The following is a 57,671-nucleotide window of genomic DNA, read 5'->3' on the forward strand; positions in this document are numbered from 1 at the left end:
AGTAATGTCATAGCCGAGTAGTACTAATTACCCGTAGATTTATAGCCTGATAAGGCGCACAAGAAAGTGCAGCAAGGTTAGCTCTTTGTGAAAGTTTTTATCGCTTAAAACAGATATCAGAGATGATCTCTCGGATCTCAGGCATTAGTCTGACATCTGAAGTCTTACTTCTGACATCTTATATACAACCTTTAGGGTGGTTTTAGCGGTGGGGCTCACCTGTTCCCATTCCGAACACAGAAGTTAAGCCCACCAGCGCCGATGGTACTGCTAACGCGGGAGAGTAGGCCGCCGCCAGTTTTTATTTTATTTTTAAAAAGTCTCATACAGCAATGTGTGAGACTTTTTTTTGCTTTATACCTGAACAGGTTACAGATTATAGCTTACAGGTTACAGGCTATAGCCTATAGGCCCTAATCCACTAGATCATTCCTGATTGATCATTTTCAACTCTCAATTCTCAATTTTCAACTTATTTATAAATCGTATTCCTGATTATGTATTTACACTGTATTAACAGTAGAGAATAGATGATTTTGTTATATGATCTATTTATTTTTGCTTTTTATTTTGAAAATTATGTAACTTAGTGATATCCAAAATAATTACAAATCTAAATTATATATTATGAAAAAACTTTTATTCCCTCTCTTATTGTTGGCAGCTGGAACGAATGTCTACGCCCAGGATCTTTTTGCAATTACAGGAAAAAATACCCAGAGTATTAATTTCAATGATATTCGTACGTTGGATGTAACGAATGGTACCTCAGGAGAAAAGATTTTTATGGCAGATTCTCCTGTGCAGGTATTTTCTCAGGCCAGAAAAGGTATAATTACAGAAGATAAGAATTCTTACAACAATTCTCAGGCGGTTACAATGGCAGCCCTGGCATATGACCCTTCCAACAATAACCTTGTCTATATGCCGATGTTTTCTTCTAATATTTATGTTTTTAACCCCCAAACAAAGGAGATTACACTTATTGATAATAATATAGGAAAAGTATCGTCATGTGATATCAATTCCCATATAACCAGGATGACGACAGGATATGATGGAAATATTTACGCGCTTAATAATGCAGGGACTCAATTTTTACAGGTAAGTAAAAAAGGAGGACAATATGTAGTGAATGATTTGGGAATTGTAAAAGATGATGCTTCTAATGGCAGGAATTCTTTTACTGAAATGCAGACAGGCTTTGGAGGAGATATGATTGCTGACGCTGATCATAATTTCTACGTTTTTGCGGCTTCCGGAAACGTTTTTAAAGTCTCTGCTAAGGAGATGAAGGCTAAATTCATAGGTAAAATTGCAGGAGTGCCTGATAATTACTCTGTAAACGGTTCTGCAGTGAATGCACAGGGAAAAGTGGTTATCGCCAGTGCTAAGGGTGCGCCCATGTATGAAGTTGATCTGTCTACATTACAGGCAAAGCAGCTTCCGGGAGAAGATAATCTGCATATTTATGATTTGGCCAGTAAATATTTCGCTAATGATAAAAAGGCTTCAGCTGATGTATTAGCTAAAAATCTTGACATTTATCCAACAAGGGTTACCGAACATACTATCACTGTAGCTGGCGGTCAAAATGTAAGGGGAAATATGAAGCTGAATATTTTTGATATGTCGGGTAAAAATGTGATGTCACAGAATATTTCTGTAAAAGATAGTTCTACACACCGGAAGATAGATCTCAAAGGTCTTCTGACGGGTGCCTATATTGCAAGTATTAATGATGAGTCAGGAAAAGTTTTGCTTAATAAAAAGATTCTTGTCACAGAATAAATGATAGCTCCTAACTTGAAGTATATAAGACCTTTTCAAAATATTTGAGAAGGTTTTTTAATGATTATTTGATAGACAATAAGTTTTATTTTTCGATATTAAAATGTAATTTTAAAAAAAATTATAGATGAAGCTATATTTTAATGTAGGATATATTGTAAAAGCTGGAGAGAGTCTGGAGCTGATCATTGGTGATGAAGGATTTGCTGCTAAGGCCCATACGATGTTTTGTGCAGAAAATGATTTATGGAGATGTGAGGTTGATTATTTTTCAAAGGTGATTTCTTATCATTACAGGGTTGTAGATCATAAGGGAAATACTTTGCGAGACGAATTTGTTAAGCATCAGCTTTCTTTTCCGCACAATTATAAGGAGTTCATCATTTTTGATGAATGGAATAATAAAAACTTTCCTGAGAATTATTTAAACAATAAGATTCTTTACAATAAGCTTCATGATTTTATTCCTGAAAAAGCAGCAATTTTAAAGAAGCACACGCATCTATTCAGAATTGAAGCTCCCATTTATAATCCGGACTGGAAAATTGTTTTATTTGGAAACACACCGTCTTTGGGAGGCTGGGATTATGGAAAAGTTGTTCATCTGTCTCAGACAGATTTTGGGGTTTGGGAAGTTTCTGTTGATATTCCTGAAAATGAGCCGATAGAATTTAAATATTGTCTTTACAGTATCAGTGAAAATAGAGTTATTGATGTTGAAACAGGCGGAAACCGTTTAACGGTTGCGAATCTGTTGCCGGATGTGCTGCAGATTGTTTCTAATCATTACTTTAGATTTAAAGGGTATCAGATGTATCATGATGCAGGAGTTGCAGTTCCTGTATTTTCCCTGAGAAGCGAAGAAGGTTTTGGAGTCGGGGAATTTGCAGATATTAAAAAGCTGGCAGATTGGGCAAAAAATACCAATCTCGGTATTATTCAGATCTTGCCTATTAATGATACGACGGCCAATTATTCATGGACCGATTCTTACCCTTATGCCGCTGTATCTGTCTACGCCTTACATCCACAATATATTTCATTGGAGAAGCTTGAATTCCCATTACCGAAAGAGTTAGTTGAAGACTATGGTATTGAGAAACAACAATTAAATGCTCTTACTCTGATTGATTACGAAAAAATGATATCCGGTAAATGGAAATACCTTAAAGCTGTGTTCAATACCGAAAAAGATAAAATTTATAAAGATCGGAACTTTAAAAAGTTTATCAAAGATAACGAACATTGGCTGGTTCCATACGCAGCATTTTGTGTTTTAAGGGATAAATATAAAACCCCCAATTTCAACGAGTGGAAAACACATAAAAAATATATTGCAGGAAAGATCTCCCAGTTTTTTACCACAAAGTCTAAAGATTATGATGCCTCAATGCTTCATGCCTGGGTACAGTATGAGTTGCATTGTCAGCTAAAAGATGCTGTAGATTATGCTCATCAACTGGGGATTTCGTTAAAAGGAGATTTACCGATCGGTATTTACAGATATTCAGTAGAAGCCTGGACAGAACCTGAATTGTTCGGTATGGATTTTCAGGCGGGAGCTCCACCGGACCAGTTTACTGAACTGGGGCAAAATTGGGAATTTCCAACGTATAATTGGGAAGCTATGAAGGCCGACGATTACCGATGGTGGAAAAACAGGTTCAAAGCATTGGAGCAATATTTTGATGCCATGAGAATTGATCATATTCTTGGGTTTTTCAGGATCTGGAGAATGCCCATTTCTGCAGTTCAGGGAATATTAGGCTATTTTTACCCGGCAGTTCCTATTGTTCTGGAGGAATTTAAAGCGTGGCAGATTCCTTTTAATGTGGAGAGATATTGTCAACCATTTATCAACAATAAGATTTTATGGGATTATTTTGGCGAGAACAGTGAAAAAGCATTGGAGTTTATCAATGATAACGGTGATGGAACTTATTCCTTTAAAAAAGAATTTGGTACCCAAAGAAAACTTGCCGAGTTTTTCATAAAAAACCCACGAGGCTCACTTGAGGAACAGTTAATTTCGCTCTGTGCTAATGTTTTGTTCCTTGTAGAGCAAAGAAAAGGGGAGACGGTGTATCATCCGAGATTTAATGTATTTAATACAGAATCTTATCAATATTTGCCGGAACCGGAGCAGAAAAGTATTTATGATCTGTACCATGATTATTTCTTTAGAAGACAGGATCATCTGTGGTATGAGAAGGCTATGGAAAAGTTACCTGTCATCCTGAATGCTACGAAAATGCTCATCTGCGGTGAAGATTTGGGAATGGTACCTGCCTGCGTTCCTGTTGTAATGGATGAATTGGGAATCGTTGCCCTGAAAGTTCAACGTATGCCTTCGGAAAATATTCCGTTTTATAACCCCAAATATGCAAATTACATGAATGTGGTTACAGCCTCTTCCCACGACAGTTCCACATTGAGACAGTGGTGGAAAGAAGATCTTACCCTCACCCAAAGATATTTTAACCAACAGCTCATTCAGTATGGAAAAGCTCCCGCTGAATTGAGCCCGGAGCTCTCAGAAATCATTATGAAGCAACATCTCTATAATGAAGCGATGCTGGCTATTTTCCCGATTCAGGAATTCCTCGCCACAGACGTTACGCTTGCCAATAAAAATATTGATGATGAAAGAATTAATAATCCGGCAGTTTTTCCACATTATTGGCGATACAGAATGCATATAAAGCTGGAAGATCTAAAGCAAAAACAAGCTTTCAATGAAAAAATTGCTTTTTGGGTGAAAGATAGTGGAAGGTCATAATTTTTATTATTGATTATCAGTTGATTGTAAATAATTTAAAAGAAGTTTGATCTTTTGATTTAACTTCTTTTTTTTATTTTTATCAAAAAGATAGAATTGAGATATTCTGCTATATATTAACCAATTAACAACTATAGAGATGAAAAAAATATTTTTAGGATTAGCTTTCGGGTTAGGCGTCTTGACGTCCGCTCAGCAGTATCCTAACAATGGTTGGGGAGATGATGGTTATTATCAGAATGATGGAGGCTATTATAGCAATGAAGATGACAGAAGCTATTTTCCTGATGATTATTATTACAATTATCCTCAGGACTATTATCCAAGTGATTACTACCAGAATTACTATAACGATTACAGAAATAGTATTGTCAATATCAACTGGAATGGTTTCTTTGTACAGAACAGATTAAGCCGCTGGCAGATTGATCAGATTATCAGATTGAATAATCTATATGCGAGTTTCGCAGCGTGGGATAATTTTTACAGATATAATCCGGACAGATGGTATTATGATAGATTTTATGCACTGGAAAGGATTTTAGGACCAAGGGTTTTTGTAGTTTTCAGAAACGATTATTACAGAGGGATGAATCCTGTCGTTTATTTCCAGAATTACAGAAGGACCTATTATGTTCCGAGATATGCTGTAATGCCAAGATATCGAAATGTAAATATCAACATCTACAGGATGGACAGGTCAAGATTCCGCAGAATGGATAATCCTACGTTTGATATTATCAGAAGAGACAACGGATTCCGTGGGCCGGTAAGAGATGGAAGCAACAATTCAGGCGGTTTCAGGAATGATAATGTAGGAACAAGAAATAATAATACCGGTGGTTTCAGGGATAACTCTAATAATAATGGAGGGTTCAAAGGAAATTCAAACCATAGCGGAGGATTCAGAGACAACTCAGACAATAGAGGATTTAAAGGAAATGCTGGCAATAATGGAGGTTTTAGAAATGGTGGCGGTTTCAGAGAGAATAATGAAGTAAGAAGGGAAGCCCCCAAAAGACAGGATAACGGCGGATTCCGTGGAAATGAAGGAGGAGGATTCAGAGGAAGATCAGAACATTCAGCTCCAAGACAGGAAAACCGTGGTAATAACGGAGGATTTCGAGGGAGTTTAGTTAGGAATTAATTTTCATATATTATATTTAAGTGGTGTGAAGGACAGGTTTTTATAAATCTGTCCTTTTTTGTGTTTATTTTTAATTTATTTTAGTTAAAATTTAACATTATTTATGAATGCGTTAATTTAACTTAGATTTTAATTGTTAATCAAAAAGGTATATAACAATTAATTAAATTTTTAAAAATGAAAAAATTAGTTTTAGCAATAGCGTTTATAGGAATGGGAAGTTTTGCAATGGCACAACAAACTACTCCACAGGATAGGGAAGCAAGGAGAGCAGAGATGCAGCAGAAAATGCAGCAAAAAGAACAGGAACATTTAGCACAAATGCAAAAAGATCTTAACCTTAATCAGTCTCAGGTTGACCAGATAAAAGCCCTTAAGGACAAAAGAAAAGCTGAAATGAAAGCCGAGTTTGAAAAAACTAAGGCTGACAAACAGGCTAAGATGGAAGCAATGAAGGTGAAAAGAGCACAGATGGATGCTGATATGAAAAAAATTCTTACTCCTCAACAGTTTGATAAATGGCAGGCTGACAGAGATGCTAAAATGGAGAAAAGAAAGATGGCAATGAAAGAAAGGAGAATGATGAAAAAGCCAATGACTACCGGAGCTGTTGAACCAAAATAAGAGTTCATAATTTCAATTTTTGAATGTGGTAAGGATGGAAAATGTTCCATCCTTTTTGTATTAATTTTAAGTAAAACCTTTGATGTCGGGCATATATTCCCTATTTTTGACTATAAATTTAATACTTATGGTTAGCGAAAAAATTGCAAAATTAATTAATGAACAAATAGCTCACGAACAATATGCTGCTCAATATTATCTTTCAATGTCTGCCTGGTTTTCAGGGAAAGATCTTGACGGAATTGCCAACTACTTCAGAGTACAAAGCAAAGAAGAATTAATGCATGCAGATAAAATGTTCGATTATTTGAATGATGTAGGAGGAGAAATCATTATCGGGGAAATTGCAAAACCGCCACATGAGTTCGACAGCGCAACGGATATTTTCGAGAAAGCTCTGGCACACGAGAAAATTGTAACGAAAAGCATTTTCAACATTGTGAAGAATGCTAATGAGGAAGGCGATTTTGCGACAACATCTTTCCTGCAATGGTTTATCAACGAACAGGTAGAAGAGGAGGCAAGTGCTTCTCAGTATGTAACGAAGATTAAAATGGTATGCGATAATCCGTCGGCATTATATCTTTTTGATCAGGAATTATCACAAAGAGTATTTACTCCGAACACAACTGCTTAAGATTAAACAATCTTTCAGAAAATATAAAAGGCCGTTATCATTGAATAGCGGCTTTTTTATTGAGATTATTTTTTTTTCTTATTTTTTACGAGTGTACGCCAGCCCAAATAAATTCCCAGAACAGCAAGAAACAAAACATAAAACAATATTCCCTGAGGATAATCTTTTGCCATGAGAATGATGATCATCGGAGTAATACCTCCAAAAATGGCCTGCCCTAAATTGTAGGAAAACGAAATTCCGGAAATCCGCACCGACGCAGGAAATCTGTGAATCATAATGTATGGAATACATCCTAAAACTCCTCCGGCAAATAAACCTGTTGTGGCGTATAATATTGATAATCCTTCCGGTTTCACATGGATCAGTTTCTGGAGGAAGAACCAGCTGCAAATCCCGAAACAGGTACTCCAGAGCATCAACATTCTGCCTGCTCCTTTTCTGTCGCACATCATTCCTCCCAATACAGCTCCCAGGCTAATGCTGATCAATGTATAGCTTTGCATGGTGATGGCATCTTTCCTTGGAATACTAAAGAAATCACTCATCAAATTGGGGATCATCAGGGTGAGAAGGATAGAACAACCTGTAAAAATCCAGGTGAGCAGAAGGGAAAAACTGATATCCGGAAGATGAGACTGAAAGATCTTTTGCAATGGGATTTTCTCGCTTAACGTTTTCTTTTCCTTCATTTCAATAAAAACCGGGGTTTCCTTGAGATACCTGCGGAGGAAGATGGTAATGATACCAAATAAACCTCCCAGGATGAAAGGATACCTCCAGGCTCCGTTGAAAATTTCTTCTGCTGAAAAGGAGGTATTGATGTAAAGAGTAATGGCAGACCCCAGTAATACTCCCATCGAAAGGCTCGCCGTTATCATCGAATCTGCTAATCCGACCCGGTTCCCCGGTACATGTTCAGCGACAAATACCCAGGCTGCAGGAATTTCGCCTCCTATAGCAAAGCCTTGTAAAATCCGTACCACCAGAAGCAATATAGGCGCAAAATATCCGATTTGTTGATAGGTTGGTAAAAATCCTATGGCCAACGTTGGAAATACCATCAGTACAATGGATAGGAAAAACATTTTCTTTCTCCCGAAAAGATCACCAAAATGTGCCATGATCATTCCTCCGACAGGCCGTACAAAAAAACCTGCAGCAAATGTACCGTAAGTATTCATGGATGCCCAGAAAGAATCTAAGGTAGGCGGGAAGAAATGTTCTCCGATGATTTTTGCGAAAAAAATAAAGACTACAAAATCATAAAACTCCAACATTCCTCCAAAAGAAGACAGGATCAATGTTCTGATATCATGTTTGTTTAATTGCCTCGGCCGGGTAAAAGTGGGCATCTCCATATTACTTTGGTATCTGTATAATTTAATCTAAGATATACAAAATATGAAAATCATGAGTTTGTTTAGAAATGTTTGTTGAAATTAAATTTGATTCCTGATGCAATGCCGTATTTTTTGGTGTGAAATATTTTCAAAATACATTAATGTGTATCGTTACGTTTGGGAAAAATTGCATCATCAAATTTACTTAAACTCATTACTCCAAAGTCTTTTGACGTATAAATCTCATGCTGTTCATCTATTCCTTCTGATGTTTGTTTAGTTTTCAGAAGATCTATTTTTTCTAAAAAAACTTCATTGGATTTAAAGCTAAACGAATAGACTATGTTCTCCTGTATAAGATCAAATCCTGTATCGGTCGCTTTTAAACTCACATAAGGGTCACCTGACTGAACACCACATGTTGAACAGGCAATGATTTTATTATTTGAACTTATTGTTTTATATGTATTTTGGCTATTAAGCTGCACGGCAATTGTTCTGTTGGCCGTTGGTGTTTTTTCAGAAATGATAACCTTATCAGGCTGACCATCTTTATTGATATCAACAAGTAAGGAGTCTATAACTTTTTCTTGCTTATTTGGTTCATTGATAATGGTTGCTTGGCTTTGCAGATGTTTTTTACAAGCTAATAACGATACACTCAACACCATTAATATGAAAAGGGCTATATGTTTATGATAAAATTTTAATGGGAAACATTTTTTCTAGTTTTTTATTCTTGTCAGTTCAATCCATTCATTAAAAGTAGCTTCTCCACCAAGACCTTGTAGGTAATATTTTTTGTTTTCCAGCTTGATTTTGAATTTTTTGACTGACAGCTTTCTTCATCGCCTGCGTAAAACAATTCTAAAATACCATTATTTTCAACAACTTTATAATTTCCATTACATCTTATAGGTTCATGATAAGTCGTCGTTGTGAGTACTGCTATATCATTTTTTATGTTGAAGTGATAGGTAATGCTTGCTGTACCTGAAGTTGTTTCTTCAGTTTCTACTGTGGATGAAAATTCACCTTGAAATTTAGAATCAAGTGATTTAATATTCTCGGTAGCCGATTCTTTGGTAGTATACTTTTTATTTTCTTCGTGAGTTTTACAACTGATTAAAAATAAATAAGCTGAAGTGATTAAAATGTTCAATTTCATTATTTGTATTTGGTAAGTGGGTGTTTTGCTATTTTGAAAATGTATATACGGTTAGTTCTTTTTTATCATTAACAGTCATTATTATAATTCCATTTTTTAGAATAGTTTGTTAATTTCTTTTCACCTTTCGTTGTTCTGAAGATGTTTCCCAGGTGCCATTGGTATTGAGTTTATATTTATTCAGATTAATATGACAGCATCCCACGATACTTTGAGTTGTTATTGTTTTATTTGCTATATCAATATTTTCTGCCAACATTCCATGTTGTAAAGGAAAAGATTCTACAGGAGAGAAGTTACCTTTTTCATCCTGAAAATAATATTCATATAATTTTCCGGCTCCGCCTTCATCCCAAACAAATGCAAAATCTTCTAAACCATCAAAATTGAAATCTTTAACAAAAAAACGGTCACAAGGTAAGTTACTATAAGTTGCCCACGAATTTGGTTCAAAATGAATTTCCTGTGATTTTCCACTTTTTTTATTAATTACAATAACCCATGCTGAAATTGGATATGTTTGTTCTTTTTCATTTTTATATTCTCCGGCTTCTAAAACAAACTTATATTTATCCGAAAGTTTACCAAGCTCACATTTGTTATCTGGTTGGGTTGTTGTAACAGCTTGCTGTTCATCAGAGTCAGAATTGATTTCTTCATTCGTTTTTGTAAAAACAATAGGCTTGTATTTTTGATTACCCACTATAGTAATGGTTATAGATTCATAATCAATATACATTCCCAAATTTTTTTCTATATCTAGGGATGAGAGGTTCTTTATTTTTTTGACTTTATTGAAGTTATTGAAATCGTCAGGACAGCAGGTTTTAAGTTCCTCAGAAGGGATATTATTGTAATAGTTTACATAATACTGATAAGCTTTTTCTTTTATTTTTAAACTGTTTTTCAAAATAAAATCCTGTAGTTGTTTATTACTTTTTAATTTTGAAAAAGCAGGTATTGGGGATTCATTATTTATTGTTACAGGGATACTAAAATTTAAAGGAATAAATTTATTTTCTTTTTCTGTCCCGTTAAAGAAGAGAGCAATCTTATATTTTAAATCAATCTGCATTATAGGATTTTGTTTTTCAACAAGAATTTCTTTATCATCAAAATTATCAGATTCCAGAAAGTTTTGGAATACAAAAATAGAATCCTGAGTTTCTTTAATAGTAAAGTCTTCATGTAAGGAATCGTTTATTGTACTTAATTCTCCAATAAAAACATTTTCATTTTCTGATAATGGAATTTTTAGAAATTTTTTTAAATCCTTTTTAGCTTCAACCTTTGTTACATTATCCGTTTTTTTGCAGGAATTTAATACTGAAAATATTACAAGTACAATAAATATTATATTTCTCATTAGATCAATTTCTTTGTGTTTTTTAGATAAACCTTAGATTATTCCATAGCTTCATCTGTCGTGGAAATTATTTTCCAGTTATTTTTTTGTAATTGGAAAACTGTTGTATTGGTTTTACAACAGCCCTTTGGTCTTTTTATAACTAAGGTTTTATCAGCTTTATTGATAATTTTTGGAAATGGTCCCTCATTTAATGGAAACTCTTTATTTGATAGAAATTCGCCCTTCTCATTTTGGAAAAAATATGAATATGAAGGTCCTCCATTGCCTCCAAAATCATAAAGAATTGCAAAGTCCTCACGTCCGTCAAAATTGAAATCAGCAATAATAAAATCATGGAAATGTTCCACACCATCATTTATAACAGTATCATTCGCAAAATAATTTGCACGGGTTAAAGCTAGAGGATCTTTAATTACAGGCCAAGCGCTTGGATTATACGTTATGTTTTGGAAATTCTTAGAATTTTTGATAATCTCTATTTTTAAAGAAGAGGGTCTGTTATTTTGATCTTTTTCCAATACAGATATTAAAAAATTAAACTCATCACGGTTGTTCATGACTTTATAAGAAACAGATGAGGCATTTTTAAATTCTTGGAGATGAGTAGTATTCGACTTTATACAATACCCAAGAAATATAAGTATAAAAGAGGATATTAAAAATTTCATTATCAGCTTTCAGAGAGTCATGTTATTTTATTCTATTATAAACCCTTTGAGGAATTCTATTTAAGTCTTTTTTCTGGTTCTTCATAAGGGATAGGTAGAGCTTATAGTATTTTTCTGCCTCATTTTTATGATTCAATACCCATTCAATATCGGCTAAATTCAAATAGGCGACAACTCTGTCGGGATATTGAGAAATTATATTTTGTAATATGAACAGAGACTCATTATATCCTTCTTTTTGTTCCAATGCAAATGCCAGGTTATTGGCAGTTTCCACATCTGTAATAACCAATGCATTTTGGGAGGATTCAGGATAGTTGATAAAAGTATCCTCATTAGATGTATTGAAAGTTTGTTTAGCAAATTTTTTATTTTGAAAGTCAAAATAATTTACTGCAGCATTATTTTGAGTAAATGTTTCTTCTAATTGATCTCCCAGTGATTGCAGATTTTCATAATTTTTATCTTGCATGTTGAAAACATCAAAATAAATTCGGTTTCCCATAATACCGTTTTTCCCATATTTTATAACTTCTTTATATATCAGGAAAATTCCACGATCTGAATAAACAAAATTATACTTTTCCTTAACCTTAGTTACTGAAGCATCCAATTCATAAATCAAAGAAAATTCATTGTTTTTGCCTTGTACAAAGTCTGTGGAAACAGACATTTCATTGATGACCAAATTTTTATAAATAATCGTTTTGTCGTGGCAAAGTAAGATAATATCTTTTCCCTGTACTTGTACCTTGCAATCAGTTTTTTGTACTTTGTTCATTGCATGTAAATTATATGAAATGAATAAAGAAAGTAAGGCTAATATGATATTTATTTTCATGATTGATGTTTGCAAAAGATCAGCTGAATATAGTCATTTTTATTGTCATTTATCTTTGGCTATTTTAAACCCATTCTTTTCTGGTTTTGTAATGATATCAGAATCTATCCATTCAGACTGAACATAAAAATTTCCGTTGTCTTCTATTAAAATGAACTCTGGATCCATATTTTTTCCAAGAGTATAGCCATCAAGATTTTTTTTATGTTTTAATATCAATTTATTTCCTTCTTCTGTTGCCGTTAGCTCATCTTTAAATCCAATTTGATAACCATTGCCTGACGCTATACTATTTTCACCAGTTATATTGATCTCTAAATCCCACCCGGCATTCATTCCTCCAATTTTTCCATAATTAAATCGAACTTTATAAATACCGTACCATTTTTTATTAATTGCGATGGTGTGTAATGAAGACGGAGTTTTTTGTCTTGAAGTAACAGTATCAGCGTTGATAACTTGAGTAACAGATGTTTTGGCATCTTTACATGAGAAAGCCAGAAATAATAAAAGTGATATGTGGAGGTGTTTTGCTACCAAACTACGTACTTTATTAAATTAAGATAGAATCTATTATTTTATCTTTTGTAAAGGCATTTCATTATTTCCAGGATTGATAAAGTAAACAGGGTTTCCTGAAATATAATATTCATTGTCTGATTTTTCAATATAAATTGTGCCCATATCATGTTGAAATGAAGAATTATAGATGATTTTTATTTTGTCGTTATTAATAAGTTCAGCTTTGACATTAGAATAACTCTCTTTACTCCCATCATCATTTATATTGACTGAAATATTATCTAAGGACTTTATAACAATATTGAAACTTGTTTTTGCCTCATCTCTATTGGATGCTTCAAAATGATAGTTGCCCTGCCAAATAATGTCATTTGCCTTTTGAGATTTATCGATATGTGATCCAGGTGAAACCAATGAATCTTCTGATAATGTCTTACTGGAGCCAACTTTTTTTGAAATGGTTGTTTTGTGCTCTTGTGCTTTCTTACAAGAAAACAAGCTTAAAATGAATATGATAACTATTAGGTTTTTCATTTATTTTTTAGGGATAATGGCTCTATGTATTTTATTAAATCTTAGGTTGAAATTTTTATTCAGAGCATTTAATAAGACTTGCTATGTTACTATTTTCTTTACTAAATGGATTTTCTGTTTGTATATATATTTTTGTTTTTTTTAAATAAAATCCAAACCATGTCAAATTCATTTTAGAATTGTCAATCATTTCAAAATAAGCAACCGGTTTTTTGTTTTCTAAATTATCCCAAATTTGCATTTCATCAGGTAGTGGGATGAGTGGTGGGAAATCAGTAAAATATAGTTCATATTTATTAACTCCTACCTTTTTTAACTGAGAATTCATTGAGAACCGGTTGGGAATTGTAAATTGTACATTATTGATATTAGTTTTAATACTGATGTACTTTTCTGATTTACAATCAGACGACCAAACAGAGGTTTCAGGAATATTAATTATTTTAGGAACATTGCTGTTATTCGGCTGTTTTTCCTCTTTAAATTGACATGAACTTATTATAAAGAAGAAACTGATATATGATAATCTGCTTATTATATTTCTCATTCATTAAACCGCTTTGTATTTTACCTATTTAATCTTTTTTTGTCAACACTAGCTCACTGTTATAATTCCATTTTTTATCAGCTACAATAGGGCTTTTTAAATAGTATTTTCCCTCTTTATACAGGATAGTTCCCAGAGTGGTAAGATTAGAATGATCAGAAAAACCATCCCCATCAATTGCTTTTTCATATTTTAATATCAATTGCTTTCCATTTTCTTCTATTTTGCATAAATCGGTAAAGTAAGTTTTGTACCCCATCCCTGAAAAAGTACATTTGTCGCTACTAATTTCAATATCATAGTCAATAGACATTTCTGATACATTGTCTAATTTCCCGTAATCTATATTTAAGTTGTAATTGCCCAGCCAATGATTATCGATTGCCTTTGCAGATTCTGAAAGCAAAGAATCTCCGGGATATTTTTTATTCCGAACGGTTTCTTTTGAAATAGTAACTGTATTTTCCTTTGCTTTTTCACAAGAAAACAAGCTTAAAATGCAGATGATAATTAGGCTTTTCATTTCAAAAAATACTGTTGTTTATGTACGTTTATTTTATCAAATCAATGATTTTATTATTGATCATTTTATTATAATCACCTTCAAAAAGCCCATTTTTATACTTTTTGTAATATTCTATATTTGATGTGGAAAACTCGTAGTATAACTTGTCTCCTTTCTCATAATATTTTCCTTCAGAATAGTTTGGATAGTTTTTATAATCATTATCATTTTTGATAATATATTTATCTGGAATCTCTATTAAAATACTTTCTCCTGATTCATAAATTTTTAGTATATCCGAGTAATTAACAGTTGATTCTTCGTACTCAGGTTTCCAATACATAACTCTTTGTCCCAGGGGATATAAAACTTTATTTTTATATAGATATAATTTCCATCCAAAATGATTATCACCATTTATTGGAAAGAATATTACATAGTTTTTAGATGCATCTGAAAAGTAGACTGTAGGTACCGAGGTTTCTAAGTCTTCATTATTAATTTTCCTTATAATAGCTTTTTCTATATCATTAAAAACAAAAGTAATAAGTTCATATCTATTTTTGTCACTTCCTTCAATCGTTGTATTTGAAATATTAAAATTTTTACAATTTAAACTGTAATTAGAAGATTCAGAATTTTCTTGGCCACAATTAATTTTGGTTAATTGAGTGAGATTTTCTGTAGTAATTGCTTGACCTGAAGTCTCAGATTTTAATGCTTCTTTTTCTATTTTGATACTATTATCTTCCTCTTTTTTTTGCCCTTGACATGATAATAAAAAGAGTGTGATAAATATTGTTATTGTTTTTTTCATAACTATTAATTAATCCCAAAAATCTTCATACTAGTGATCTTTATAATTAGTAGTCTTAAGGTGGACCAAATTTATCAAACTCAGATGCATAAGAAATCATTTCTTTGATATGTGGTAGGTTATAGTAATTTTCTTTTTTAACTTGATTTTGAAAATTAATCCATAGAGTTTTAGGATATGTCAAACAACAGAAGCTTAAAATATTTCCCCACATTCCTTTGTGCCAATTGTCTGGTGATTCTTTCCAAAATTTTTGATGTAACGGATCAGTAGTATTAGCAGCAAAAGCTATTATTTTAATAAGTTCTTCTTCTTTCCAAGGACTATTTTTATCATCATAAAATTTAATAATTTCTTGAGTGACATATTTTTCCAACGCTAAAGTATATTGGTTTTGTTGAGCAGTTGTGTTTTTTTGTATATAGTTTAGGATTGCTGTATTAATTTGATGTGTATTGTTTCTATCTTTGGTGAAAATTAAATGATCAGTAACTTCTTGTGGATTATACTTGTTTTTCTCCATTATCTCATGTATAGAGATATCAGAGTTGCGACTTACATTTATATTCCTCTGTTCCTTCTTGCAAGAAAACAGGCTTAAAATACAAATAATAATTATCAGGCTTTTCATTTATTATCTACAGATAATGGTTCTCACTATTTTTTCTTTAAGAAAGTACCATTGGTAGAAATACTATATTCTTGTGTATTTTTTAATACATTTTTATAATCAACTCTATTAAATTTTTTCAAAACAATAGAGTAATTTTTACCAATTGAAAATGTTGTTAACTCTCTTTTATTGGATTCAGGGTAGCCGTCATCTGCATAACCTACCTTTAAAGAGTCAATTGTTTTCCCTTTATTATCCATTGTAAATAATGTATAAAATACGTCATCAGTATTATCATTTTTGGCTAGGGTTATATTAATATCTCCATATTTTTCCAAAGATAATTTGCTGTTATAATTACCCAGAGAATTATCTGCCTCCCATTCGAATTTGTCTAAATCTTCCTGTTGTATGGGTAGAGATACTTGTTTTGAATGGTTGTTAAGTTTGAGAATGATGTCATCATTAAAGTTACTTAAGGTAAGGGAACCAAAATCCTCAGGGGTATAAATCTCATGCTGTTCATCTATTCCTTCTGACGTTTGCTTAGTTTTCAGGAGATCTATTTTTTCTAAAAAAACTTCATTGGATTTGAAGCTAAATGAATAGACTATGTCCTCCTGTATAAGATCAAATCCTGTATCTGTCGCTTTTAAACTCACATAAGGGTCACCTGACTGAACACCACATGTTGAACAGGCAATGATTTTATTATTTGAACTTATTGTTTTATATGTATTTTGGCTATTAAGCTGCACGGCAATTGTTCTGTTGGCCGTTGGTGTTTTTTCAGAAATGATAACCTTATCAGGCTGACCATCTTTATTGATATCAACAAGTAAGGAGTCTATAACTTTTTCTTGCTTATTTGGTTCATTGATAATGGTTGCTTGGCTTTGCAGATGTTTTTTACAAGCTAATAACGATACACTCAATATCATTGAAATGAAAAAAAGTTTTATTTTCATTTTATTTATCTTTTTTATATTCATTATAGTAGGTTTCAATATTCGAAGCATAGTCAGGATTCTTTTTTTTCCATTTACTTCCGTTATATTTAGAAGCAATATCTTCCCAATTTTTATTTTTCATAGCGGTTATCATTCCAATAGTATTTTCAATATATCCAACAAAAAAGTAAAATTGCTGAATTTCACAAAGGTTTACAGCTTTTTCCATTTCTTCAGGTGTGCTAAAGGCTACTGAATAGTTGAAACCCATCACTTGGAATTTACCCCAACTACAAGCTTTTAAAGCGGTTGTATTATCAATTTTTTTAGCTTTATCTAGTTTGTCGTATTGCTCGGAATATTTACCATAACCTCCTGACAGCTCATTTACAAGCGAGGGATCATCTTTTTGTAATTTTTCAAGTTCAGATCTTGTCTTATTTAAATCTTTTTCTAGATATTCCCACATTTTGTGTCTTTCAAATAGGATAGTAGCTTGCCCTTCTTTCCAGAAACTCTCTCTCTTTGATTCCTGCTTTGCGATAGCCTGAATCATTGCTAACTCAATACCTAATCTATCTGCTTCTTTTTTATAAATATCATTAGTAATAGGGCTGCCTTTACCTATACATGCTGTTTTCACTTTACCTTGTTTAAAGCAAATACATTCTCCTACTTTTGAATTAGAATTGCTATTGGTGCTTAATCCTCCGCCCATACAACTACACATATCTTTTAGTCCCAATTCATTGGCAAGTTGGGTTAGGCTTTTTCCTGTAAGTGAATCTTGAGTTTTAGTAAAAAATTTATCATCTAGATAAACATTATCAAATTCACGTACATCCATGTGGATCCAGCTCCAAGTTTGCCCATTTCCTAATCCAAACGGCTCTAAAGAAAAATTATTATTTCCATTAAGCCAATTATATTTACTGTCTAAATATTTTGTATAAAATTTGTCACGAATATCTCTTAGAATAGGTAGGTTTTCTTCTTTTTTCCCTGCAACTAGTTTATTGTTTTTTAAGAACTGTATATCTACAGCTTTTCCCATATGGTTAGTAGTTGCTCTACCAGCATATTTATTGTGTTCCCAACATCTGTATCCTGCAGTAATACTAGAATATTTATATTCATTTTGTATACTTAAATAATATTTCAAGGCGCTCACTCCCCATAATAAACTTCTATGCATTCCAGGTCTTTCATATTTATGATATTTTTCAACGTGAGTTTTACTTGAATATTGATCTTTATATTGACCTTTTCCAAATCCTGAGCATTTGTTTGGAATACTTTTTATTCCATTACATAAACATGTATAATCTGATATTTTTTCAGCCCATTTCGAAGTAAAATCATCAATTGCTTTGAGTACATTTCCACAGACTTTTCCTGTTTCTGGAACTTTCATATAATCCCGTTGGAATTGTTTTACCATTTTTTCTGTTCTGTCCGTAAACTCATCTGTTGGAACATTTCCACCAAATCCAGCTAAGCGGATATTGATTTCTCTGATCAATTCGCTCTTAGGGCTTCCCTTTTTAATACAGAACTTGCCACCACAATTAGATCCACCAATTGGTTGATCCCCCACTTTCACCGCACCTTTATTCTCAACAATCTTAACCAGCGTACTCCCTTTCTTCAGCTTAGCGGTAGCCATTGAGAAATCACCATCTGCATCGTATAAAACTTTTCCGTCCTGGTTCTTTTCTTTCACGATGGCATAAACGGTCAATAAATTTACTTTATTTTTTATACCGTTCCATATAATTTTTTGTTTAATGATTCCATTCTGATCAGCTTTAACATTGACCTGCTGTAAGAGCAGGGGATCTCTCCCTAATACAGAATCCCTTATTTCCAGGAATAAGCTTTCATCAGGCTTTATTCCGCGGCTGTTGGCGTAGAAATAACTGATCTCATCATAATCTACTACCGTATGTTTTTCGCTGCCGTCTTCACTGCCTAACTTGGCATTGAAAATTTCTTTTTTATCCTGAACATCCAGTTTATAGGTTTTAGGGAAGGGCAATCCTTCTCCAATGGCTACAACATCGGGAGCGGTGATTTTAACGTAGATCAATCCCTGGTTTCCCGCCTTATTTTTCATATCAGCATCTAAGGTAACCGGAATTAATCCTCCATCATAAGCAGGAATGGTAATGGTCTTTACAGGATCATCCTGTACCGCGTCACTATCCCAGAGTACGATGGTTAATTTTTCGTTATCGAGACCTTTGTGATCGATGCGGATATTTACTTTTTGTCCCCAGCCGGCTTTGTCTATTTTACTTCCGTTGCTGTCTGTGAACTGAATATCGTTGATCACAGGCTGTACTACATTGATGGTTTGGGTGGAACCTTTCCCTTTTATTTTACTGGTAATCGTTAATGTACCGGGTTTCTTTGGAGTAAAATTGATGGATTTTCCGGTAACGGCATTAGAGAATCCCTGCCATTGTACTATTTCGCTGGGAAGAAGATCCGGAAATATCATTTTGTCAACAGTAGCGGTCATAGGTTTACCCACTTTGGGAGTACCGCTGACGGTAAAGCTTACCACATCGTTTTCCTTCACCTCAAAATGCCAGTCGTCATCTTCTTTTTTGGCGTTTTTTCCGGTAGCGTTGGCTACCATGCTGTATGCTTCTACAACATGCTTCCCGGGAGTGACGCGTACTCCGGGGATGGTAATACTTTTCCCGTTTCCGATGAGTACACCGTCCAGGTTCCATTTGATGTCTGCTGATTCTCCGGGAGTCAGCCCAAAAGGAGAGTTCTCATCACCCAATTTATATTTCATTTTAGAAACACTGAAAGACATCGAAGTTCCCGGTCTTACGACTTCGGCACCATGACTGATACCTAAAACCGCATTGCCTTCACTTTCTCCTGACATCTTTTTTTCTATGGCTTCCCCGTTTTCGCTGATATAACGGGCCAGAATACTGTATTTCGCTTTAGTGTTCTGAGGAATAAAGGTTAGGGTGTCACCATTGATGTGAACGCCTTCCGTAATAGCATTTCCCGCTCCATCGAATACGGCAAGTGTAAGCCTTGATTTTTCTTCTTCCGTAAGATCAGGAATGAAAAATTTTGCTCTGAACACAGAAGGAACGCCTTTCCTAAACTTTCTGTTTTTAGAGGGGTCGATACGGGTAGTAAAATCTGCGGATGTAGACTCAAGATCGAGAAGGGTGTTTTCTACTACTTCAACATCGATAGAACAGGTAGGATCACATTTATCAAATTTTCCTTTTTCAAATTCCGGGGTTTTAGGTTTGCCGTATCCTTCAATCCTGAATTTTCCCAATCCTTCGAAACTTTGGGAAAACTCGGTTCCGATTTGTTCTCTTAAAAATATTCTGTTCTCTTTCTTACCCTGATGGTCACTGTAAACCATCCACGAGGTGAGTTGTTTGTTTCCGCTTTTCAGATTGGCTTTAAAAGATGCTTCTTCGTCTTTACGCAGGTAAACGATACCACTTTTATTTTTGGAATCTATTTCTTTAAAACTAAGTCTGTTTTCTATGGCAGTTAAGACAATAGAAGTCACGGAAGGATATTCTTCCTTTTTTTTAGGCTGATCCACTGCCGGATTTACCATAGCCAGTTCTGCCGGGTTGGTATTGTCGGCATGGGCGTTGCTCACAGAATCAGTCTGCCCGTGTTTAGCTATGGTGATTATTCCGCCTGCAGTACACGTTAATTGAGAGATTTCTGTCAGTGTATTTTTTCCCATGACCTGAGTACTGTCATAGGTTTTGTCCCATTTGGGTGCAGGCGCTACAGCACACGGAAGATAACCACCTGCCGTTGGTTTCATTTTACATTTTCCGAAAGTTTCAGCGGGAGGCATAAATGTTTTATCTTCTTCTGTGGCGGCCAATTTACCCTGTTGATCGTTCAGGACGATAATTGCATGGGAAGTAACTTGTAAATCTGCTGTTTTTTTAGGGGGAATGGATTGATCACAGATGCATTTGGCACCATGTACCACAAAGTATTTTCCGTCGTGGTCACTTTTGGAAGCCTGTTCGTTTTTCTTTTTCTCTTCTTCCTTCTTTTTTTCCTCTTCCTGTTTCTGTTCTGCCGTTTTTTGTTCCTGGGCAGGATCGGGTGGAGGAGTCTCACCATTGAGTCCATACACCTCATCAGGAGGCGGAGTCATAAGGGAAAAGCCTGTATAAGGAGTATTACCAACCTTCGTTTCGGAATTGGCATTATGATAGTCTTTCAGTTTTGTCCAGTCTTTGATCCCCAATTTTTTGGCGATATCCTGCAGCGTTTCTCCGCTCTGAACTGTATATGGGATAGGTGCTGACATATTATTATTTTGTTTCGATGGTGATAATCTGTTGGTAGTAAAATTTATCTTCCGCTTCTATGCACACAATGTTTTCTGCTTTTTCAATTCTACCGGTTTTCCCGGTGTAGCTGATGGTATTTTGAAGATCTGCATAGAGTGGGAGTGTTTCTTCATCAAAATTGACGTCGTAGTCATACTTATGAATGTATCTGATAATATCATTCATGATATCCTGGGCATTATTGATTTTAGGTTCGAATGATAATGTGTTTTCATCTTTCTGATAGCGGGTTTCGCCTTTCCATTCAGAATTTCCTATCGGGAGAATTTTCCAGGAAGTTTCATAGTGTTTTTTAGGATTGAATTTTTGTAAGCTATACTCAAGCATTTTCATAAAATGCAGCTGTCTGATAAACTGACTTAACTTTTCATCCGTTTGTATCGCCTCAAAAAACCGGGTCCTTATATGCTCGGTCCCATCACCACTGTAGATATTGTGAACGTCTATATCTGCTTTTTGGATCCGTTTTCTGATTTCATCTATATTTTGAATAACCAGGCTATACTTCTGTACCACACAGACCAGCGGAAAAAGTGCTTCCATATAGGTGTTGGATACCTCGAGAAATTTAGTGTCTATTTCCTGGTTATTAATCTTAAGGTTGGTCCTGTTGATCAATATTTCATTACCCTCTTTTTTCCATGGCTCTATATACAAAGTGTATGAGAGCTGCCCGTCATGCTGCTCGCGACCTATTTTTACCGTGCATTTATCCTGTACGAAGTAGGTAGAAGTGGGGAATATGTCCGAAATTGGGGAAGTCATGATTAATTGTGTTTTCAGGTGTTTTTATTAGTATATGTTTAATATATCATAATAAGGGACGTCTATTTTCTTATCCTTTATCATATATTGGCCAAGGCAACAGCCCAGCATTTGCTTGCCTCCGTAATAGGGCATGTTTTTAAAATTGTATAATTTGAAATTCAGGTTTTCTGCTACCTTCACTTCCAAAGTGTCTGTAGTTTGTAACCCGGTTATATTTTTAATTTTTAATTGTGAATCCTGTTGTTTTAAAGTATGGGGCAATAAGATGGATTTCCCGTTTTTAATATGGAAAATCTGAGCCTTATCCAAATTGACATTTTTGTATTTATCCATAAACTTAAGAGTTAATGAATCATATTTGAATTCAATATTTTTGTTTTGGGAACATTGTTCCTGATCCTGTACTTTTTGTTTTTTTTCGTCTACACATGAAGTAAACAAAAAGAACATGCCGGTGATCATTACTATGATATTTTTCATTGTATTATTTCATTTTTATATAGCCATTGTAATTCATCATAAAATGTTGCCATGATATGGGAGCCTCAAGATAGGTATCTTTGGTTCCCCATGAATATACCTTAAACATGACTTCATCCTTTTTACTCTTAAAGAAACCGGGTTCATAGTCCCAGGTTATCGGGGTTTCCAATACAACCCAATGCAGATCAAAAGATTTTTTATCCCATATATCCTGTATGAGATCCGAATCTATCATCAACATTAGCCTGTATCCATTACTAAGCTGTTTATTGATATCATCAATTTTAATCTGCATTTCCATGGTGCTTGTCGCCAGTGGTTTTATAGGATTGTATACTCCTTTGGAATGTACGTCACTATAACCCAATAGCTTTTCGCAGAGGTTAATAACTACATTAGGCCAGTTGATTGCCTGAAATTCTTCATCTCCGCCCTTATATTTTGGATTATCGGTATTTCTTGTGGATGCCATTGTGACATAATCCACTAAAGGCATATCCGAAGTATTCAGCGGAAATCCTTTGGTATTGATTTTCTTTTCCAGAATATCAATACTTGGTTTTGCTGTATAGCTCTTATAAGTAGATTCTCCGGTTCTGAACAGTTCTTTTGCAAATTTTTTATAGGCAGCAGGCTGTTCCTTTGCAAACAAATAGAATACACAAGCCATTCCGCAGAGAGAAGTTCCTGACTGGTTTATTCTTTCCGGATGTTTATCGTCAGTTCTTACTTTTAATTCTGCTTCAAACATAGCTTCGTTGAACCATCTGAATCTGTTGTGATGCCATATTTTTAAACGGCCTTCTGATGCTTCATCGTTAATATAAGCCATTACATAAATGTAGCTGCCGCACATATCCTTTTCATTCAGATGAAGACTATAAATTTCTCCGGTGATAGTGGACAGATGTTCTATCCATTTATTTTTTGACGGACTATAATATTTGTATTTCCACCTGATCTTCTTCTTATCCTGAGGCGGAAGATTGGTGTAAGTAACGACCTGGAATCTATAAGTTTTTCCAAACAGAAATCCTGGCTGTGTCTTTATGGGACTCGCTTCTTCATTGGCGGAGCCATTATCCAACGGAGTAAGGAGCTTAATACTTTTAACCTTGGTAGGCTCAATGCCCTTACGTTGGGTCTCTTTTTTTTTGTCAAATTCTACTCCAGGCATAATAATATTGATTTGTGTTTTGGTGGCTTATGTTTGTTATTTTCTATTTAAATCGATTCCCATCTATCATATAATCTTTTAAATAGTCTTTCATATCTTCTTCCAGATAATAATCTTTATTGTCATGATATGAATTTTTATCTTTAACAGTTTTTACATACATCGCTTTCAGCTTTTTATTTTTAACAGAATAAATACAAGAGCAATTATTTTTTTTTGTATAGTGCTGTTTGCTAAAGGATTGATAATTCATTTTAAGTATACTGTCATTTATCAATCGAGGTAAAGGATATAATGAATTAAACAATGCTAAATACTTATCTGTAAAAAGGTCTGTTTTTTTTGATGAATGAAGATCTGCGCAGTATATTCCTCCAAGTTCGGCAAACTGTTTAAATGTTCTGTTGTCATTTTGTAGTTTGTTTATAACCTGAGAAAATATCTTATTATGCTGGCTCCACAAATACGTTGGAAGAGTAATACTTAAAATGATTAAAATATGCTTCATTATTTATATATTATTTTAATTCCCAAAAATAAACGGTCCCTCCATAATCGACATAATTATGTCCACCTATTACATTTCTATTATTTCCAATCCAAAGAGTTGCATGTCCGGAAATTCCATCACCAAATCCACCAAGTATAATGTAAACACCATTTTTTATTTTACCCTCATTGATTTTATCGGCTACAGCAGTAATGTTTGAAGGTCCCTTAACGGTCACATCCGGAGATCCCCAAACGTCTGGTTTTATTAACCATGATTGTAAACCACTAGCACTTGTCTGAAATCCTTTATTGTAAAAAGTATGCTTTTTGTTAGTAATTTTAAAAGCAGTTTTAACTTTCATTCCTCCGTTTATTAATCCCAAAGAAACTCTTGTTGCGCAAGCATTTCCAAAGGTTTTTGTATCATAGTCTTTTCCTAATAGCTCTGGGAAAACCTCTGTGGCAGGCTTGTCATCGTTGCCGGATTTGGGATAACCCTCATAAACATCTTTCCAGCTAGGCCTCTTTATTTGAATAGGTGTAGTCGTTTTTCCACCAGACTGCGCAACAAACTTTCTTTGTTGCTCCAGCAAAATGGGAATCAATTTTTCTATATTCATAGCCTGTACTTTTTAGGATTCTTCTTTATCATCCCTTATCGTTAACGTGTAAGCCTTTAAAGGCTCCTTGAATATGATCTGCCCTTTTTTTACCGTTCCTGTAAGAGTAAGTTCGTCAAGACCTTCAGCAATAGGCTCCCCATCTTCAGCTTTAATCGTCACCTCTATGCTTTCTCCGTCTTCATAACCTTCAGTTTCTACAATGAGGTCCATGTCTACATAAAACCTGGAAGAATCTGTCAGATGATTTTCCTCATCCCCATATGCCCAATACATTTCTGTTATTTGCCCTTCAGATTTATTCTCATCCTCAGTCAATGCTCCTCCTTTTCCAAAACCTTGCAATATTGCTTTTTTTTGGCTGGATAATTCCAGGTTTTGCTTGGTAGCCTCAATAGTCACCTGCTGGGCTTCCTCATGAGAAACCTTACTGAGCGAGGTATAATTATTTGAAACCTGTATATTGATATTTTTTGCATTCTTTATAATCGCCATGATAATGAGTTTTATAAGTCATTTTTGTATAGCTGGTTAAACGGATATTTATTCTTTTTCCTTTGTCTTAAAGCTCTTAAGGATACATAAAAAGATAAGATAAAAGCTAAAAATCCCAGAAATAAAGATTCAATGACATTTTCCATGGGCATATTTTCGTGGCTGTCTTCTGTCATCGGAGCATTGATGAAATCCATGATATTGTAAGCCGCTATAGTCGTAAAGCTCATAGCAATAATGCTGATCAGCAGTGGTAATAAATAGAGTCTCATGATTAGTTTTTAATGGGAGTTTCCTTGTTCGCCGCTTTGAGATTTTACTGTTTTCTCACTTTGCAAAACCATATTTTCTTTCGTACTGACAACGGTTACTTTATCTGCATAGGAGTCGCTCTTTTTAGATTGGACATTTCTTTCATTTTCGGCGATCTCAGTTCGCATGTCAGATGATTCATGGATATTACCGGTTGCAGTCTGCATCAGATCTTTTCCTGCGGTATCAATCATATTCACTCCCGCATTGGATACAATATTCACATTGGCGGTGGCATACATGTTATTTCCAGCGATAGAAGTAATATCCCGCCCTGCTGTCATTTTGATGTTATTCCCTGCGGTGAAGGTCATGTCTTTTGGGGCATTAACAGTGATATTTCCTTTTCCATCCATGAAATACGTATTTCCACTCGGGTCTTCAATATAAATGCTGCCTTCTGCATCATTGAAAATCACTTTATTCCCGCTTCTGGTCTGTATGGATTTGATATGGTTGTTGACACCACCTCCGAGTGCTACTGCACCATGGAACATTCCTCCCATGGCAAAAGGAAAATCCGGATGATGATATTCGAAGCCTACCATGACCTGGTCACCCACTTCAGGTACAGCTACAAAGCCTCTGTTTTGAGTAATGGCATCAGTACCTCCGGCATCCGGGCTCATCATTCTGATAAAATGGGTGGTATCATGCAGCTGCCAGTCGAATTGTACCTTTATTCTTCCCTGATTCAGAGGGTCTGTATTAGAAATGACGGTAGCAATCTGTGGTTCTGCAGGGATTTGTTCAAAATCAGGTTTTGGAATATATCCCGTACCTTCTGCAATCGCTTCAAATGATCCTGTATAAATCCCTCTTGTATTTACTTCATGAGAAACTTCTGTGATCATAAGTTTCGTAAAATAGGAGGTCTGATTGCTGCTGGGTTTTCTCATCTCAATATCCGCAATACAACCCGGATACAAGAACGGCACAGAAGTATTTGCGGAAACGGTAAAAACTTCTACAGCTGCGCTCCCTGCAGCACTTTTTTGAGCATCGTCTACATTTAATGACATATTTGCATTCACGGGAGAAGGGTTCAGGGCTCTGGTCTTGTAAATACCATCATTCAGGTCATAAGCTTTGGAAGCCAGTTGCCCCAAATGTTTGATATTAGCCGTTGAGCTTAATAGTTTCTCGTGTTTACTGCTGTTATAACCGAAGAATTCAGGTTTTGTATGTACCGCTTTGAGTTCAATGCAGATATCACTCACATTACTTCCATAGGTAAGTTTTATAGGTTGCTCTCCCGGAGGAAGTTTTCCGAAGTGAAGCACCTCACCGTCATAGTAAAACTGTTCCCCATAAGTTTCTGCCAGTCTTGCAAGGTAGTTGTAATGTGTTTCTTTGTATTGTGCGCTATAGTTGATATAGCTTTTGTTTTTTGTATCTATTTTAAAATCGTATTTACCGGAACCTAAGGTTTCCTTAATGACCCTGTCTGCAATGATGGAGGTATTGACCTGCTGATCACCACCGAAACTTTGTGTATGCGGAGCAGAATCCATTAAAATGGTAGGACTTTTTCCTTTTAGAACGATACTGCCAAGGCTTGCTTTTTCCTGGCTGAAAGCAACCTGAGTGATAAAACCTACAAAAGTTCTTTCAGGACTCTCGTTTTCAGCATCTTTATATTTAAAGACGACCGTTAAACGCTTTCCTAAAAACTGTTGAGCTTCTTCCAGGTTATGATCCTGCCCGTCTCCTAAGGCATCGTGAGCAAGGGTAAGTTCGAAAGTATGATGTTTCCGGATACTCTGTTGGAGGCGGAAATGCTTGAAATATTTGATGATTTTACCTTCAATCACAATATCCAGCTTTACCACGCGCTGGAGTCCGGCTATATGATTTTCAGCAATCTTGTCTGCATTGGTAGTCTTATTTTTCATCGGTTTTTTCTTTTGTGGTTATATCACTAAAATTAGAAATGTTTTAAATTAGTCAGATATAGAAACTGTTAAATTTTAAAAATTGTAGTAGAATTACGACATTTGACAAAGAAATGTCTCACAAACCAAAACAATTGTAATAAATATGGTCCTTTTCGCAGGAAATAAATCTCATATTTCCTTGAAAGCCGATATTTCGTTAACAGAGACAAAAAGACCATCCTGCTTAAGAATGATCTTTGTAATTTGTTGATTGCTGGAAATTAAGAAGCAGGCCACAGTCCCAAATACTGTGAAGTTCCGTAGTCAATGGTTTCCGCGCTTACCACAAAGCTGATCAGCATGCTGTTACTGTCAACAGCATCGAACTCTACCTCATGCTGGATCACATATCCGTTTTCCCAGTTTAAAGTAATTAAAGTTCCTTCCTCATGAGACTTATTGAAAATAACTTCCCCTTTGGTAGGTTTGTATTTTCCGTTAAGTAATGTTTCAAGGATGTCAGATTTTTCTGTAGCTTCTACAGTCAGTTTTATAAGGGCATTAGAAGGGTCTGAAGCTACACGTCCCGATACATCTGTAGATCTGGATACGCTGTATTTCAGTTTTAATAGCTTTTGCCCTTCACTTCCGTTGAATTTTAAGATTCCTCTTGAGTTTGCTGCCATGGTTGTAAATTTTCTGGTTAATTAATATGCTTTCTGTGATTCTGACACAAATGTATATTTCTTCAATTAAACTTAAAAATTTTTACCATTAAGTTTCAGTATTTGTAGTAATTCTACGATTTTATGTCGTAGTTCTACGATATTTTTGCAGAACGTAGCTATGAAGAAGGATCAGAGATAAATGACCTGCGTTTTTAGAACTTTTCTACCCAGATGCTCAAGAATATTCTTATATCTTTCAACCTGCGCTTCATCTTTCATCTTCTCTTCCCCGGTTTTAAAATCAATAATGATATAGCCCTCATCACTTTTTAAAATACGGTCAGGTCTTGAAATATAACTCTTACCTCTTTCCGAAATCATGATATCTTTCTCATTAATAACTTCCCACTTTTCATCAAAGAATTCTGAATAAGTCCTGACAATCTCTTCCAGCTTGCTCTGAATTTCATTTTTCTCTTCAATGGTAATCTGCCCTTCCAGAGCATACGCTTCCAGTACCCTGGAAATATCTTTTTCTGTATTGATTTTGGAAAGAAGCTCATGGACAAAAAGCCCGATTCTTACCTTCTCATTTCTTACCTGATAATTTTTTGAAGGAGTTGCAATTTTGATGGAAGTGCTCTTTTCATTGACATTTTTCAGATTTTGGATATTCTGGGTTTTAAAAGATGAGGTTTTATCACGGGAATGTTTTTTTAACATTTCAGGATGTACCTCATACAAGTCAAACTCATCCGCATTTTCCGTATTTTTTGTTTGAAGGAACTCTAGCAACTCCAGATTATTTGAAGTTTTGTTGGCTTTTTGAATATAGAAAAATAACTGCTCAACAGGTCGGGTTGTTGCAACATATTGAAGGCACAGACGGTCAATCAGGTTTTTATAAGAATTTTTTCTATTGAATGCCTGAATTTCTTCGTCGTACGTTTCGAGGTTTTTACTGAATTGGTTGATATTGACTGATTTTAAAGCAGAGTTCTCACTGGTATCAAACCAATTCGTAAATTCATTGTCCCGATTCTTATTCATCATAGGAATAAAGACAATAGGAAACTCCAGCCCTTTAGACTTATGAATGGTCATAATCTGGATGGCATCGATATTTTCAGAGGCCTGAATGGTGTAAGAAGAAGCTTCCTCATCCCAATATTTCAGGAATTCTTTCGTACTTGCTCCTGCATTCTGAGTAAAGTTAAAAAGCATTTCCATGAAATTGAGCAGGAAGTCGGTTTCTTTATTCTCCACCGAAAATTCATTGATGTAATATTCTATAAAATTATACAGGTTGAATCTTGGGAAATTATCCTGTTTCAACTGTAATGAATACTTTTGTCGGAGAAAATGAAGAATTTCTTCATGACTTTCAATGTCAAGAATTTCCTTCATTTCCCATGTGAAATCAGCCATACCGACGCGTCCCAATGTATTCAGATGGTACATCATCATAATCAGGCAGGTCCTGTTTTTAGGATTGATTTCCCATCTAAGAAACTCAATAACGGCTTTTAAAGTACTCGAAAGCTCCAGCGTAAGCCCTTTATCTGAAATTGTTTTGATATTGGTTTCCTGACCACGGTATTTCACTTTCAGGTTACCCAGTTTTTGAGAATAACTGAAAATATCAAAATTTCCACGACAGAGAATCGTAATATCTGAAAATGTAAAACCATTATCCAGACACTCCTGAATATCTTTACACATTCTGTCTGAGGTGTCATCGTAAAATTCTTCGTTGGTGAGATTGTCTATGAGGTTTACTTTTACCCGGCCTTCAAGTTGAGATCTGGGGCTTTGTTCAGCATCTGTTCCAAAAATATTCTTATGCTCCTCTTCCAGTCCTTCGGAATGAAAACGATACAACTCATTATTAAACCGGACAATATTGCGGGCGCTTCTCCAGTTGTCTTTTAAAACAAGAAGATCTGCTTCCTTAGGGGAAAATTCTTTTTTATTAATGATGTCCAGCATCAGCTTGCTCTCCCCGCCACGGAATCTGTAAATACTTTGTTTGGGATCGCCAACGAGCGTAAATGAGGTATATTCTGAAGAAACACTGTGATCTCTCAAAGGAACAAAGTTCTGCCATTGTAGCTCGGAAGTATCCTGAAATTCATCAAAGAAATAATGCTGAAATTGAGCTCCTACTTTTTCGTAAATAAAAGCAGAAGGTTCATTTTTGAGATTCTCATTGATCAGGATGTTAAACTTAGACAATAGCACAAGGTCATTTTCTTCCTCAATTTTTCTGAGTTCATCCTGAATATCTTTATTTACTTTCAAAGGAAGAAGGGCAGATAAGACTTTCTCCTTCTTCTGGGTTTCAATGTACAGAAGGATGAGCTGCATTCTGTTTTCAAGAAGCTGATCAAGAATTTCAAAAATCTCAGCTTCTCTATGTTTCGATTTTGAAGAAGCTCCCTTTCTGTAATTGTTCACCACAGAGTCTTCCTGTGTGGTAGGAAACGGAAAGCCTGGTCTTTTCTGCTGGTAAAAGTCAATCACTTTTGTGAAAAATCCTCCGATACCGTTTTTACCCTGGGCAAAATCTTCAATCTCAATATTTCTTGCTTTAAATAATTCAATGGATTTTGCAGCAAGCTCTGTAGCCTGCTTTTTGTTCAGGACAATTTCTTTGCGGAGTACATTTTTTATATTTTCATAATTGGCATCGTCAAAATCATTGTTATTTTTCAGATGCTCATAATGAATATCCTTTACAAACTCCTTGGCAGAATCATACAGGTTTTTGTTGAGGTTAATTCTCTCATTGTTTTCAAGACTGTAGTCTACATAATCCATGAAAGAATTGGAAATCGTTTCATTCTCACCGATCTTATCCAGCATTTTATCCACAGCTTCGATCAGGAAGGGTTCAGCTTCAATTTCAAGATTAAAATTTTTAGCCAGGCCCAATTCATAAGAAAAACTCCTTACCAGCCTTGAATTAAAACGGTCAATGGTTCCGATATTCAGTGTAGAGTAATTGTGCAGAATATAATCCAGAAGCCTCTTTGAGCGAACATGAAGCTCATCAATGGTAATTTTTAAACCTTCTGCTTCAAATGCTTTCTGTATATTTTTCAGGTCTGTATTGTCTGCAAAACCTTGGGAGGCGAAGTTTCCTAACCATGATAAAATCCTTTCCTTCATCTCATTCGCTGCTTTGTTGGTGAAAGTCAGGGCGAGAATATTCCTGATCGATTGCTGTTGATTAGGATAGCGGAGACAGATCATCAGAAGCCTTTGAACCAGGGCATATGTTTTTCCTGATCCTGCTGAAGCATTGATGACTGTGTAAGAATTTTCCATTGTAAAAGGTCGTATTGAGACTGCAAGTTAGCTAAAATTTAAAAGAAACTTTAACAAATTAATCGGGCTATTGATCAGTTTCAGGGATAAAAAAAGAAAATAAATATTAAAACACGTTAAGGGTGGTTAAACTTGTGGTCCACGTTAAAAATAATTTTAGCTTTGTTTTATAAAAAGTATCCCGTGAAATTTAAACTATTCCTTATCCTTCCCCTTATTTTTTTTATTAAAACCCATGCCCAAACTTACATTTTCGGTAAAGTGATTTCCGAAAGCGGGACTGAAATGCAGGATGTCAACGTAATCAATATAAGGACTGATGAAATGGTACTTTCCAATACTGACGGACATTTTATGATTTCCGGAAAAGCAGGAGATGAATTACGTTTTATAAAGGCGGGATATGATCGTTTGTCTAAAAGAATATCCCAGGAAAATATACAGGCTCCTATCAATGTCACTTTGGTGCGTACCACCATAGAAATTCCTGAAGTTCAAGTAAAACAGGGACTTACTGGGAATCTGAAAATTGATTCACGGACTTATAACAAACCCCAGAAAGTACAAAAACTTACCAAAGAAATTGATCGGTATATTGCACAGAAGTCTGATCCTAGAATACTGGCTGCAAGACCGGGAGAATTTGTGCAGCCGAAAGGAGAAGGATTTTCGATCGGAAAAGCGAAAGATAAGTGGGATGATATTGATTTAATGAACTATATCAAAGCAAGCCTTGGGGATGAGTATTTTACCAATCTTAAAATAGAAAAACCCTTGATAGATCATTTTATTTCCTATGTTCTTGCAGGTGGTTTTGAAAGAAAAAAAATCCTGAAATACGGATATTGTAGTGATGCAGATCTATACAGGTTCCAGCGTTTTGTTTTGGTAAGAATTTCATCCTATCGTACTCCACAACCCCGGAATTAACACGTATGAAAATTTTTCTCAGATTATGCCTTTGTCTGGCTTTTCTATCGACCATAAACATTTTTTCACAACAAACCATCACCGGACGTATCACCGATGAAAGTGGTGAAAGTTTAAGTGCGGTAACCGTCGTCAATATGGCCTCCGATAAAAAAACGTCTTCAGATTCACACGGAATGTTCTCTATAGAAGCATCTCCCAATGATGAGCTTAGGTTTGTCAAAGAAGATTTTACAAGAGTCTCCCGGAGAGTTCTTATCAATGGAATTAATTCACAATTGTTGATCACTCTTTATCAGATTCCTAAAGATGTCGGGGAGGTGAAAATCGTAAAAAAGCTTTCCGGTGATCTCGATCAGGACTCCAGAATCGTAGCCAAAGCAGATAAAGGTGAGCAGGTAAGAAATGCTGTCGGCCTGCCACAACCGGTCGGGAAAATGAGAGAAAAACCGGCAGAAGTGAAAACTGTTCTCCTGCCTATATTGCTGGGAAACCTGAATGTTCAGGGATTATATGATTTAATAAGCGGAAAGGCCAAAAAACAGAAGCGGCAGTATAGATATGATGACCTGCAGGAGCATATTGCCTGGATCAGAAACAGGGTAGAAGACGAATACTTTATTAAAGCCGGAATTCCTGCAGACAGGATTTCAGAATTTATACAGTTTTCATTTGTAGCAAAACCTCAGGTACGAACCTATGTGAAAGCAAGAAACCTTTCAGGCGTTTTGCTGAGGTTAGAAGAGACAATACCACTTTTTCTCGAAAGATTGCAAGATTCTTCAAAGTAGCGATACCGGATAAGGCTATTCGTTTTTGGTTTAAAATACTGGAACAGAAATTGATGCGTTAGAATAAAAACAAACCAAATTCTCAAATTTTATGAATAAAAATAATATTGCAGTAGCGGTGGTCATAGCCTTAGGCTTTATTATTGGTCTTGGCTTTTTAGGAAATGCCATCAAGAATCGTAATAAATCTGAAAATACCATTTCTGTAACCGGTCTTGGAACCAAACAATTTACATCCGATCTGATCACCTGGTCAGGAAGTTTTTCTAAAAATAATATAGACTTAAAATCTGCTTATGATGAGCTAGCACTCGACAGGAAAGTGATCAATGACTATCTGGTCTCTAAGGGAATCAAACAGAACGAAATCGTATTTTCTTCAGTAGATATTCAGAAACAGTTCAGAAGTTACAATGATTCCAATGGAAATTATGTACAGGGTGAGTTTTCCGGATACAACCTGACTCAAAAAGTATCTATCGAAAGTAAGGAAGTTGGTAAAATTGAGAACCTGTCCAGAAATATTACGGAAATTATCAATCGCGGAATAGAATTTACTTCTTCTTCACCTTCCTATTTCTATACAAAACTGGCCACGGTAAAGCAGGAAATGATCGCCAGTGCTACAAAAGATGCAAAAGAACGAGCAGCAAAGATTGCAGAAAACTCTGGAAGCAGCTTGGGAAATCTTAAAAAGGCAACGATGGGAGTGATCCAGATCACAGCACCCAATTCAAATGAAGATTACTCATATGGCGGGACTTTTAATACTTCGTCGAAAGAAAAAGAAGCCAGTATTACTATTAAGCTTGAATATGAAGTAAATTAAGTGTTGATACGAATTCTAAATCCTCTGTAAACAAAATAACGCCGGAATTTCCGGCGTTTTATATTTTAAGGATAAATAATATCACAAATTTCTTTTTTGATTTCTTCTATATTTTCAGGAGTATAGTTGGCCAGCAACCAAAGGTTCAAAGACTGTTTCCCTTCGCCATAGCTTGGCTGAATATAAGTGGTGTCAACCAGGCTGAAATTATTCCTCTGGTAAAAAGAGTAACGGCGCGTAGCATCTTCGCTCAAATCAGCCGGCTCAATTTCCAAAATGACATGGGGATAATTTTCCGTCAGGTGATTAACGATATGAGATCCCAGCTTTTTACTTCTGAAGGCTTCAAATACCTCGAAATGCTCCACAAAAACAAACGAACTCATTTTCCAGAGAATAAGATATCCAATGGCCTCCTTCTCATGGATCACAGACATAAAGCTAACATGTGGATTTGAAAATAAATCCAAAAACTGATCTTTGTCTCTTTGCTCGTCTACAGGAAAAGTGCTGATATAAGAATTATAGATCTCCTGAACTCTATCATCCTCAGCATAAGTAATCGGTAAAAATTCCATAATTATAAATCAAAAACGCTTGGTCTTCTGGTAATGAAGATATCTTTAATCCAAAGGGTGAATGCTAATCCCAGATAAATCAGAAAGAAAAAACCCGCAGTGGCAAAAGTGGAGTAGATGAAGAAAATCCTTAATTTAGATACAGGGATTCCCAGTTTAGCGCCCATTCTTGTCAGGACTCCAAACCACTCTCTTTCCATTTTATGACGGATATTACTTAGCATTTCAAGATTTTTTTTGTTTAATCTGATACTGCAAGATACGCAATTTTTTTGATTATTTTTGAAGAGTTAAAAATGCTATTGTTCCTTTAAAAGTCTAAACCCTATACCGCAGGCCAGACAGTTCTTGTGCTCACAGTAGTTTTTATAGTGAAAAATCATACTTTGACTTTCCAGTGCATTGTTAATCGTTACTCCAAGGTTTTTCCAGTTCCGGATTACTGAGTTTTTTTCCGCGGTGATATGTCGGTAGAATTCAATGATTTCATCGGCAGCTTCTTCATGATGATATCTGTGATAGACGTATTTTAAGGGAAGAACGGTATTCAAAAGAACAAGGTCAATAAATTCTTTACTTAATGCCTTAGGCTGCATTTTTGAAATCGTTCCAAAATTAAAATGAAAATCCCAGTATTCAGAAGCTTTTATCGAAGAAAAAATTTCATACAGCTGATCTGCACTTTCCACTTTAATGATTTTTGAAAACAAATTCTGATGCTGGAAATAGAGATCTGCCAGCTGAGATAACCTGATGGTAGGGAAATTGGGAGGTCTTAACCGTAAGAATTTAGGATGAAACTGTAAGTCTGCTATGGTGAACTTCTTTTTTAGAAACTCAAATTCTCGTTTTAAAAGTTTCATATACATATCTTCAGGACGATCCAGCCATCCGGAAATTCCAAAAAATAATGCTTCGAGTTGCAGGGGATTTTGACGGATTTTATTGATAATGCCATAGTCAATACTTTCAGCAATTTGCCTGAAAATATGAGCATTTACCTTGAGCCCGAAAGAGTAGGCAAAGCTGTGAAATAAAACGGCTTCAAAATCATTTTTGTGCCGAACAAGACATTGCTCAAATTCCTCAGATTTTTCTTCCAGCTTTTTCAGAATATTTGCGTCGTGAAAATTAACGGGAATTTTTTCCTTTGTAAAGATCTTTTCACAGGCAATAAACTGGCTTCCTTTGATAAGATTTTCATACGAAGTGATAATATTTTCATCAATATAATCTTTCAGTTCCAACGTGGGGATTCCTTTTGTGGTGTGGTCGTTAATTTCTACGTCATAAAGGAAAATGACGTGAAGAATAATGTTTTTATAATTGGGATCCTGAGAATGATTATGAAAAATCCAGTCCGAAGAGCGGACATGAAGCTCTATATTACCGGCTAAAACGAGGCCGTTGGTTTTAATTTTTGCATCCAGAAAATCCGGGCCGGCATTGGTATTCCACTTTCCAAAGTGTATAATTTCAACGGAATTTCCTTCAATATCCTTGAAGTCAAAATGTTTGAAAACTTTATAGTTCCAAAGATATTGAAGTAATTTTTCCGTCATAAGCTGACGATAAATATAATAGAAATATTATACTTTCGTCAGTTCCTTATTAAAATTTTCTATGGTCGTTCTATACATTTTCTCATAGATAGGAAGAATGTTTTTCAAGTCAAACTTTATCGCCTGATCTTTCGCATTTTGCTTCATTTTGGTTAAAAGCTCTTCATTGCTCAAGAGCTTAATGGTGTAATTGCTCATTGCTTCTACATTTCCAATCTCAGCCAGAAATCCGGTTTCTCCCTGAATGTTAACCTCCGGAATTCCTCCCGCGTTCGAGCTGATAACTGGGGTATAAGCCGCCATTGCTTCCAGGGCCGCCAAACCAAAACTTTCCTGTTCGGAAGGAAGTAAAAATACATCGGAAAGCTGTAAAATCTTGTAAAGATCATTTACTTTCCCCAGCAGACGGATTTTTGAGATAAGTTCAGGATTCTCCTCGAGGAACTGGTTCACTTTTTCCATATCCGGACCTTCCCCGATAATGATAAGTTTAGATTTTACTTTTTTCTCCACGTTTTTAAAGATCTGCAGCACTTCATCCACACGCTTTACAGGACGTAAGTTGGACACGTGAATCAGGATCTTTTCATCAGGATTGGCAAATTGAGTTCTCTGACATTCTGAGCAATCATCAAATTCAGTATTATCAATAAAGTTGGTGATCACCTGGATTTCTTTTTTGATATTAAAAAATTGAAGAGTATCCTTTTTCAGGCTTTCAGAAACCGAAGTAATTGCATCCGACTTATTGATAGAAAATTCTACCGCATGCTTATAACTCGGGTGCTGCCCAACAAGAGTGATATCAGTACCGTGCAATGTCGTTACCAGAGGGATATCATTATTGTCTTCCTTGAGCATTTGCTTAGCTGTAAACGCTGCATACGCATAAGGAATGGCATAATGAGCATGAAGCAGATCCAGTTTGTAAAGATTCACGACCCTGTAAATCATAGAACTTAAAGCAATATCATACGGCTGATATTGAAAAAGGGGATAGGTCTGAACATTTACCCTGTGAAAGAAAATATTGGGATTGGTAATGTCTAGCCTTGCAGGAAGTGCGGAGCTTATAAAATGCACCTCATATCCTTTATTGGCAAGAGACATCCCAAGTTCTGTTGCTACAATTCCGCTTCCACCATAGGTAGGATAGCAAAGTATGCCTATTTTCATTTGATTATTGTTGTTTTTGATGTTGTATTATTTGTTATTCTTCTGAGAAGCCGGATCTAGATCAATTCCCATTCCTGCTTTTAATCGGTCATTTACCAATACAGGAAGCCTTCCCGAGATTTTTGTTTTTCCATTTAAAGCATCAGCTGTTGCATTCATCGAATCATCATTGTTTTCATAAGAAACCAGAACTGTAGATATTTTTGAAATATCAATATCTTTTAAAGCGTAGGCACTTCCAAAAACATTCAGGATTACATTTTGATTTTGAGTAAGATCTGCAAGTACTTTTTTAGATTCTGCAGATATTTTATAAGGTTTATAAGCCGTTGAATTATCCTTATGCAATCCAGCAATTACCGTTGAACCTGCCGGTATAGAATTAATTTCAGATGCCTTTTTAATGATGACATTTGAGCCTAGCCGGTTGGCAAAAGTTTGATAAGGTGCTTCTTCCAATGGAATATAATACACTTGCTTTCCCGATATCGGAAGCAGTTTTTTATCGTCTTTTAGTAACGTCAATGCATTGGCATAAAGATTCTGAACCAATATTCTGTGTGATTCATTATTTAAATCAGAATTAATATTTTCAGGGTTTTTCGGAGTATACTGAGTAAGTCCCAGGAAATATTTGGTCAGTAATATTTTCTTTACACTTTCTTCTACTCTTGACTGAGGAATTTCCCCTTTATCAATGGCTTTCTGAATTAATTTTTTTCCTTCAGAAACACCTTGGGAGAAAAGCATAATATCATTTCCTGCAGCGAATGCCAAGGCGTCCAGTTCTCCGGGTTTATACTTATTGGCCACTGCCCCCATATTTAAGGCATCAGTAATGATTAAACCTTTATACCCTAATTGATTTTTAAGCAGACCTGTGATAATATTTTTAGAAACAGAAGCCGGAATCCCTTTGCCTGATTCCAGACTTGGAACATATAAATGGGCAACCATTACACCCCCGATTCCTTTATCCATCAAGGCCTTGAATGGTGCTAATTCTGTTGTATTAAGCCTTTCGATATTGTGAGAAACCACAGGAAGGTCAAGATGAGAATCAGTACTGGTATCACCGTGTCCGGGAAAATGCTTGATGGCAGCTAGTATATTATTGTCCTGGAGACCGTTAGAATAAGATAGGGCAGAACTGATCACATTAGGAACTTCTGAACCAAAGCTTCTGTTCCCAATGATTGGATTATTAGGATTGGTATTCACATCAACTACCGGAGCAAAATCCCAGTTGATCCCCATTCTGTGGCAGTCTTCTGCAATTTTGGCAGACATCTGATGGATCAGGTCTTTATCCTGAATCGCACCCAATGTCATGGCCCACGGAAATTTGTGTGCTGTTGCTATTCTCTGAAACAGCCCCCATTCTGCATCCATACCAATCATTAAAGGAATTCTGGATTTTTGCTGGAATTCATTCACAAGGCTAATTTCTCTTGCCGCATCATCCTGCATTAAGATCAATCCTCCGATTTTATCATTCACAACAATATTCCTTACCTGGCTGATGAAATCTTCACCTTTATTGGTATATAATGCAACAATAAAGAGCTGTCCCAGCTTTTCATCCTGAGAAAGATTTTTGTAAGTCTTCTCAACCCATTGCCGGGCCTTTTTTATATCTTCCGGAGAAGTATTTTTCGGCTGATACTGAGCCATAGCTTTAGGGCTTATGAATGCAGCAATAAAGAGAGAAGTATATAATAATTTCTTCATGACTTTTTGAATAAGAACAAAAATACAATTAAAAAAATTGACAAAAACAACGTTTTTGAAATTTTTGGTATATGATTTGAATACGCAATATAAATAATAACTAAACTTTTATAGAAATGAAAAAAATTCTTCCATTTATGCTATTAGCCGGAATTGGATTCTTATCATATAGCTGCGACAATAAAGATGATGTTGTGGTACAACAGAATGCGAATTTCCAGATGAAAGATATCACTGGAACCTTTACTGGAGCTAATAATGCGGACTTTACTATTTCACAAGGACTAGGATTGAAGAGTACAGATGGTCTATTAGTATATAGAAATATCAATTCAAACTCTAATAACAGTGCTATTTGGCAACAAATTCCAAAGACTTATTTTCTGTCAACTGGTAGAGAATTGGATTATAACTTTATTTTCAATAAAGATAATGTTGATATAACAACTAAAGCTAATTTTGACCAGAATACAATGACTTCTGCGGAAAGACAAACGTATTTGACTAATCAAACATTTAGAATTATTATTGTTCCTGCGAATACAACTGGTACGAGCAACAAGTCAGCTAAAGCACCTGTTGATTACAGCGACTACAATGCTGTGGTAAAATATTATAATCTTAATGATTCTAATGTGCCATCAGTAAGAGTAAATTAAGAAATATCTTTTCAGTTTTTTATAATTAAAAAAAGCTCCGGGAGAATTATTCTTCCGGGGCTTTTGATTTGATGATCTGTTGTTTACAATTTTATGACTTCAGGAGGTTATAAAAGATAGTGTGTAAAGGTTTTGATGCAAAGCAAAAATATAGACCAAATAAAAAAGCTTCAGAGAAACTGAAGCTTTTGTTTTTATTTACTTATCATTGTCATCGAGAAGATGTCCAAAGAAGTCTTTTTTAGTCTGGAGATATCCTTTACTGATTTCATTTGCGGGAATCTGTAACGGAACTCTTGAATTAAGATGTACATTGCTATCCACTACATATTTTACCTTTTCCGGATTATTAGTCAAAAGATTGATATCTTTTACGTCCAGTACATTAAGGATTTCAATCGCTACGCCAAAGTTTCTGTCGTCAGCAGGGAGTCCCAGCTCCAGATTGGCTTGTACGGTATCCAGTCCTTTTTCCTGTAAAGAATATGCTTTAAGTTTATTGATGATGCCAATATTCCTGCCTTCCTGACGGAGATAAATGATAATGCCGCCATTTTCATGGATGTATTTCATTGCAGCGTCCAGTTGCTGGCCACATTCACATTTTTTTGAATGGAAAACTTCTCCGGTAATACATTCTGAATGAAAACGAACATTCACAGGTTTTGAAAAATCTGTATTTTCAGCGACGATAGCCATATGTGGCATCCAGTCGTTTTCGTTTTCGGAGAAAGCGATCATTCGGAAAGTACCGTGTTCTGTTGGAACATTGGCTTCCGCCTGAATTTTAATCATTGATTGTTCAATTAGTTTTTAACTTCCTGACAAAGCATCTTCAATGACAGAGACATTGGTTTTTAACCTTACCAGATATCTGTTGATAACTTCGTCATCATCTTTATCGAGACTTTGTCTTGATTTCTGAATTTTTCTGTATGATTTTTCGAAGCTTTTCAGTGCTCTGCTCTTACCTGAAGAGTTGTTGGCATCAATGGCATATAAATAGTTCTGAAGGCTGTATTTCATGCTGGTAATCTCATCATTCAATCCGTTGTTCTTAAACTTGGGAAAGGTAGAGATCAGGTTTGAAATCTCAGAGGCATTTACATTTTCTTTGACATTAATATTAAAGCTCTTTTTTGAGCCTCTGTCAGAATCAGAGCCTTTGGTCTCACTGTAAAAGTTGTTTGACAGCGGAGAAAGGTTGAGCTTTTCCGTTGCGCAGGAAGATGTTAATATGATTAGTACTCCAAAAAAAACTAGTCTTTTCATTTTTGTTGCCCTTTTTGATAAAGGATTGGATTAAGACTTTCATCGTTATACATTTTCATTTGTTTGTATACCTTCATCTTAATATTACCGTTTTCAATATCAGCAAGCAACTGGTTAATAGAAGTTGACAGATCTTCCTTCTGAATAAGCAGAACATCCAGTTTGGCCTGGCAATTTTTTCTGTGTTCTTCAGAGGCGGATTCTCTATTAGCTTCTAATGACATATGATAAACTTTTAACGCAAGAATGGAAAGTCTGTCTACTGCCCAAGCGGGAGTTTCCGTATTTATTTTTGCGTCAGGTTTAGGAGTTATATTTTCAAACTTATTAAGGAACCAGCTGTCAATATATTCTACCAGATCAGTTCTTTTCTGATTGGAGGCATCTATTGTTCTCTTCAGTTGAAGTGCTTCAGCCGGATCAATATTTTCATCTCTAATTATATCTTCCAGATGCCATTGAACGGTATCAATCCAGTTCTTTGCATACAAAATCCGTTCCAAACTATCTTTTTCGAAAGGGTTATTAATTAGAGTGTTGACGTCATCAGACACGTGATAGTCTTCAATACATTGATTGAAGACTTTCCATGCAGTCTCAGTGAAATTCATTAATGCTAAGGAATTTTAGTTACTGGTAGAATTATTATTTGTAGAAGAAGATTTGTTTTCAGAACCTGGTTTGTCTTCTTCTTTTACCGCATCTTTAAATTCCTTGATTCCCGAACCGACTCCTCTCATAAGTTCCGGAATTTTCTTTCCTCCGAAAAGTAATACCAAAAGTATGGCTACGATCAGAATGTGTTGCCAAGATAAGGCAAGTATAGTTAGTGTATTCATCTCTTAAATTTTATGCAAAGTTACACTTTTTTTAATATGAAATCCAACCTAATGGATCAACTGGGGTACTTCCGCTCCATACCTGGAAATCAAGGGTGTATGCACCGTCAAAATCTTGAGCAACACTTCCTACCGGCGTACCTGAAGAAACCTGCTGTCCTTTGGAAACACTTACATTTCCTAAGTTGGAATAAATCGTAAAGTAGCCTCCATGCTTGATAATAACGGTTTTCGTGCCGTCATTGTTTGCCAGTACTGAAGATACGGATCCCGGGAATACACATTTTGCACGTGTACCTGAAGGGACTGAAATTTTAATTCCATTGTTTTCTTCAGTAATATTTTTGAAAACGGGGTGTGGTTGTCTTCCGAAGCGGTGGGTAATCTGCCCTGCTCTGTCTGCCGGATAACCCAGCCTTCCTCTGTTATCGGCAAAACTATTTCCGGAAGCCGTAGAAACGCCATAGCTTGTCATAGCTTTTGTTTCTGCCGCTTTTTTCTCATCTTCTTTTCTTTTGGCCAGCGCCAATTCAGCTGCTCTTGCTGCTGCTAATTTATCAGCGGCTTCTTTAGCCTTCACATTAGCTTCGTCTGACGCTTTTTTAGCTGCGATCTTTCTGGCTTCATCTTTTGCACTCGCTTCGGCTCTTGCAGCTTCTTCATTACGTTTTCTTTCTTCTTCAGCTCTTCTTGCAGCGAGTTCAGCAGCTCTTTTAGCCTCTGCTTCAGCCAATCTTCTTTCTCTTTCAAGGGCTTCGGCTCTTGCTTTGGCTTCCGCCTCAATTCTTGCTTTTTCCCTTTCGGCTGCTATTTTAGCTAAACGTATTTTTTCGGCTTCTGCCTTTCTTCTTGCTTCTTCTTCTGCTTTGGCAATTCGGATTTCTTCTGCGATGATGGCCCTGATTTGTCCTTCTAATGCCTTAGATTGCGTTTGCTTTTGTTTAAGCTCAGCGGTAAGTTTAGATTCGTTCTTTTTAAAATCAGCGACTAATTGTTCCTTTTGTGCTCTTTCAGCATTAATGGTTGCCAGATCTTTCTGTTGATTGATCAAAAGATTTTCCTTCTCTTTCATTGAGTTTTGCCTTTGGGAAATCGTTTTTTTGATCTGGTTGGCGGCATCAGTAATTTCGGCTGCTTTTTTGTCCTGATAATCAGCGTATTGTTTTAAATATTGTACTCTTCGTATGGCTTCACCCAAATTTTTGGATGAAAGAATGAAGGTTACTTTATTTTGTACCCCTTTATTTTTATAAGCATTAACAAGGACTTCAGCATAATTTTTTCTGAGAACAGCCAATTCTTTATTTTGGCGGTTGATCTCAAGCTGACGCAGGTAGATGTCATCTTCAATAAACCTCTTTTCTTTTTGAGTATTATTGTAGACTTTTTCCCTTAAAACCAGCTTTTGATTGACACTGGTAAGGTAGGCTATAGAAAGTTTAGATTCGCTTCTTGTTTTAGCTAAATCTGTATTTATTTGTGCAATTTGTTTTTTAAGTTCGGCGTTCTGCTTCTGCAGTTGTTCTTTTTTCTGCTGTCCCTGGTGCAGCCCGAATAGAAGAACACCTATTAAAAAGCTAAATTTTTTAATCATTTAATCTCTATTTTCTTATAACTGGATGGTACAGAATAAGGTGTTTCCATCCTCGAAAAGTCAAATTTCGTGTTTTCCAGTAAAATTTGACTAGATTTTGAGCCTTTTATAATTATTTTAACATTTTTAGGGAGGCGTATTCCGTTGTATTCATCCCAGTCGCTATAGGAGATTTCAAGCTCGTCTGTGGATAAAACATCTTTTAAATTTATACTTAACAAATCGTAGTTGGTGTCGTATTGCAGAGCTATCTTATATTCTCTGTTTTTCTCGTCTGTAGTGATTTTCTGGTTGGCGTTCGAAACCATTTTATATCCCTGTGCATTTTGAGTCAGTGTAAATTGTGAATCACTGATTTTTACAAAAGTTCTCCCCAGTAAAATTTTTTCCAACGATTTATAATCGATAAAATTGACATTCAGCAAGTGATTAAGATAATCGAAATCGGAATCTATGTAGGCTTTGTTTACTTTGTCCTGTCCTTTTATGCCCTCAGGAGTTGCAATACCTCTAGCGACATTAATAAATAATGCTCTCAGGTTCATCCATACTTTTTTATCATTTTCAATATAAATCGTTGCGTCCAGTGGGGGGATGTAATTTCCCGTTTCCACACGAACTTTACTGTCTATTTTGATCTGGTCAAATTTTGGCGGGATCAATACATGTTCGTAAAAAGCAATTTTGTCTTTTACCGGTTCGTTGACATCTTTTGGATGTTTGGTATTCCCGGTAGTTTTGATACTATCCCCTGATTCCGTATTATTCTGTACAGCATTACGGGTTTTACACGATGATAAGGCAAGAAGTAATAAAAAGAGTGGTATCCAGTTTCTCATGTATTTATCTTTTCAATTAGGAAAAACGCTGCAATATTAACGCCAAACCACACAAAACGTTTTGTGTGGTTTGATTATATCTTGTTTAAGTTAACTAAATTCTGTGTTTAATTATTTCGATAGGAAATCCAATACTGAATAGTCTCCCAAAGAAATTTCTCTTGCCACTCCCACATACTGTGCGGAGTTACCAATCATAGAATTAGAAAGGTTTCCGTGGTTGATTCTTGTGTTTTCCTGGATCAAAGAGTTTTCAATATTAGAATTTACAATCGTAGTGTTGTTACCCAATGAAACGCCAGGTCCTACTTTTGAGTTGGAAATTTTCACATTTTCACCAATGAAGCAAGGAGGAATAATCAACGAATTTTCAATCACTGCAGACGCCGGATATTGAGCCATTTCTTCCTTTTCATATGCAAGGATTTTACTGTTGGTTTCCACGGTAGCATTCTTGTTACCACAATCCATCCAGTCATTTACTTTTCCTAAAGTGAATTTTGCTCCTTTTGCTCTCAGGTTTTCCAGGGCCATTGTCAACTGGTATTCTCCTCCGTTTTTAATATCATTGTCCATGATATAGTTGATTTCATCCATTAGTTTTTCAGCACTATTGAAATAATAGATACCGATAATGGCAAGATCTGAAACAAAAGTCTGAGGTTTTTCAACAAAATCAGTAATAAAGCCATAGTTATCCAGTTTTACTACCCCAAAGGCAGACGGATCTTCTACACTTTTCACCCAAATTACACCATCTGAATTTTTGTCCAACTGAAAATCTGCACGGAAAAGAGTATCGGCGAATGCGATCACCACATCTCCCTGCATAGATTGCTCTGCACATTTGATAGCGTGCGCTGTTCCAAGCGGATCATTCTGATAATACAGGCTTCCTTTTGCGCCTAATTTTTCGGCAATCTGAAGCAAAGATTTTTCAATCTCGGAACCAAAATCTCCAATGATAAATGCTACTTCTTCAATTTCTTCTCCTGCCACTTTAGCAATATCTTCCACCAATCGTTGTACGATAGGTTTTCCGGCAATAGGGATAAGAGGTTTTGGTACTGTCAGGGTGTGTGGACGTAATCTGGAACCACGTCCAGCCATCGGAACAATAATTTTCATAAATGGTATAAAGATGTTTTTGTTTAAGGATTGATTATTTTTTGTTAAATATAGTAATTAAAACGCTTCAGGAACGTAATGCTTATCATGTTTAACGGCTTTGTTTAATGTTTTTAAGCTAAGTAATTATCAAAAGAGAGACCAAAGTTTAGCTCTTCCTGATTCTGGATAAAATCATATTTTTTTCCGAATAGACTAAGATCCCCACGAAGACTAAAAATAAGGCATTGCTGGTCAGGATATTATAGTTAAAATATTTTACGATAATAAAACTAAATATTCCCAGCAATATAAGGAAGAAAGACATTTTCTTCATGCGGTAAGGGATGGGGTAGTATTTCTGGCCCAATGCATAGGATATGATCATCATGATGACGTACGCTCCGAAAGTGGCCCATGCAGAACCAATCATACTGTGATAGTAACTTAAGGCCAGATAATTCAAGGCGATATTAATTCCGGCTCCGATCCATGAAATAACGGTTCCCACACTGGTTCTGTCTGTCACTTTATACCATGTGGAAAAGTTATAATAAATTCCGAAACACAGGTTTGCCACTACAATAATAGGAATGATGTCTATTGCAATCCAATATGATCTGTTCGGAATGAAAACATCCTTTAGCCACGAAATATTGGCGATAATTCCTAATGCTACAGCACAGGCGAAGAACGAAAAATATTCAGCTACCTTAGCGTACGTTTTCTTAGCGTCACCTTTATCCATCTGTTTAAAGAAAAATGGTTCAATACCCATTCTGTACGCGGTTACAAATAAAGTCATAAGGACAGCTAGTTTATAACAGCCTCCATAAGCTCCGGCCTGTTCGTCTGAAATATGATTTCTCTGGATAGATTTATCGAAATTTTCATTAACCATAAAAGCCAGCCCTGCCAGCATAAGCGGAAACGAGTAGCGAATCATCCGCCCAAAAAGAGAGGTTACAAACTGAAATCTTACTTTTAATATAATAGGAAGTAACAATAAAAACCCTAAAGCACTTCCTGCTAAATTACTAAAGAAAGGATAGTCTACATTCTGATCCAATCCAAAGCTTCTGGATACATTCTCGGGAATCCAAAAGAATAATGCAGCGGTAAAGACTGCCTGGAATATAGACTGAAAAATTCTGACCGCAGAATATTTGATAGGTTTATTGTGAAAACGAAGCCATGCAAACGGAATGACCAGTAAATTGTCGAAAAAAGCAATTAAAGCAAACCATTTAATATATTCAGGATTATCATGGTATCCCAGATAATCAGCAATAGGCTGATTGAAAAGATAGCACAATGCTAAAAACAGAGTAGAAGTTGAAAATAAAAACCAGAATGACGTGTTGAAAGTTTTTTTCTCATTATCCTCTTCAGCAGAAAATCGAAAATAGGCCGTTTCAAAACCAAATGAAAGTATAATATTCACAAAAGAAATCCATGCATAAAGTTGCGTGAAAATCGCAAAACCTTCATTGGGAATTTTATAGATCAAAAGAGGATTAAGGATGAATAGAATAATTCTGGGTGCTATTGCTCCTGCTCCGTAGATGATTGTTTGCCCTAATAATTTCTTATACAATTCGAAAAATTTTATGCAAATGTAAATATTTAGAAATTGATTTGTATCCGGTGATATTAAAATTCATTCATAAACCTTAATTTTGTTCATTATAGAAGGTAGAAGCCGGGAGCTGGAAATCAGTGATCTCTCTTTATAGTTCGATTCTGATAGGCAGCTCGCAGTAATTTTGGATTTTAACCTTTAATTTTAATTCTAAAAAAGTAAAATGAAAACCCTTATCAAAAATGTACATGTTGTCAATGAAGGCCAGGTCTTTCAAAGCGATGTTTTAATAGAAAATGATGTAATTTCCAAAATTGCTTCCGGCATTTCTGTAGATGCAGATCAGGTTATTGACGGTTCCGGAAAGTATCTTCTTCCGGGTGTTATAGACGATCAGGTTCATTTCCGTGAGCCGGGCCTTACTCATAAAGGAGATATTGAAAGTGAGTCCAGATCAGCGATAGCCGGAGGAGTAACCAGCTTTATCGATCAGCCTAATACGGTGCCGAATGCCGTTACTCAGGAATTACTCGCTGATAAATATGAAATTGCAGCTCAGAAAGCCTATGCCAACTATGGTTTTATGATGGGAGGAACCAATGATAATCTTGAAGAAGTTTTAAAAACAAACCCGAGAAATGTTCCCGGAGTAAAATTGTTTTTAGGCTCCTCTACAGGGAATATGTTGGTGGATAATCCAGAAACCCTGGAAAATATTTTCAGCAATACCAAAATGCTGATTGCAGTTCACTGTGAAGATGAAGCGACCATCAGAGCCAATACCCAAAAATATATTGATGAATATGGGGATGATATTCCGGTAAAATTCCACCATTTAATCAGAAGTGAAGAAGCTTGTTATAAATCTTCCTCTAAAGCCATTGAGCTCGCTGAAAAAACTGGGGCAAGACTTCACGTGTTTCACCTTTCAACAGCAAAGGAAACTTCACTTTTCAGAAATGATATCCCGTTAAAAGATAAAAAGATCACTGCTGAAGTATGTGTTCACCATCTGACATTTACCAATGATGATTATGAAACAAAAGGAAGCCTGATCAAGTGGAATCCTGCTGTGAAAACTCAAAAAGACAAGGATGGACTTTGGGAAGCTCTGCTTGATGACAGAATTGATGTGATCGCGACAGATCATGCTCCCCATACCGCCGAAGAGAAACAAAATGTGTATACAAAATGCCCTTCCGGAGGACCCCTGGTACAACATTCACTCGTAGTAATGCTGGAAAACTATAAAACAGGAAAAATTTCTCTTGAAAAGATTGTTGAAAAGATGTGTCATAATCCGGCAATCCTTTTCAGAGTTGAAAAAAGAGGATTTATTAAAGAAGGATATAAAGCAGATCTTGTTTTGGTCGATTTAAATGAAGATTGGACGGTAGCTAAAGAAAACCTCCTGTATAAATGCGGATGGAGTCCGCTGGAGGGGATGAACTTCCATTCTAAGGTAACCCAGACGTTTGTCAACGGACACCTTGTATATGATAACGGAAAAATTGCTGAAGAAAAATTCGGAGAGCGTTTACTTTTTGAAGTTCAGGAATAAGAATAGCCGGATATCATAAAAATTCAGGAAAAGAGGCTATCTCACTTTTGAGACAGCCTCTTTTTATTTCTCTCATGCCCAAAATAAAGGCCCTATTTATTTTTTCGCCTTGTTTCCCATATAAAATGTCAGTTTTCCACCATTCATCATTTCAGAATGTTTCAGAGTGAAGTTTTTAATTTCACGACCATTTAAAAGAACCTTCTGAACATATACATTTTTCGGACCTTGATTGATCGCTTCAATTTCAAATGTTTTTCCGTTTTCCAGATTCAGAATAGCCTGATCAACAGCGGGACTACCGATAGCGTAGTCTTCCGAACCGGGAGCAACCGGATAGAAGCCCAGTGAACTCAGAATATACCAGGCACTCATTTGCCCCGTGTCATCATTTCCTCCCAATCCGTCAGGAGTTGACTTATACTGCATTTCCAGGATATGACGAATCTGGGATTGTGTTTTCCATGGCTGCCCGGCCCAGTTATAGAGATAAGCAACATGATGTGCAGGCTCATTTCCATGTACATATCCTCCGATAATTCCTTCTCTTGTAATGTCTTCAGTGTCTGCAAAAAACTCATCAGGAAGATGCATGGTGAATAATTCGTCCAGTTTTGAGGCAAATTTTTTCTTTCCTCCCATCATTTTGATCAGTTCATCAGGATTCTGGGGAACAAAAAAACTGTAGTTCCAGGAATTTCCCTCAATGAAGCCTTGTCCGTGGGTACTTAAAACATCAAAATCTTTTTTGAAACTTCCGTCTGCCAGGCGTGGGCGCATGAATCCGATGGATGGGTCAAAATTATTCTTCCAGTTTTCAGAACGTTTGATAAACTGATTGTAGATTTCTGTCTCTCCAAGATGTTTGGCCAGCTGGGCAATTGCCCAATCATCATAAGCATACTCAAGGGTATTGGATACTGAGGTGCCATTTTTCTCTGCAGGAATGTATCCCAGGTCAATATATTGTCCTATTCCTTCATAATTTCGTTTGTTGGCTGTTTCTACGCAGGCTTTCAAAGCTTCCTGAGGATCACCGGCATAATTTCCTTTAATAATGGCATCTGCCACTACACTTACGCTATGATAACCACTCATACACCAGTTATCATTGGCATAATGTGACCATATAGGTAGCATTTTCATCGAAAACTGATGGTAATGAGCCATCATAGATTTTACCATATCACTGTTCCTTTTAGGCTGGATAATGTTAAAGAAAGGATGAAGAGCTCTGTAAGTGTCCCAAAGCGAGAATGTGGTATAATGAGTAAAATTTTCTGCTTGGTGAACATTTTGATCCAATCCTTTATACTCTCCATTGATATCCATATACACGGTGGGATTGATAAAGGTATGATACATCGCGGTATAGAAATTGATTTTTTCGGTTTCAGAACCTTTAATGATGATCTTGTTAAGTTCTTTATTCCAATCTTCCTGAGCTTTTTCTTTAATTTGATTAAAAGATAAATTTCCCGTTTCCTTTTCAAGATTTTCCATAGCATTGGCCTGGCTTACAGGAGATATAGCCAGTTTGATTTCAATGGCTTCACCTTCACTGGTGTCAAAATCAAAATACATTTTAAGATTCTTTCCGGCAATTTCAGGGAAATTCTGAGTTTGATCGAATTTTCTCCAGAACCCTTTGTATACCTGCTTTTCATCATAGTTCTTCTGACCGTAGGATGTAAAGGGTTTTGAAAACTTCATGGCAAAATAAACCGTTCTTGTTCTTGCCCATCCGTTGGTCTGGCGATATCCGGTAATCGTATTGCCATTTTCCACACGGGCATAGGTCCATACATTTTTTCCGTCATAATTATAAATTCCTGCCATCAGATCAAGAATGATATGCGATTGATCAGATTTGGGAAAAGTATACCGGTGAACACCGACTCTGGTGGTAGCCGTCAGTTCTGCTAAAATATTGTGATCATCCAGCTTTACCTTATAATATCCGGCTTCAGCTTTTTCGTTTTCGTGGGAAAACTTGCTTCTGTAGCCTTTTTCAGGATTTGAAGCTGTTCCCGGATCCAACTGAAGTGGTCCGACAGTAGGCATGATCAGGAAATCCCCGAGATCAGAATGTCCGGTACCACTAAAGTGCGTAGAGCTGAAACCTACTATGGTTTTATCTTCATAGCGATAGCCTGCACAGTATTTATAGACTTCACCATTGTATTTCCCGTTGAGTTCATAAGAAATTGTATCTGTTTCAGGACTTAGCTGCACGGCGCCAAACGGTGTAGTAGCGCCGGGATAGGTATGTCCCATTTTTTCAGTTCCAATCAGCGGATGTACGTATTGATATAATTTTTCAAATTGTTGAGCTTTGAGGGGAAAGCTTAAGATAATGAATAAAAGAAAAACAGATGTTCCCGTATTTTTCATGAGCAGATAAGTTTATTAAGTGATAAAATTAGGTAAAAAACAAAGAATATTATTTATGGCATTATTTATACCGTTATTTTAAGGTAGATCCATTCAATATTTATTATTTTTAAGAAAAAATATTTTATGAGTCTATATACACAACCAATGCTTCGCGAAGGGGCATTAAAAGATAAAGTAGCGATTGTAACAGGAGGCGGAAGCGGTCTTGGCAAAGCAATGACAAAATACTTTCTTGAGTTAGGAGCTAAAGTAGTCATTACGTCCAGGAATCTTGAAAAGCTACAGACTACTGCGAAGGAGCTGGAAGATGAAACCGGTGGTAAAGTTCTTTGTGTAGCGTGTGACGTCAGAAACTGGGATGAAGTAGAAGCTGTGAAAGAAGCAACGCTTAAGGAATTCGGTAAAATTGATATTCTTCTGAATAATGCAGCCGGTAATTTTATTTCTCCAACAGAAAAACTGACTCATTCTGCTTTTGATTCTATTTTAGATATCGTTTTAAAAGGAACTAAAAACTGTACACTTTCTATAGGAAAACACTGGATCGACTCCAAAACACCAGGTACCGTTTTAAATATCGTAACCACTTATGCATGGACGGGTTCTGCCTATGTTGTACCCTCTGCCTGTGCAAAAGCAGGAGTATTGGCAATGACCAGATCATTGGCAGTGGAATGGGCAAAATATGGAATTCGTTTCAATGCTATCGCTCCGGGGCCATTTCCTACAAAAGGTGCCTGGGACAGACTTCTTCCGGGAGATCTGCAGGAAAAATTCGATATGAAAAAGAAAGTGCCGTTAAGAAGAGTAGGAGAACATCAGGAGCTGGCCAATCTTGCCGCGTATCTGGTGTCTGATTACTCAGCGTACATGAATGGTGAAGTAGTCACTATTGACGGAGGAGAATGGCTTCAGGGAGCAGGTGAATTTAATATGCTTGAAGCTATTCCCCGTGAAATGTGGGATGCTTTAGAGGCCATGATTAAAGCAAAAAAATCAAATTAATTGAAATTTTCAGAAAAAAAAACTCCCGGATTTGTAACAATTCCGGGAGTTTTTTTTACCTATGTATAAACTTTTTTCAAATGAATTGTAAACTTCCAACTCTTGTTTCTGCAGTGGCTTTCTTCCTTTTTTCAGGATCTGCCTATGCACAGGAAACGCCAAAGTATGATTATGTAGAAGCCTTTAAGCCGTTTTTCTATCCGCAGACAGGTACGGAAACACGCTCAGCCAGTGGACAGCCGGGGCATGCCTATTGGCAGAATTCAGCAGACTATCATTTGAATGTGAGTCTGAATGAGGACAAAAAAGAAATTACAGGTACCGCCGAAATTAAATACACCAATAACAGCCCGGATCAGCTGGGTTTCTTATGGCTGCAGCTCGATCAGAATCTTTTTGCAAAAGACTCCCGCGGAAATGCTGTGGTGCCTCTGTCAGGAAGCAGGAATGGTTCACACGGCGAGACTTTCAATGGCGGATACGCTATTAAATCCGTAAAAATTGATGGCAAAGCAGCTAAGTATACCATTTCCGATACAAGAATGCAGATTGATTTACCGGAAGAACTGAAGGCAAAAGGAGGAGTGGCAAAAATTACCATTGATTATTCCTTTATTTCTCCGGATTATGGTTCAGACAGAATGGGAGTTCAGGAAACAAAAAATGGTAAAGTCTTTACTATGGCACAATGGTATCCGAGAATGTGTGTGTATGATGATGTAATGGGATGGAATACACTACCGTATGCAGGCGCTTCGGAGTTCTTTCTGGAATATGGTGATATCACAGCCAATATTACTGTACCAGCCAATCATTATGTGGTGGCTTCCGGAGAACTTTTAAACGAAAAAGAAGTTTATAGTAAAGATGAGGTCAACAGATGGAATCAGGCGAGAAACAGTGATAAAACAGTCATGATACGTCCTGAGTCTGAGATTGGAAAAAATAAATCTACAGGAACAAAAACCTGGAAGTTTAAAATTGTACAGGCAAGGGATTTTGCATGGGCATCATCTGCCGGCTTTATTTTGGATGCTGCAAGAATTAATCTTCCTGATGGAAAAAAATCGCTGGCCATTTCTGCCTATCCGTCTGAAAGTGCAGGAGAAAAAGCCTGGGGAAGGTCTACCGAATATACCAAAGCCGCTATTGAACATTATTCTAATAAATGGTACGGATATACATACCCGGCAGCAACTAATGTAGCAGGAAACGAAGGCGGAATGGAATATCCCGGAATTGTGTTCTGCCATATGGATTCAAAAGGAGAAGATCTGTGGGGTGTTACAGATCATGAATTCGGGCATAACTGGTTTCCTATGATTGTAGGATCCAATGAAAGATTATTTGCCTGGATGGACGAAGGATTCAATACTTTTATCAACGGACTTTCGACGGAGGCTTTTAATAAAGGTGAATATTATAAAAAACAGAATATGGCTCAAACAGGAAGCTATCTTTTAACAGATAATCTTGAGCCGATTATGGTAGGTCCCGATAATATGAGAGAAAGAAGTATCGGAGCTCTTGCCTATTATAAGCCGGGAGCGGGATTATCGGTTTTAAGAGAAACGATTCTCGGGCCTGAGAAATTTGACAAAGCATTCAGAACCTATATCAACCGGTGGGCATTCAAACATCCTACACCCTGGGATTTCTTCCACACGATGGAGAATGTTTCAGGAGAAGAACTGAACTGGTTCTGGAGAGGTTGGTTCTTTAATAAATGGAAAATTGACCAGTCCGTTAAGAATGTGAAATACATCAATGGAGATTTCAAAAACGGAGCTCAGGTTACTGTTGAAAATCTTGGACAACTGCCTATGCCGACGACGGTTCAGCTAAAATTCAAAGACGGAACAAAACATACGGTAAAAATACCAATCGAAGTTTGGAAGAGAAATACAGAATGGACATTCAAAGTAGAATCTGATAAGGAAATCGATGAGGTAGTACTTGATCCGGATTCTATGGTTCCGGACGTCAACATGAAAAATAATAAATGGACATCTGCGGATGCAAAACCTATGGAGAAAATTAACCTGAAAGATTTCATAGGAACGTACAACAATAAAGAATCTAAACTTAAAATAATATTTACTGAGAAAAACGGGTTCCTGTATGGCAGTGCAGGCGGACAACAAAGCTTTCCGCTGGAGTATACGGGAAATAATACATTTGCTTTTGAAGATGCTGGTCTGACAATCGTTTTCAGTAAGGATAAAAAGACGGTAACCCTCACAGAAGGAGGAAGAGAATTTAAATTCAATAAAGAATAGTCTTCGGGTTCTTTTTTCCGTACAGGAAATAATTTAACATTATGATGATATGAATAAGGCTTCTCTATGGCAGAGAAGTCTTATTTTTGTCTCTTATTGATAAAATAAACTATGAATTTCAGATTTTCAATTGCATTCCTCATGCTTTTTGCATTGGGATTTTCGCAGGATCTTACCGTAATGAGTTTTAATATCCGACTGAATGTAGAATCGGATAAGGAAAATGCTTGGCCACAGAGAAAACAGGATGTTGCCGACTTATTAACCTACTATCATCCGGATTATTTCGGAGTGCAGGAAGCCCTTCCGGAACAAATGAGAGATATTAAAAACGGACTGAAAAACTATAACTCTATAGGAGTAGGAAGGGATGATGGTAAAGAAAAAGGTGAGTTCTCAGCTATTTTCTACGATATCAACAGGCTGGATGTGATAAAATCCGGAACTTTCTGGTTATCTGAGACTCCGGAAAAACCTTCGAAAGGCTGGGATGCTGCTTTGAACAGAATATGTACTTACGCTGTATTTAAAGATAAAAAGACAAAAAAGGAATTTCTGGCAATGAACCTTCATTTCGATCACATCGGAAATCTAGCAAGGGTAAAATCTTCAGAGTTGATTTTAAAAAAAATAAAAGAACTTAATCCAAAGAATTTACCTGTCACATTAAGTGGGGATTTTAACCTGACCGATGATTCAGAACCGATCAGAATTTTATCCCAAAACATGAAAGATACTTTTTATCATTCAGAAACAAAACATTACGGCCCGGCAGGAACATTTACAGGATTCAACGTGAATGAAGTTCCTAAAGAAAGGATCGATTACATTTTTACCAATGGCTTCAAAATAAAATCTCACAGACATATCAATGACAGACGAGAAAATTTATTGTATCCGTCGGATCATTTTCCGGTGATTACAGGGCTCTCTTTCTAATACATCAATAGTCTGGAAAATCGATATCAAATCCAATTCCTCTCAGGGATTGGATTTTTATTTGGGCATCATGGCTGAAATATTTACGGAGTCTGCTGATAAAAACATCAAGACTGCGTCCTGTAAAATAATCATTGGTTTCCCAGATATTATCCAGAATCTCATCTCTTGTGATGGCAGAATGGTTGTGCTGCAGAAGATACACCAGAAGCTGCTGTTCTCTGATAGTCAGTCGGATATTTCCGTGAGGATGAGAAAGCAGAAGCTTTTTAGTGTCCAAAGAATATTGACCCATCTTGATTATGGTTTCAGGAACGGCGGTTGTTGTTCTTTTGATGATATTTTTAATTCTTAAAACCAGTTCTTCAGGATCGCAGGGTTTGGAAATATAATCGTCTGCCCCAATTTTCAATCCGGTCAGTCGGTCTATTTTCTGATTTTTAGCGGTTAAAAACAAGAGTGGAAAATTATTCTTTTCCTTTAAAATCATTTTAGCCAGTGAAAAACCGTCAATATTTGGCATCATCACATCCAGAATGCCCATATGGAAAGGAAAATCAGAGGTAAGTCGACTGACAATACCTTCAGGATTCTGAAACCAGCTGACCTCAAAGTCTTCCAGTTCGAGATACTGCTTTAAGATCATTCCGAAATCCGGATCGTCTTCTGCTAAAAGGATTTTAGTTTTCATCAGTAGTTGTTTTTTCTTGTGGAAGATCATCAGTGTCGTAAGGAGCTGATATTCTAAATGTGCTTCCTTTACCAGGTTGGCTGTAAACCTCTATAGTACCGTGATATTGGGTTATGATTTTCTTTACCATGTACAAACCTAACCCAAGTCCTTTGCTGTTGTGGATATTGTTGCTTTGTATGCGGTAGAATTTTTCAAATATATTTTTTAATTCTTTAGCTTCCATACCTTGTCCATCATCTGAAACTTCAATCTGTAAGTTTTGTGAGGCGGTAGTAAGATTGACAGTAACGATGGAGGCCCCATATTTTACACTGTTTTCACACAGGTTTTTAATAACGGTTTCCATCAGGTTTTTATCAAAAGGAAGCTCCCCGGTAATGGTATTGTCAAACTTAAATTCAACCTTTGGATAAGTAAAAGACAGATCATGAACAAAGAAATTCCAGTCTTTTGGCTGTATAAAAACAGGTTCTTCCGGATTTTCATCCTGATGAAGCTGAAATACGAGACTCTCAAGACGGGAGATCTGGCGGTCAATAAGAGGCAGCATTTCCGGATTCCAGCCTTTTTTTAAGGTTTTAGAAGCAATTTTTAAAGTGGCAATAGGTGTTTTAAACTCATGAGAAATATTATCAACTACCGTATGGAGTACCTCTACTTGCTTTTGTTGTTTGATGAGGTTTTTGATGGTTGAAATATATATCAGAAGTACACATGAAAGAAGGAGGATACAACAGAAGAACAGCAGGGCAAGTTCTTTAAAGACAATGGTTTTGATATTGGTGATTTCAAAATCAATCTGGCTTTTCACATAGAAAGTATCGCGCCTTTCAATTTCTTTATGATCACTGTCTCTTTTTTTTGAGGACGTAGTTTCCCAGCTGCTGGTATTTCCGATTTTAGGATTTTTTACTTTTTCTTTTGTTTCAAAAACAATAAAGGGTTTGTCAATCAGTTTCGTACTGTCCGGAAGATGGATAATAGAGGTATATTCAATCCTTGCAGATATTTTATACCCATCTTTTTGAAGGCGGTTGTCAATATAATGGCTTAGTCTTTTCCGGACTGCGTATCTGTTGTCGGTAAAATTTTTAATAAAATCCTTTTTGCTGATTTCCTTATTGTAATACTGGATGATAACTTTTTGAAGGGCATCATCTTTTGTCTCCTGGGCGCGTTGAGTACTTTCCTCGGTGTCTGTATAAGCGGGAAGGCCATCGATCACTGACCTGTAAATATCCCGCTCCTTTACCTGATAGGTTTTATACATAAAATAAACCTGTATTCCCAGTAAAAGAAGGAACAGGGCGGCAAATACAGAAATGAGAAATTTATTCTTGGAAACCATTAAAACAAAGATAAAACTTTACCTATTCTCACAAGATGATTATTTTGACGTTAACCTTTCATTAACCCGAGGACCGGGATTTCGACTGAGACCGGAAAAAGCCGTTAACCTGCCATTAACCGTCTGTTAACCGAAATTCTCCTGCCCAATCCGGAATTTTGTACACCAGAACAACACATATGATTGTTCAGAATTATAAAAAAAACAGATATGTATAAAATTCTTCTTTTGCTATGTCTTCCTGTAATGCTGTTGGCTCAAAAGCAAAAACTGGCGGGAACGGTAATGAACAACGACAGCGAAAAACTTCAGGCTGTACAGATTGAATTATATGATTCTAAAAATCAACTGATCGCTGAGATTAAAACGGATGCCGATGGAAACTTCACATGGGAGGGCATTTCTGAAACTGACGTAAAAATTGTTGTAAAGAATAAAGGGTATTCTCTGTTTGAAAAAAAACTTGATCTGGAAAAGGCTAAAGCTCTACAAATTATTCTTAGCAA

At 36.1% G+C, this 57,671-nt stretch carries 54 protein-coding genes and 1 rRNA gene (1 of these 55 running past the window's edge); 15 read left to right on the forward strand and 40 right to left on the reverse strand.

Annotated features, from left to right (window positions below; genetic code table 11):
• Positions 1-192: 192 nt before the first annotated feature.
• The 6 genes from rrf (at position 193) to M030_RS0113095 (ending at position 6,978) form a co-directional block, all read left to right on the forward strand.
• Positions 193-300 (forward strand): 5S ribosomal RNA (gene rrf / locus M030_RS0113070).
• A 327-nt stretch (positions 301-627) separates the two neighbouring features.
• Complete coding sequence (locus M030_RS0113075) at positions 628-1,791, forward strand: T9SS type A sorting domain-containing protein (protein WP_027373918.1); 1,164 nt, start codon at positions 628-630, stop codon at positions 1,789-1,791.
• A gap of 127 nt (positions 1,792-1,918) precedes the next feature.
• The gene (locus M030_RS0113080) at positions 1,919-4,570 is read left to right on the forward strand and encodes a 4-alpha-glucanotransferase (RefSeq protein ID WP_027373919.1); all 2,652 of its coding nucleotides are present in this window, start codon (positions 1,919-1,921) and stop codon (positions 4,568-4,570) included.
• A gap of 139 nt (positions 4,571-4,709) precedes the next feature.
• Positions 4,710-5,717: a hypothetical protein gene (locus M030_RS0113085; RefSeq protein ID WP_027373920.1), complete on the forward strand. Its 1,008-nt coding sequence runs from the start codon at positions 4,710-4,712 to the stop codon at positions 5,715-5,717.
• 177 nt (positions 5,718-5,894) lie between these two features.
• Positions 5,895-6,341, forward strand: a complete 447-nt coding sequence (locus tag M030_RS0113090; protein WP_027373921.1) for a hypothetical protein — start codon at positions 5,895-5,897, stop codon at positions 6,339-6,341.
• A 127-nt stretch (positions 6,342-6,468) separates the two neighbouring features.
• Positions 6,469-6,978, forward strand: a complete 510-nt coding sequence (locus M030_RS0113095) for a ferritin (RefSeq protein WP_027373922.1) — start codon at positions 6,469-6,471, stop codon at positions 6,976-6,978.
• 65 nt (positions 6,979-7,043) lie between these two features.
• On the opposite strand, the gene M030_RS0113100 is transcribed toward M030_RS0113095, so the two are convergent.
• The 24 genes from M030_RS0113100 to M030_RS0113215 all read right to left on the reverse strand — a co-directional run bounded on the left by M030_RS0113100 (position 7,044) and on the right by M030_RS0113215 (position 31,453).
• Complete coding sequence (locus M030_RS0113100) at positions 7,044-8,339, reverse strand: MFS transporter (protein ID WP_228375233.1); 1,296 nt, start codon at positions 8,337-8,339, stop codon at positions 7,044-7,046.
• Between the two features lie 140 nt (positions 8,340-8,479).
• Positions 8,480-8,986 carry a hypothetical protein gene (locus tag M030_RS0113105; RefSeq protein WP_155860249.1) on the reverse strand — a complete coding sequence of 169 codons (507 nt, stop codon included), beginning with the start codon at positions 8,984-8,986 and terminating at the stop codon, positions 8,480-8,482.
• 77 nt (positions 8,987-9,063) lie between these two features.
• A complete protein-coding gene (locus M030_RS0113110; protein WP_027373925.1) occupies positions 9,064-9,489 on the reverse strand; it encodes a hypothetical protein in 426 nt (141 codons plus the stop codon).
• 109 nt (positions 9,490-9,598) lie between these two features.
• Positions 9,599-10,855, reverse strand: coding sequence for an XAC2610-related protein (locus M030_RS0113115; RefSeq protein ID WP_027373926.1), 1,257 nt, complete (start codon positions 10,853-10,855; stop codon positions 9,599-9,601).
• A 38-nt stretch (positions 10,856-10,893) separates the two neighbouring features.
• Complete coding sequence (locus M030_RS0113120; RefSeq protein ID WP_155860250.1) at positions 10,894-11,526, reverse strand: XAC2610-related protein; 633 nt, start codon at positions 11,524-11,526, stop codon at positions 10,894-10,896.
• Between the two features lie 22 nt (positions 11,527-11,548).
• Positions 11,549-12,367: a tetratricopeptide repeat protein gene (locus M030_RS24960; protein WP_051585058.1), complete on the reverse strand. Its 819-nt coding sequence runs from the start codon at positions 12,365-12,367 to the stop codon at positions 11,549-11,551.
• 45 nt (positions 12,368-12,412) lie between these two features.
• Positions 12,413-12,907, reverse strand: coding sequence for a hypothetical protein (locus M030_RS0113130; RefSeq protein WP_027373928.1), 495 nt, complete (start codon positions 12,905-12,907; stop codon positions 12,413-12,415).
• 33 nt (positions 12,908-12,940) lie between these two features.
• Positions 12,941-13,423, reverse strand: a complete 483-nt coding sequence (locus M030_RS0113135; RefSeq protein ID WP_027373929.1) for a hypothetical protein — start codon at positions 13,421-13,423, stop codon at positions 12,941-12,943.
• A gap of 55 nt (positions 13,424-13,478) precedes the next feature.
• Positions 13,479-13,751: a hypothetical protein gene (locus M030_RS25775; RefSeq protein WP_027373930.1), complete on the reverse strand. Its 273-nt coding sequence runs from the start codon at positions 13,749-13,751 to the stop codon at positions 13,479-13,481.
• Between the two features lie 247 nt (positions 13,752-13,998).
• A complete protein-coding gene (locus tag M030_RS0113145; protein WP_027373931.1) occupies positions 13,999-14,493 on the reverse strand; it encodes a DUF5991 domain-containing protein in 495 nt (164 codons plus the stop codon).
• A gap of 28 nt (positions 14,494-14,521) precedes the next feature.
• Positions 14,522-15,292 (reverse strand): hypothetical protein, encoded by a 771-nt coding sequence (locus tag M030_RS0113150; RefSeq protein ID WP_027373932.1) that lies wholly within the window; start codon positions 15,290-15,292, stop codon positions 14,522-14,524.
• A gap of 55 nt (positions 15,293-15,347) precedes the next feature.
• Positions 15,348-15,815 (reverse strand): hypothetical protein, encoded by a 468-nt coding sequence (locus tag M030_RS0113155; RefSeq protein WP_155860251.1) that lies wholly within the window; start codon positions 15,813-15,815, stop codon positions 15,348-15,350.
• 134 nt (positions 15,816-15,949) lie between these two features.
• Positions 15,950-16,873 (reverse strand): hypothetical protein, encoded by a 924-nt coding sequence (locus M030_RS0113160; RefSeq protein WP_130867841.1) that lies wholly within the window; start codon positions 16,871-16,873, stop codon positions 15,950-15,952.
• Between the two features lies 1 nt (position 16,874).
• Positions 16,875-21,188 carry an N-acetylmuramidase domain-containing protein gene (locus M030_RS24965; RefSeq protein ID WP_051585060.1) on the reverse strand — a complete coding sequence of 1,438 codons (4,314 nt, stop codon included), beginning with the start codon at positions 21,186-21,188 and terminating at the stop codon, positions 16,875-16,877.
• Positions 21,189-21,192: 4 nt separating this feature from the next.
• On the reverse strand, positions 21,193-21,996 hold the full coding sequence (locus M030_RS0113170; RefSeq protein WP_061084640.1) for a hypothetical protein: 804 nt from the start codon (positions 21,994-21,996) through the stop codon (positions 21,193-21,195).
• Between the two features lie 27 nt (positions 21,997-22,023).
• On the reverse strand, positions 22,024-22,479 hold the full coding sequence (locus M030_RS0113175) for a hypothetical protein (protein ID WP_027373936.1): 456 nt from the start codon (positions 22,477-22,479) through the stop codon (positions 22,024-22,026).
• A 4-nt stretch (positions 22,480-22,483) separates the two neighbouring features.
• The gene (locus tag M030_RS0113180; RefSeq protein WP_027373937.1) at positions 22,484-23,659 is read right to left on the reverse strand and encodes a hypothetical protein; all 1,176 of its coding nucleotides are present in this window, start codon (positions 23,657-23,659) and stop codon (positions 22,484-22,486) included.
• Between the two features lie 43 nt (positions 23,660-23,702).
• Positions 23,703-24,167, reverse strand: a complete 465-nt coding sequence (locus M030_RS0113185) for a hypothetical protein (RefSeq protein WP_027373938.1) — start codon at positions 24,165-24,167, stop codon at positions 23,703-23,705.
• A 10-nt stretch (positions 24,168-24,177) separates the two neighbouring features.
• Complete coding sequence (locus M030_RS0113190; protein WP_027373939.1) at positions 24,178-24,771, reverse strand: T6SS effector amidase Tae4 family protein; 594 nt, start codon at positions 24,769-24,771, stop codon at positions 24,178-24,180.
• Between the two features lie 12 nt (positions 24,772-24,783).
• Positions 24,784-25,266, reverse strand: coding sequence for a hypothetical protein (locus M030_RS24970; RefSeq protein ID WP_051585063.1), 483 nt, complete (start codon positions 25,264-25,266; stop codon positions 24,784-24,786).
• An 11-nt stretch (positions 25,267-25,277) separates the two neighbouring features.
• Complete coding sequence (locus M030_RS0113200) at positions 25,278-25,538, reverse strand: hypothetical protein (RefSeq protein WP_130867846.1); 261 nt, start codon at positions 25,536-25,538, stop codon at positions 25,278-25,280.
• Between the two features lie 9 nt (positions 25,539-25,547).
• The gene (locus M030_RS0113205) at positions 25,548-27,473 is read right to left on the reverse strand and encodes a type VI secretion system Vgr family protein (RefSeq protein ID WP_027373941.1); all 1,926 of its coding nucleotides are present in this window, start codon (positions 27,471-27,473) and stop codon (positions 25,548-25,550) included.
• Positions 27,474-27,736: 263 nt separating this feature from the next.
• Entirely contained in the window at positions 27,737-28,141 is a 405-nt protein-coding gene (tssD, locus tag M030_RS0113210) for a type VI secretion system tube protein TssD (protein WP_027373942.1), read from the reverse strand.
• A 171-nt stretch (positions 28,142-28,312) separates the two neighbouring features.
• Positions 28,313-31,453, reverse strand: a complete 3,141-nt coding sequence (locus M030_RS0113215) for a UvrD-helicase domain-containing protein (protein ID WP_027373943.1) — start codon at positions 31,451-31,453, stop codon at positions 28,313-28,315.
• Between the two features lie 183 nt (positions 31,454-31,636).
• On the opposite strand from M030_RS0113215, the gene M030_RS0113220 reads away from it, so the two are divergent.
• The 3 genes from M030_RS0113220 to M030_RS0113230 all read left to right on the forward strand — a co-directional run bounded on the left by M030_RS0113220 (position 31,637) and on the right by M030_RS0113230 (position 34,003).
• Complete coding sequence (locus M030_RS0113220) at positions 31,637-32,383, forward strand: hypothetical protein (RefSeq protein WP_027373944.1); 747 nt, start codon at positions 31,637-31,639, stop codon at positions 32,381-32,383.
• Between the two features lie 5 nt (positions 32,384-32,388).
• A complete protein-coding gene (locus M030_RS0113225; RefSeq protein WP_027373945.1) occupies positions 32,389-33,174 on the forward strand; it encodes a carboxypeptidase-like regulatory domain-containing protein in 786 nt (261 codons plus the stop codon).
• Positions 33,175-33,265: 91 nt separating this feature from the next.
• Positions 33,266-34,003: an SIMPL domain-containing protein gene (locus M030_RS0113230; RefSeq protein WP_027373946.1), complete on the forward strand. Its 738-nt coding sequence runs from the start codon at positions 33,266-33,268 to the stop codon at positions 34,001-34,003.
• A 65-nt stretch (positions 34,004-34,068) separates the two neighbouring features.
• Here the strand turns inward: M030_RS0113230 and M030_RS0113235 are convergent, their stop codons facing one another.
• The 5 genes from M030_RS0113235 to M030_RS0113255 form a co-directional block, all read right to left on the reverse strand.
• Positions 34,069-34,581, reverse strand: coding sequence for a GNAT family N-acetyltransferase (locus tag M030_RS0113235; RefSeq protein WP_051585065.1), 513 nt, complete (start codon positions 34,579-34,581; stop codon positions 34,069-34,071).
• Between the two features lie 2 nt (positions 34,582-34,583).
• On the reverse strand, positions 34,584-34,805 hold the full coding sequence (locus M030_RS0113240; protein WP_027373948.1) for a PspC family transcriptional regulator: 222 nt from the start codon (positions 34,803-34,805) through the stop codon (positions 34,584-34,586).
• Between the two features lie 75 nt (positions 34,806-34,880).
• Positions 34,881-36,143 carry a DUF2851 family protein gene (locus M030_RS0113245; protein WP_027373949.1) on the reverse strand — a complete coding sequence of 421 codons (1,263 nt, stop codon included), beginning with the start codon at positions 36,141-36,143 and terminating at the stop codon, positions 34,881-34,883.
• 27 nt (positions 36,144-36,170) lie between these two features.
• On the reverse strand, positions 36,171-37,319 hold the full coding sequence (bshA, locus tag M030_RS0113250; protein WP_027373950.1) for an N-acetyl-alpha-D-glucosaminyl L-malate synthase BshA: 1,149 nt from the start codon (positions 37,317-37,319) through the stop codon (positions 36,171-36,173).
• Positions 37,320-37,346: 27 nt separating this feature from the next.
• Positions 37,347-39,050 (reverse strand): glycoside hydrolase family 3 protein, encoded by a 1,704-nt coding sequence (locus M030_RS0113255; RefSeq protein WP_051585067.1) that lies wholly within the window; start codon positions 39,048-39,050, stop codon positions 37,347-37,349.
• A 116-nt stretch (positions 39,051-39,166) separates the two neighbouring features.
• Between M030_RS0113255 and M030_RS0113260 the strand changes: the two genes are divergently transcribed.
• Positions 39,167-39,709, forward strand: coding sequence for a hypothetical protein (locus M030_RS0113260; RefSeq protein ID WP_027373952.1), 543 nt, complete (start codon positions 39,167-39,169; stop codon positions 39,707-39,709).
• Positions 39,710-39,907: 198 nt separating this feature from the next.
• Here M030_RS0113260 and ribA read toward each other — a convergent pair whose 3' ends face one another.
• From ribA to M030_RS0113300, 8 genes are all read right to left on the reverse strand, one after another.
• Positions 39,908-40,504: a GTP cyclohydrolase II gene (gene ribA / locus M030_RS0113265; RefSeq protein ID WP_034722587.1), complete on the reverse strand. Its 597-nt coding sequence runs from the start codon at positions 40,502-40,504 to the stop codon at positions 39,908-39,910.
• An 18-nt stretch (positions 40,505-40,522) separates the two neighbouring features.
• The gene (locus tag M030_RS0113270; RefSeq protein ID WP_027373954.1) at positions 40,523-40,981 is read right to left on the reverse strand and encodes a hypothetical protein; all 459 of its coding nucleotides are present in this window, start codon (positions 40,979-40,981) and stop codon (positions 40,523-40,525) included.
• A complete protein-coding gene (locus tag M030_RS0113275) occupies positions 40,978-41,592 on the reverse strand; it encodes a DUF4254 domain-containing protein (RefSeq protein WP_027373955.1) in 615 nt (204 codons plus the stop codon). The genes M030_RS0113270 and M030_RS0113275 overlap by 4 nt, the downstream gene beginning before the upstream one ends.
• A 15-nt stretch (positions 41,593-41,607) precedes the next feature.
• Positions 41,608-41,820 carry a twin-arginine translocase TatA/TatE family subunit gene (locus M030_RS0113280; protein WP_027373956.1) on the reverse strand — a complete coding sequence of 71 codons (213 nt, stop codon included), beginning with the start codon at positions 41,818-41,820 and terminating at the stop codon, positions 41,608-41,610.
• A gap of 31 nt (positions 41,821-41,851) precedes the next feature.
• Positions 41,852-43,414, reverse strand: a complete 1,563-nt coding sequence (locus M030_RS0113285; RefSeq protein ID WP_027373957.1) for a peptidoglycan DD-metalloendopeptidase family protein — start codon at positions 43,412-43,414, stop codon at positions 41,852-41,854.
• Complete coding sequence (locus M030_RS0113290; RefSeq protein WP_027373958.1) at positions 43,411-44,253, reverse strand: DUF4292 domain-containing protein; 843 nt, start codon at positions 44,251-44,253, stop codon at positions 43,411-43,413. The genes M030_RS0113285 and M030_RS0113290 overlap by 4 nt, the downstream gene beginning before the upstream one ends.
• A 111-nt stretch (positions 44,254-44,364) precedes the next feature.
• Positions 44,365-45,381, reverse strand: a complete 1,017-nt coding sequence (locus M030_RS0113295) for a sugar phosphate nucleotidyltransferase (RefSeq protein WP_027373959.1) — start codon at positions 45,379-45,381, stop codon at positions 44,365-44,367.
• Positions 45,382-45,529: 148 nt separating this feature from the next.
• Entirely contained in the window at positions 45,530-46,957 is a 1,428-nt protein-coding gene (locus M030_RS0113300) for an oligosaccharide flippase family protein (protein WP_027373960.1), read from the reverse strand.
• 208 nt (positions 46,958-47,165) lie between these two features.
• On the opposite strand from M030_RS0113300, the gene M030_RS0113305 reads away from it, so the two are divergent.
• Positions 47,166-48,503 carry a dihydroorotase gene (locus M030_RS0113305; RefSeq protein WP_027373961.1) on the forward strand — a complete coding sequence of 446 codons (1,338 nt, stop codon included), beginning with the start codon at positions 47,166-47,168 and terminating at the stop codon, positions 48,501-48,503.
• A 96-nt stretch (positions 48,504-48,599) separates the two neighbouring features.
• Here M030_RS0113305 and M030_RS0113310 read toward each other — a convergent pair whose 3' ends face one another.
• Entirely contained in the window at positions 48,600-50,897 is a 2,298-nt protein-coding gene (locus M030_RS0113310; RefSeq protein ID WP_027373962.1) for a GH92 family glycosyl hydrolase, read from the reverse strand.
• Between the two features lie 126 nt (positions 50,898-51,023).
• On the opposite strand from M030_RS0113310, the gene M030_RS0113315 reads away from it, so the two are divergent.
• From M030_RS0113315 to M030_RS0113325, 3 genes are all read left to right on the forward strand, one after another.
• The gene (locus M030_RS0113315) at positions 51,024-51,905 is read left to right on the forward strand and encodes an SDR family oxidoreductase (protein ID WP_027373963.1); all 882 of its coding nucleotides are present in this window, start codon (positions 51,024-51,026) and stop codon (positions 51,903-51,905) included.
• An 80-nt stretch (positions 51,906-51,985) separates the two neighbouring features.
• The gene (locus M030_RS0113320; protein ID WP_027373964.1) at positions 51,986-54,184 is read left to right on the forward strand and encodes a M1 family metallopeptidase; all 2,199 of its coding nucleotides are present in this window, start codon (positions 51,986-51,988) and stop codon (positions 54,182-54,184) included.
• 111 nt (positions 54,185-54,295) lie between these two features.
• On the forward strand, positions 54,296-55,123 hold the full coding sequence (locus tag M030_RS0113325) for an endonuclease/exonuclease/phosphatase family protein (RefSeq protein ID WP_027373965.1): 828 nt from the start codon (positions 54,296-54,298) through the stop codon (positions 55,121-55,123).
• A gap of 4 nt (positions 55,124-55,127) precedes the next feature.
• Here the strand turns inward: M030_RS0113325 and M030_RS0113330 are convergent, their stop codons facing one another.
• Positions 55,128-55,814: a response regulator transcription factor gene (locus M030_RS0113330; RefSeq protein WP_027373966.1), complete on the reverse strand. Its 687-nt coding sequence runs from the start codon at positions 55,812-55,814 to the stop codon at positions 55,128-55,130.
• Positions 55,804-57,165 (reverse strand): sensor histidine kinase, encoded by a 1,362-nt coding sequence (locus M030_RS24125; RefSeq protein WP_051585070.1) that lies wholly within the window; start codon positions 57,163-57,165, stop codon positions 55,804-55,806. The genes M030_RS0113330 and M030_RS24125 overlap by 11 nt, the downstream gene beginning before the upstream one ends.
• A gap of 210 nt (positions 57,166-57,375) precedes the next feature.
• Here M030_RS24125 and M030_RS0113340 point away from each other — a divergent pair, with 210 nt between their 5' ends.
• Positions 57,376-57,671, forward strand: the 5' portion of a protein-coding gene (locus M030_RS0113340; RefSeq protein WP_027373967.1) for an outer membrane beta-barrel family protein. The gene runs 2,074 nt beyond the window's last position; 296 of the gene's 2,370 nt are visible here — the first part of the coding sequence; its start codon is at positions 57,376-57,378; its stop codon lies beyond the right edge, outside the window.

The organism is Chryseobacterium sp. UNC8MFCol (genome assembly GCF_000482305.1).
Taxonomy (GTDB): domain Bacteria; phylum Bacteroidota; class Bacteroidia; order Flavobacteriales; family Weeksellaceae; genus Chryseobacterium; species Chryseobacterium indologenes.

What these genes read in the sequence shown, in the direction of transcription:
- M030_RS0113075 (WP_027373918.1), top strand. Translation starts at nt 628, where the DNA reads ATGAAAAAACTTTTATTCCCTCTCTTATTGTTGGCAGCTGGAACGAAT.
- M030_RS0113080 (WP_027373919.1), top strand. Translation starts at nt 1,919, where the DNA reads ATGAAGCTATATTTTAATGTAGGATATATTGTAAAAGCTGGAGAGAGT.
- M030_RS0113085 (WP_027373920.1), top strand. Translation starts at nt 4,710, where the DNA reads ATGAAAAAAATATTTTTAGGATTAGCTTTCGGGTTAGGCGTCTTGACG.
- M030_RS0113090 (WP_027373921.1), top strand. Translation starts at nt 5,895, where the DNA reads ATGAAAAAATTAGTTTTAGCAATAGCGTTTATAGGAATGGGAAGTTTT.
- M030_RS0113095 (WP_027373922.1), top strand. Translation starts at nt 6,469, where the DNA reads ATGGTTAGCGAAAAAATTGCAAAATTAATTAATGAACAAATAGCTCAC.
- M030_RS0113100 (WP_228375233.1), bottom strand. Translation starts at nt 8,339, where the DNA reads ATGGAGATGCCCACTTTTACCCGGCCGAGGCAATTAAACAAACATGAT.
- M030_RS0113110 (WP_027373925.1), bottom strand. Translation starts at nt 9,489, where the DNA reads ATGAAATTGAACATTTTAATCACTTCAGCTTATTTATTTTTAATCAGT.
- M030_RS0113115 (WP_027373926.1), bottom strand. Translation starts at nt 10,855, where the DNA reads ATGAGAAATATAATATTTATTGTACTTGTAATATTTTCAGTATTAAAT.
- M030_RS0113120 (WP_155860250.1), bottom strand. Translation starts at nt 11,526, where the DNA reads ATGAAATTTTTAATATCCTCTTTTATACTTATATTTCTTGGGTATTGT.
- M030_RS24960 (WP_051585058.1), bottom strand. Translation starts at nt 12,367, where the DNA reads ATGAAAATAAATATCATATTAGCCTTACTTTCTTTATTCATTTCATAT.
- M030_RS0113135 (WP_027373929.1), bottom strand. Translation starts at nt 13,423, where the DNA reads ATGAAAAACCTAATAGTTATCATATTCATTTTAAGCTTGTTTTCTTGT.
- M030_RS25775 (WP_027373930.1), bottom strand. Translation starts at nt 13,751, where the DNA reads ATGAATTCTCAGTTAAAAAAGGTAGGAGTTAATAAATATGAACTATAT.
- M030_RS0113145 (WP_027373931.1), bottom strand. Translation starts at nt 14,493, where the DNA reads ATGAAAAGCCTAATTATCATCTGCATTTTAAGCTTGTTTTCTTGTGAA.
- M030_RS0113150 (WP_027373932.1), bottom strand. Translation starts at nt 15,292, where the DNA reads ATGAAAAAAACAATAACAATATTTATCACACTCTTTTTATTATCATGT.
- M030_RS0113155 (WP_155860251.1), bottom strand. Translation starts at nt 15,815, where the DNA reads ATGGAGAAAAACAAGTATAATCCACAAGAAGTTACTGATCATTTAATT.
- M030_RS0113160 (WP_130867841.1), bottom strand. Translation starts at nt 16,873, where the DNA reads ATGAAAATAAAACTTTTTTTCATTTCAATGATATTGAGTGTATCGTTA.
- M030_RS24965 (WP_051585060.1), bottom strand. Translation starts at nt 21,188, where the DNA reads ATGTCAGCACCTATCCCATATACAGTTCAGAGCGGAGAAACGCTGCAG.
- M030_RS0113170 (WP_061084640.1), bottom strand. Translation starts at nt 21,996, where the DNA reads ATGACTTCCCCAATTTCGGACATATTCCCCACTTCTACCTACTTCGTA.
- M030_RS0113175 (WP_027373936.1), bottom strand. Translation starts at nt 22,479, where the DNA reads ATGAAAAATATCATAGTAATGATCACCGGCATGTTCTTTTTGTTTACT.
- M030_RS0113180 (WP_027373937.1), bottom strand. Translation starts at nt 23,659, where the DNA reads ATGCCTGGAGTAGAATTTGACAAAAAAAAAGAGACCCAACGTAAGGGC.
- M030_RS0113185 (WP_027373938.1), bottom strand. Translation starts at nt 24,167, where the DNA reads ATGAAGCATATTTTAATCATTTTAAGTATTACTCTTCCAACGTATTTG.
- M030_RS0113190 (WP_027373939.1), bottom strand. Translation starts at nt 24,771, where the DNA reads ATGAATATAGAAAAATTGATTCCCATTTTGCTGGAGCAACAAAGAAAG.
- M030_RS24970 (WP_051585063.1), bottom strand. Translation starts at nt 25,266, where the DNA reads ATGGCGATTATAAAGAATGCAAAAAATATCAATATACAGGTTTCAAAT.
- M030_RS0113200 (WP_130867846.1), bottom strand. Translation starts at nt 25,538, where the DNA reads ATGAGACTCTATTTATTACCACTGCTGATCAGCATTATTGCTATGAGC.
- M030_RS0113205 (WP_027373941.1), bottom strand. Translation starts at nt 27,473, where the DNA reads ATGAAAAATAAGACTACCAATGCAGACAAGATTGCTGAAAATCATATA.
- tssD (WP_027373942.1), bottom strand. Translation starts at nt 28,141, where the DNA reads ATGGCAGCAAACTCAAGAGGAATCTTAAAATTCAACGGAAGTGAAGGG.
- M030_RS0113215 (WP_027373943.1), bottom strand. Translation starts at nt 31,453, where the DNA reads ATGGAAAATTCTTACACAGTCATCAATGCTTCAGCAGGATCAGGAAAA.
- M030_RS0113225 (WP_027373945.1), top strand. Translation starts at nt 32,389, where the DNA reads ATGAAAATTTTTCTCAGATTATGCCTTTGTCTGGCTTTTCTATCGACC.
- M030_RS0113230 (WP_027373946.1), top strand. Translation starts at nt 33,266, where the DNA reads ATGAATAAAAATAATATTGCAGTAGCGGTGGTCATAGCCTTAGGCTTT.
- M030_RS0113235 (WP_051585065.1), bottom strand. Translation starts at nt 34,581, where the DNA reads ATGGAATTTTTACCGATTACTTATGCTGAGGATGATAGAGTTCAGGAG.
- M030_RS0113240 (WP_027373948.1), bottom strand. Translation starts at nt 34,805, where the DNA reads ATGCTAAGTAATATCCGTCATAAAATGGAAAGAGAGTGGTTTGGAGTC.
- M030_RS0113245 (WP_027373949.1), bottom strand. Translation starts at nt 36,143, where the DNA reads ATGACGGAAAAATTACTTCAATATCTTTGGAACTATAAAGTTTTCAAA.
- bshA (WP_027373950.1), bottom strand. Translation starts at nt 37,319, where the DNA reads ATGAAAATAGGCATACTTTGCTATCCTACCTATGGTGGAAGCGGAATT.
- M030_RS0113255 (WP_051585067.1), bottom strand. Translation starts at nt 39,050, where the DNA reads ATGAAGAAATTATTATATACTTCTCTCTTTATTGCTGCATTCATAAGC.
- M030_RS0113260 (WP_027373952.1), top strand. Translation starts at nt 39,167, where the DNA reads ATGAAAAAAATTCTTCCATTTATGCTATTAGCCGGAATTGGATTCTTA.
- ribA (WP_034722587.1), bottom strand. Translation starts at nt 40,504, where the DNA reads ATGATTAAAATTCAGGCGGAAGCCAATGTTCCAACAGAACACGGTACT.
- M030_RS0113270 (WP_027373954.1), bottom strand. Translation starts at nt 40,981, where the DNA reads ATGAAAAGACTAGTTTTTTTTGGAGTACTAATCATATTAACATCTTCC.
- M030_RS0113275 (WP_027373955.1), bottom strand. Translation starts at nt 41,592, where the DNA reads ATGAATTTCACTGAGACTGCATGGAAAGTCTTCAATCAATGTATTGAA.
- M030_RS0113280 (WP_027373956.1), bottom strand. Translation starts at nt 41,820, where the DNA reads ATGAATACACTAACTATACTTGCCTTATCTTGGCAACACATTCTGATC.
- M030_RS0113285 (WP_027373957.1), bottom strand. Translation starts at nt 43,414, where the DNA reads ATGATTAAAAAATTTAGCTTTTTAATAGGTGTTCTTCTATTCGGGCTG.
- M030_RS0113290 (WP_027373958.1), bottom strand. Translation starts at nt 44,253, where the DNA reads ATGAGAAACTGGATACCACTCTTTTTATTACTTCTTGCCTTATCATCG.
- M030_RS0113295 (WP_027373959.1), bottom strand. Translation starts at nt 45,381, where the DNA reads ATGAAAATTATTGTTCCGATGGCTGGACGTGGTTCCAGATTACGTCCA.
- M030_RS0113305 (WP_027373961.1), top strand. Translation starts at nt 47,166, where the DNA reads ATGAAAACCCTTATCAAAAATGTACATGTTGTCAATGAAGGCCAGGTC.
- M030_RS0113310 (WP_027373962.1), bottom strand. Translation starts at nt 50,897, where the DNA reads ATGAAAAATACGGGAACATCTGTTTTTCTTTTATTCATTATCTTAAGC.
- M030_RS0113315 (WP_027373963.1), top strand. Translation starts at nt 51,024, where the DNA reads ATGAGTCTATATACACAACCAATGCTTCGCGAAGGGGCATTAAAAGAT.
- M030_RS0113320 (WP_027373964.1), top strand. Translation starts at nt 51,986, where the DNA reads ATGAATTGTAAACTTCCAACTCTTGTTTCTGCAGTGGCTTTCTTCCTT.
- M030_RS0113325 (WP_027373965.1), top strand. Translation starts at nt 54,296, where the DNA reads ATGAATTTCAGATTTTCAATTGCATTCCTCATGCTTTTTGCATTGGGA.
- M030_RS0113330 (WP_027373966.1), bottom strand. Translation starts at nt 55,814, where the DNA reads ATGAAAACTAAAATCCTTTTAGCAGAAGACGATCCGGATTTCGGAATG.
- M030_RS24125 (WP_051585070.1), bottom strand. Translation starts at nt 57,165, where the DNA reads ATGGTTTCCAAGAATAAATTTCTCATTTCTGTATTTGCCGCCCTGTTC.